Below are 55,317 nucleotides of genomic sequence, written 5' to 3'. Positions count from 1 at the left end.
CACCGGTGAGGACGGTTTCGAGATCTTCGTGGAGAACGGGACCGACGGCGCACAGGCGACCGCCGTGTGGGACGCGGCGCTCGCCGCCGGTGCCCCGCACGGGGTGCGCCCCTGCGGCCTGGCGGCGCGCGACACGCTGCGCCTGGAGGCCGGCATGCCGCTCTACGGCAATGAGCTGAGCCTGCAGCTCACCCCGGTGGACGCCGGGCTGGGCATCCTCGCCGCGACGAAGTCCAAGGAGGAGTTCGTCGGACGCGACGCCATCGTGCGCGCCAAGGAGGAGGGCACGAAGCAGACGCTCATCGGCCTGGTCGGCGAGGGGCGCCGTGCCGCGCGCGGCGGCTACGAGATCCAGGACGCCGCTGCCGACGCTGAGGGCGTCCGGCTCGGCGAGGTCACGTCCGGCGCGCTGTCGCCGACGCTGGGCCACCCGGTGGCGATGGGCTACGTCGCCGCCGAGGCGGCCGCCGAGGGCGGCGTGGCATCCGTGGGCTCGACGGTGACCGTTGACATCCGCGGCAAGGCCCACCCCTATACCGTCGTTGCGCTGCCGTTCTACACGCGCCAGAAGTAATATCCACCCTGACTGCACCACCCCTGACTGCACTTTTTCTGCTGAGGAGAATCCCATGACTGCACTGCCCACCGACCGCCTGTACTCCGAGGAGCACGAGTGGGTGAACGCCACCTCCGTCGCCGCCGGTGACACCGTGCGCGTCGGCATCACCCACATCGCCGCCGAGGCGCTGGGCGAGATCGTCTTCGTCGAACTTCCCGAGGTCGGCACCGAGGTCGAGGCCGGCGAGCCCTACGGCGAGGTCGAGTCCACCAAGTCCGTGTCCGACATCTACGCCCCGGTCTCCGGCGAGATCACCGCCGTCAACGAGGGCCTCGAGGACAACGCCGGCGTGATCAACGACGACCCCTACGGTGCCGGCTGGCTCTACGAGGTCGCCGTCTCTGAGGCCCCCGCCGACGACGATCTGATGGATCACGAGGCATACGCCGCCGACAATCAGTAGGGGCCGGGGTAGTTTTGTGGCCCTTCCTCTCGAACATTCTCTCTGATATCATTTCTGCTAAGTGATATCAGAGAGAACGGGAGTTTGGTCATGGCTGCGATTACAGTCCGAGGTTTGTCGGACGAAACCCACCGTGGGATCAAAGCACAGGCCCGCGCCAACAATCGGAGCGCCGAGGCGGAGGTTCGAGCGATCCTGGACGGGGCTGTGAAACCTTCTGTCGGGATCGGTTCCGTGCTCGCCGCCATCGGTGCTGAGTTCGGCGGCGTTGATCTCGATGCCGATCCGGAGGCTGTCCGAAGCCAGTGGGGCCGGGAGCCGCTGGACTTTTCATGATCATCCTGGATACCAACGTGGTTTCGGAAGCGATGCGTCAGCGTCCGAACCGGCGAGTCGTCGATTGGCTGGACGCCCAGCCCACGGAAACCCTGTACCTAACGTCCGTCACTCTGGCGGAAATTCGATACGGGATCGCAGCTCTCCCGGACGGTGCTCGGAGAAACTCGATTCTGGAACAGTTCGAGGGACAGTTCGTGGCCCAATTTCGGGGACGGATCCTCCCGTTCGATGCCGAGGCGACCTCGGCATATTCCGCGCTTCGGGCACGGGCCCGCCGGAATGGGAAAGCGATCATGGAATTTGACGCGCTGATTGCTGCCGTGGCGATGTGCCGTGGGGACGTCGTTGCAACCAGGGACACGGCACCGTTCCAGGCTGCCGGAGTCGTCACCATCAACCCGTTCGAGTAGTCGGGGTCCGGGGGATGCCCCGTGCCGGTGGTTCCCGGCTACACCGCCACCTCGTTTATGCTTGGCATGATGTCTTTCGCCGTCCTCGTCCTTCTGCTCGGGCTCGCGCTGCTGGTTCTCGCCGCGGGCCTGTTCTGGCGTGCGTCGAAAGGCCCCTCCCAGACGCACACCCCAGCGCCTGGCCTTGAGCAGGAGTTGGACCCCGCGCCCGCCTCGACTGCTGATCCGGTGCCGGACAAATTGACCGAAGAGCAGCCGGACGAGCCGCAGGACGCCGCGCCAACGGTGCGGCAGGAACAGGAACGTGAGCCGGAAGTAGCCCCCGAACCGGAGGCTATCCCCGAGCCCGCCCCTGAGCAGGCAGCGGAGCCCATCCCGGAACCGACGCAGGACCCGGAAGAAGCAACCGAAGCCGCGCCCGCGGCCGACGCCGCAGCGTCCTCCAACGGGCTGTTCGCCGGGCGTCGTTCGCGGCGCCAGTGGGCGCAGTCCCACGGCTACGAATACGCCAAGGAGGACCGCTACTTGCCGGGGGAGTGGCCGGACAGCCTGATGACGCTGATCAGCGCCGACGCTGCCACCGGATCCGCGGCGACCGTGGCGCGCGACCTGGTCTCCGGATTCACCGGCGGCCACCAGTTCCACCTCGCCGAGGTCAATGGGATGACGGTGGTGGCGTTGCGTCGGGAGTTTTTCTCCCCGGTGCGCGTGCACCTGTCGGATACTGCCGGCATGCCGGCCGGGATGCGTCACTCCGAGCTGTGCGATCGTCCGCCGTACACCGGATACTCCACGGACAATCGTGCGCTGGACCGGATGCTGGACAGCCGGGTGGAGGCGGCATTGCACGCCCTGGCCGGCTCGGTGTCGGACATTGCATTCAGTTCCACGTGGGTGGCGTTGAAGATGGGGCGCAGGACCGACCCGCCGATCTGGGACCACGTGCTGGTGCAGGGTCGTGCGCTGGTGGACGCCTCGCGCGTCCTGCCGCCGCGCGTGACCTCGGTCGAGCTCGACCTGAGTGGGGCCGACCCCACGCGTCCTCGCGTGCGCGCGGCCGCGACCGCCGTCGCCGAGGAGCCGGAGGCGCAGGACGCGGCGGGTGCGGCGTCCGATGCGTCCGATGCGTCCGGTACGTCCGGCGAGCGCCAGGCACCGGCGCACCGCGGGCACCTGCGGGCGGTGCCGGACGCGGCGCGTCGGGCGTCGTCCCCCAACAGCGAGGTAGACGCCGACGCCGAGACGGCGAACGATTCGGACGCCGACACCGGACGTCCGCGGATGGAACGCTCGACCACCCCGGTGGACTTCCCGACCCGCTCGGAAGGCCAGACGATGGGGGACACCTCAACCTTCCCCGAATACCCAGCTGACCGCGCCGATCAGGACAGGCCTGCTCAGGATGGCGCCGCGCAGGATGATGACCCGATCCCCGCGGTCGGGGAGGACCCGGACCATAGCCGCACGGTGTCCGGCGGCGGGCCGCGGGTGATCCGCACCGCCGAGCAGCGTTCCACCATCTTCGGCGACGATACCTCCGCCGAGGTAGACATCCTCGGGGCGGCAGGAGCGGCCTCGCGCGGGCGTCACCGTGCGCCGTCGGCCCGCCACGCCCGACACATCGGCGAGTCGGGTGAGTACCCGGAGGTTGACGCGGAGGTCGTCGACCCCGAGGACACCTGAACCCCGTAAGATCACACCGGACATACCCGCACACCAAGTTAGGACGCCTCCATGAGCACGCCCACCGTCAACGCCGACAAGTTGCAGCGACTCGCCGAGCTGGTCACCGAACTCTCCGTCGTCCGCGGCCGGGTCACGCTGTCCTCCGGCAAGGAGGCCGACTACTACGTTGACCTGCGCCGCGCCACGCTGCACCGCGAGTCCTCGAAGCTCATCGGTGAACTGCTGCGCGAGCTCACCGCCGACTGGGACTACGTCGCCGTTGGTGGGCTGACGTTGGGTGCCGACCCGGTGGCCACCGCCGTGATGCACGCCGGCGACGCGGTCGACTCCTTCGTGGTGCGCAAGGAGACCAAGAAGCACGGCATGCAGCGCCGTATCGAGGGCCCGGATATCGAGGGCAAGCGCGTGCTGGTCGTGGAGGACACGACGACCACCGGCAACTCGCCGCTGACCGCCGTCGCCGCGGTGCGTGAGGCGGGCGCGACCGTGGCCGGTGTGGCCACCGTTGTCGACCGTGCCACCGGCGCGAAGGATGTCATCGAGGCCGAGGGTGTGGAGTACCGCAGCCTGCTCGGCCTGGAAGACCTGGGCCTGGCCTGATGTCGCGCGCCCGGAAGTCACCGTGGCGTGCGGCGTACCTCGCCGCTGGTGCGGCCTCTGTGGTCGCCGCCGCGGCAGGACGCAGCGGTGACCGGGCGACCAGGCTGGTCAAGCCCGCGCTGATGCCGTTGCTCGCCGCGCACGCCTGCACGCGTGCAGGACGCGCCGGACGTTCCGGGGGTGCTGGACGTGCCGGACGCCTGCCGGTGGTGCTCGCCGGGTTGGCCGGCGGGCTGCTGGGCGACGTGGTGCTCATGGGCGAGGCCGGGCGCAGCGAGGACGCCGCCACCAGGGCGCGCAACCTGAACTTGGGTTCGGCGGCGTTCAGCGTGAACCAGGTGGCCTACATCGCCGAGCTGTGGCGGAGCGGGCACCGTCCGCGTCGTTCGACGGTGGCATTGCGCCTGCCGGTGCTGGCCTCCGGGATCGTCACCGCGGCCAGCGGTGCGCCGGCCGCGTTGCCCGCGGCCGCGGGCTACGGTTCGGCGTTGGCGGCGACGTCCGTGTTGGCGTCCGACCCGCAGGCCGGGGACGCTGACGGGCGTGCGGACCTCTCCGGGGTGGGCCTCGGCGGGAATCTTTTCGTCCTGTCGGACGGGCTGATTCTGGCGCGTCTGGCGTTCCTGCGTGGCGAGTCGCCGCTGGTGCAGCGACTGGACGGTGTGGTCGACGGCCTGGTCATGGCGACTTACGTGGCCGCGCAGCTGCTGATCGTCGAGGAACTGACAGGACGAGAGCGATGACCGGCCCCACGGAGTGGTTCGAGCATCCCGTCGGCGTTGGCCCCTGGGAGCAGGAGTACCCGGGCGTGCCGGTGCCGGAGGACGCACACTTCGACCCGGAGCTGCTGGCGAACGGGGACCGTCGCAACGTTGTCGACGGGTACCGGTACTGGCGGCAGGAGTCGATCATCGCCGACATCGACTCGCGGCGTCACCGGCTGCATATCGCGATCGAGAACTTCGAGAACGACTCCAACATCGGCACCGTGGTACGCACTGCCAACGCTTTTGCCGTGGACACGGTGCACATCGTGGGCCGGCGGCGGTGGAACCGGCGCGGCGCGATGGTCACCGACCGTTACCAGCACCTGATGCACCACCCGGACACCGACTCGGTGACCGCCTTTGCCCGCGAGCATGACCTGACGGTCGTGGCGGTGGACAACACCCCGGGCTCGGTGCCCCTGGAGACAGCGAGGCTGCCCGAGCGGTGCCTGCTGCTATTCGGACAGGAAGGCCCGGGCGTGACCGCCCAGGCGCAGGACGCCGCGGCGTTGACGGTGTCGATCGCCCAGTTCGGTTCGACCCGCTCGATCAACGCCGGGGTGGCCGCCGGTATCGCCATGCACACCTGGGTTCGTCAGCACGCGGACCTGGGAAATGCGTGGTGAAGCCCGCCTGAAGGTCCGTGAGAACCATTGGCAGGGCAGGAGATAAAAGGTATGGTTACATAGTTTCTGTACTGCATATGTAAATGATTGTTAGGAACCTCAGTGCCTCTCTCCACACTGACCTCCGCACCGACTTCTACGCTGACTTCTGTACCGGCCGTGCTGCCCTCCGGGCACCGGGGGTGTAGCCGATGAGCGATCGGGAAGTCATCCTGCGCAAGCTTTCGACCAACATCGGCATCCTCGTGCTGATCGTTGCGGTCGTCGGCGTCCCGCTACTGTCGCTGCGCGCCGTAGTGACAGCGGCCGGCGGCCTCCCCTCCGACCAGCCACGGGTCCTCACCGTGCTGAAGGAGGACGTGTCCGACGGCATCACCGAGGACGACATGGACGACATCGCGGACATGGACGGCATCGACACCGTGTCCATCGGCGACGCCGCTGGAATCTACGCCGAGACGGCCGGCGAGGAACAGGCCGACGGCTGGAACGGCGTGATCTACGAGTACCGTCCTGCCGTTAAGCCCGATGGTGTCACCGACGGTTTCTCGTTGGACGGTGACGAAGTCCTGGCACCGGATAACGTCGACGGGCACGACTTCACCATCGACCTCGGCCGCGACATCACGGTCGCCTCCACAGTCAGGACAGGCGTGGAGACGGGGACGTTGCAGAGCACGTCGGTGCAGGTGGCCGGGACCTACGGCGACACGCCGCCCGGGGTGCCGACGCGGGCCTTCTTCGGTTCCCACGAGAAGATGGTCTCGTTGTTGGCCGCAGGCGAGGGCGTAAGCGAGCAGGAGTTCAAGGATGAGGTCGGGTTCCGCACGGCCTCTGTGACTGTTGCCGCTGACGGTGCCGACGGTGCCGTTACTGGCGATGACGTTGATGCGGTCATTTCCGGGTTGGAGGACCGCGGGTACCAGGCGAGCGTCGATGTGCGACGTTCCGATGGCATCTTCGGGGTTGTGATGAATTCTCCGATGCTGATCGGTGTCGTCCTGTTGGCGTTCATCCTGGCCGCAGTCGTGGTTGGACGCGGCGCGGCGCGACACTCCGCCACTCGGGCGGGCGTCGTTGCTGCGAGTGCCCGTGGAGCGGGATTGGGAGGAATCGCCGGCGTGGCGATTGGTGGCGCGGTGGTCGCGCCGCTGGTGGGGGTTGCCAACATCGTCCCCACCGTCCTGGTGACGGCCGTGGGGATGTTGGCCGTCCTGCTCGCGCTTGCGGTGGCGGTGTCCTGGACGGTGGTATTTGTGGCAGGGCGGCGGTACGGGGAACTGGGGTCCGCGGCGCAGTGAGTCCCAGGGTACGGTTATCGGGACGTTTTATTTCACTGAGTTAAGGATGTCCCGGTTCCCATGATCCGCCGTTTCGCCACGCCCCTGTCCATCGCCGTCCTCCCGTTGGCGGCCTCATTCGCTCTGGTGTCGTGTAGTTCCGACGACGCCGAGGCGTCCGAAGAGACCACCGCCGCCGTCGAGGTTCCCGACGCCGGCCAGCCGGCCTCCGGCGCCCCGTCCGACCTGATCATCGACGACACCGTCACGCCCGAGGGCTACGAGTACGACCTCGTCGCCGGTGGCGACTTGCCCTCGTTGGGGGACATGCTCAGTCAGCTTGCCGAGGAACCGGAGTTTGCCGACGTTGAAGGGTTTGACGCTAGTCAGGGGTTCGGAGACATCATGAATGCGAACCCGTTCCAGTGCACCGGCCTGGCGGTGGACGGCGTGACCGTCATGGACTGGATGTTCCGTTCCGCAGAGACAACCGCCACCGCCGGCTACACCCTGCTGGACAATGATGTAGACGGCATTCACATCATGGTCACCACCGACGAGGTGGACCCGCAGACCTTCCCGGCGGACGTCTCCGAGTGTGCGGAGTTCACTCGCGAGATGACCGACGAAACCGACAACACCCTGCAGCACTACACCGCTGAGCCGGTGGACGTCACCGTCGAGGGGGCGGATGTCTTGGGCGCGGCCCGGGTGACGATGACCGGTGCCGAGGTCAACGGCGAGCCCATCGAGGGCGAGGGCATCGGTGAGTCCCTGATCACCGTGACCGCCACGGTCAACGGTGTCAGCTATATGATCGCCGCGTCCGACGCGACGGGTACGGAGCTGGTCAGCAGCCTGGCGTCCGCACAGGCGCAGCGCATCGCCGCCGCCAACGTGTGACCCGGGATCTTTCGGTGAGGGGACACTGTTTGCGCAGTTCATAGGGGGCATTGTGGGGGGTCTCGTTCCTGGGGTAGGTCGACTGGATGAGCGCTGCGTAGGGAGCAGTTGCGTACCACTCGATACACTATGTACTGTACCGGGTGGAACACAAAGGGCGATTGCCTGAACCGTTCCACGCTGCGGCATCCGCCCCCGCGTGCGTCACCACAGAACGGGAACACCGTGCCGAAGGCAACCACGCCACAGGTAACGAGGTCACAGATCCGCGCCACGGTGCGGTCCTACCTCGACGGCATCAACAACGGCGGGGGACGGGACGTCCTCGCGCTCTTCGCCGAGACGGCGACGGTCGAGGACCCGGTGGGTTCCGACGTCGTCGCGGCGTCCCGCTGGTACGCCGAACCGCTCGACCCGGCAGTCCGCGTCCGGCAGGTCGCTCCGGTTTCTGTGTCATCGGACGCGCGTGCGGCTGCCGTGGCCTTCGAACTCCGGATGCCGTGGGACTCACGGCAGGTGAGCGTCGACGTGGTCGACGTCATGGAGTTCGACGAGCACGGAAAGATCACCTCACTGCGGGCCTACTGGTCACCGCAGGACATCCCGTCCGAAAACAGCCAGGAGCACACCATGTCCACCACAGTCCCTACATCCGATTCCTCGAACGTTCCAGACTTGCCCCAGACCGCGCTCGGTACTTGGTCGTGGGGTGCCGGCAGTGTTGGCGGCGATGAAGTCTTCGGCAACCACCTCGACGAGGAGCAGCTCAAGGAGGTCGTCGCCGCGGCCTTCGCCAAGGGGTTCACGCTCTTCGACACCGCCGCCGTCTACGGCGAGGGAAGCTCCGAGCGCATTCTCGGCACACTTCTGGCACCGTATGACCGCGACAGCTACCAACTGTCGACGAAGTTCACCCCGCAGCTCGCCGGTCCGGAGAGCAACGCCGTGGAGGCGATGCTCCAGGGCAGCCTGGAGCGGCTGCGCACCGACCACGTCGATATCTACTGGATCCACAACCCCGCCGACGTGGAAAAATGGACCCGGCAACTCGCGCCGCTGGTGAAGGACGGCCGGGTGCGCAGCGTCGGGGTGTCCAATCACAACCTGGAGGAGATCACCCGCGCCCGGGAGATCCTCGCCGCTGAGGGGGTGGAACTCGCCGCGGTGCAGAACCACTACAGCCTGATCTACCGCGCCTCGGAGGACGCCGGCCTTCTGGAATATTGCCAGCGCAACGGCATCACCTTCTACTCCTATATGGTCCTCGAACAGGGCGCGCTGACCGGGAGGTACGGCGCGGACAACCCGTTGCCGGAAGGCAGCTACCGGGCTGCGACCTACAACGAGATCCTCCCGAAACTTGGAGAGCTCACCGATGCCCTCGTGGCGGTCGGTAAGGAGCGCGGGGAGGACGCGTCGCGCGGGGCCCGCGACTACTCGGCGGCCGAGGTCGCCACGGCGTGGGCGCTCGGCAAGGGGACGGTGCCGATCATCGGCGCGACCAAGGCGAGGTACCTCGACTCGCAGGAACGTGCGGCGGAACTCTCACTCACTGGCGATGACGTTGAACGGCTCGAAAGGCTTGGCAAGGCGGCCAGCGTAGACACCCGTGGTTCCTGGGAGAACCCGATGGCGTAAGTACGTCCATCGCACCCCGCAACAATATTCGTCCGGCAGGATGCCGGCCGGCAAAAAAAAAGGAGTTTGACATGGTTGATATCAACGGAGCAGTTGTTCTGGTGACCGGGGCGAACGGAGGGCTGGGCTCGGAATTCGTGACGCAGGCGCTCGCACGCGGAGCGTCGAAAGTGTACGCAACCGCTCGACATCCCCGGGAATGGGACGATGAGCGTATCGTCCCGCTGACGTTGGACGTCAATGATATTGATTCGATCACGTGGGTGGCTGAACGTGCCTCCGATGTGACGGTGCTCGTGAACAATGCCGGTGTGTCTCCCCAGACGCCCAACCTCATGGAAACCGGGATATCGGAGTTGAACCGGGTGATGGCGACGAACTTCTTCGGTCCCGTCCTGGTGACGCAGGTGTTCTCGCCGGTTCTCGAAAAAGCGGAGTCCGCTGCCGTCGTCAATGTTCTTTCGGCGGCGAGTTGGAACTCGGTGGGTGGCATCTACAGTGCGTCCAAGGCGGCGTTCTGGTCGGCGAGCAACTCCTCCCGGGTGGAGCTTGGGAAGCTCGGAATCCACGTCCTGGGGGTTCATGCGGGGTTTATCGACACTCCGCTGTCGGCGAACATTCCCCTGCCGAAAATCTCCGCCTCCGGTGTTGTTGATGACACCTGGTATGCCCTGGAGCGTGGTGACTATGAAGTGCTGGTCGATGAAACGTCACGCAAGGCCCGTAGGGAACTGTCCGGGGACATCTTCGAGCAGTACCCGGAACTGACTGACCTGCACAGCGAACCGGAGAAGTGATCCTCTCCTCCGACAGGAGGAGGGCATCATGCCTGCCACTCTTTCTCCGCGTGCCTTGGTGCGTTGGACTCGGATGGCGGCGCAGAAAGGTCTCTTCCAAAAGTGTCGGCCGGCTGACGAGATTTGGCGGCTGAAACGTAAGGAACGGATTGATCCCGCAGACACGGATATGCCCCAGAGGGCAACCGCTGGAGCTTCCGGGAGACCTTCCTCCAGCTTCGACAATCGTTGTTCCTGGGAGGATACGGTGGCCCAAAAATAACTGCCGCACCTGCGGCTGCATAAATCTCATACATCCTTGATTACAGGAGTTAGAATGACACTGAAAAAACTGACAACACGTGCACCCCGATGCGTACTGGCAACAACATTCCTGGGGTCCCTCATGATTTCTGGAATTGCATTCTCCGCACCAGCCTATGCGGGCGGAAGCACTAACATCTCTTGTGTATCAACGTGCCGTGCAGACACCCACTTCCGATACGATTTCATGAGTGACGTTCGTAACTTCACGGTCTCCCTAGAGCAGGGCGAGGAAATGAGCTTCAGGGTCACTGCTTCGACCTACGGTGGTCATGCGTCGCGCCAATACCATGTGACCCTCGCCAACAATAGTGGTCACGGAATTGCAGACCGGACATGGGACATGCCCATGCGCGATCTTGTTGAGGGGTACAAGATTACCGAAGTCGTTATCACGGCAATAACGCAAGATCATCCCCATCCCGGTGGAAACCACTAAAAGCGAGGAGCTTCACATGCTTGATTTTTTGGCTCCAAGGAAAAAGACGCTGATCTTGTTGAGTGCGTTCGCGATCGCTTCAGTATTGGGCGCGCCGGCGGCTCAGGGTGCCGGGCCCGGGCAGCCCACGGTGGAATGTTCTCCGTCGCAGTCGAAGACCTGTGATGTGACGAGGAACCTCGGGTTCAACGAGTCGGTGATCGGCTTTGACTACAAAGCAAGTCCTGGCTACCTCGCCCGCGTGACGGTTTACGGGTCGGAACCGTTCTCCGGGAAGATTCACAACAAAATCGGAAGCGACGAGTACAAGAACTCTGGTGGAAGTTCGGTGACCATCCACTACGGCCTGACAGACAATCAAGTCGACAACGGGTGGAAAATCACCAAAGTCGAACTCACGCAGCGGCACCTTTAGTGAATGTTCGTTCGCTGCAGTCCATCATCATTAAATAAAGGAAAGGGCGTTGTCGTCATGCGTGAATCCATTCGAAATTGGGGCAGGGGGGTCGCGTGCGCGTTAGGTATGACAGTCGTCTCCTTGGCGGCCTTGCCCGTCGCCCAGGCGGCCGGGCCGGGCCAGCCTATGGTGGAGTGTTCGCCATCGCAGGCAAAGACCTGTGAAGTGACGAGGAACCTGGGGTTCAACGAGTCGGTGATCGGCTTTGACTACAAGGCGAGTCCTGGCTACGTCGCCCACGTAACGGTCTACGGCTCGGAACCGTTCGCCGGAAAGATCTACAACGAGATCGACTTGGTCAAGTACGACAACAAAAAGGGGTCCAAGGTCGAGACCCGACACTATTCCTTGAGTTCGGGGCAGATCGACAACGGCTGGAAGATCACGAGGATCAAGCTGGAGCAGATCAAGTCCGTGTAAGGGAGGCGGTCCTCGCTACACGAACACCGACTCCGGTTCGGGACGCTGTTCATCACGGGCGGCACGGGCCCGGTCGGCGATGGAGGTGTGGTTGAACAGCAGGTTGAGGCCGAAGGCCGCCAACGCGGCCAGGACCACACCGTCGGAAAGAAGGGTCTGCGCCCACTCCGGGAAGTTCGACCAGATGTCGGAGGAGAACTTCGACAAGAGCCCCAAAGCCACCGCCAGGGCGATGATCGTGGAGTTCACGGTGTCGGTGAGATCGACCTTGCGCAGGGTGTTCACTCCCACCGCGGCGATCGAGGTGAACAGGATCAGGGAGATCCCGCCGACCACCGGGTCCGGCAGTGCGGCGATGACCGCACCGGTCACCGGGGTCAGCCCCAGCACCAGCAGGGCCACCCCGGCCGTCGCCGTCACGTAACGCGAGTGCACCCGCGTGGTGCGCACCGCGCCGACGTTCTGGGTGAAGACGGTGTCGAAGAACCCGTTGAACACACCGCCGAGGACGCCGGACGCCGCGTCGCCCACGAGCGTGCGCGCCACGTCCGAGCGCGACGTCTTCTTCCCCGTGATCTCGGACAGCGCACTCACGCTGGCGATCGTCTCGGCGAAGAGGAACATCATGACCACCGACATCGACAGCACACCGACCAACGGGAACTCCGGGGCGCCGAAGTGGAACGGCTTGACCATGGCGAACAGCGGTTCGTCGCCGACACCGGAGAAGTCCAGCAGCCCGGCGGGCCAGCAGACCAGCACGCCGACGATCGTCGCGATGATCAGCGACGCCTTCGCCACCACACCGCGGGCCAGGCAGGACAACCCCACCGCGATGAGCACCACGAGGGCGGCGATGCCGATGGACGCCGGGCTGGCGTAGTCCGGGTTTTCCTGGCCGTCGACCATCGGACGACCGACCACGAGGCCGGCGGAGACTCCGATGAGCGAAACCCCGAGGACCAGCAGTACGGTGCCGGTGACCAGTGGCGGGAAGTACTTCAGTAGTTTGCTGAACGGCCAGGCGAGCACCAGGCCCACCACACCGCCGGCGAGCATGCAGCCCCAGATCGCGGGCAGCCCGTAGGTCTGCCCGATGGAGATCATCGACGCCACCTGGACGAAGGCCGCGCCGCCGATGATCGGCATCCGCCCGCCGGCCACGCGTCCCACGCCGAGGGACTGGATCAGCGTGATCACGCCGGCGACCAGTAGGTCGGCGTTGACCAGCATCGCCACGGTCTCCCGGTCGAGGCCCAACGCCGCGCCGAGTGCGAGCGGGACGGACACGCACCCGACGTACATGATCAGGACGTGCTGGATGCCGAAGGTGAGGTTGTGGCGCCAACCGAAGTTGGTGTCCACGGCAGACCCGTCGGTGGAGAAGCCGACGTCCTGCCCCTGCTGCGTGGTGGTGGCGGGGTCGTGGGCGCGCGGCGACGGCGTCCGGTCGGTCCGGTCGGTCCGGTCGGTCCGGTCGGTGTGGTTGAAGGTGGCGGTCATGGGTGAGGGTGCTCCTGAGCGAGGTGGTGCTTGAGCGGTTGTTGGGGGAGGGGCGAGCCAGGGGCCGGACCGGGGGACGACCCCGGTGCCGGACTACTTCGCGGACTCGGCCTTGCTGAAGTTCGCGCGGATGCGCATGTCCAGGTACTCCCCGGCGGTCATCTGCTCGTACTTGCGGTCGGGCCCCTCGATCACGGCGTCGCGGTCGGCCTGGGCGAAGTACGGCATGGAGTAGCGCTCGGGGATGTCCACGCCCACGTCCGCGGCCTTGACCCGGTGGAAGTTGGACTTCAACCGGTCGTCGCTCCAGCGCATCAGCATGTCACCGATGTTGCAGGTCAGGATGTCCGTGAAGGCGGGCACGGGCGTCCAGCTCTGTACGTCCTGCCCGGCGTCCGCACCTGGCATGACCTGCAGGCCGGACTCGCCGTCGGTCTGGAACAACAGGGTGAGGCAGTTGAAGTCGGTGTGTGCGCCGGCGCGCCACACCGGGGCGCCGTTCTCGTCGGCGACGTTGTCCTCCGCGGCCACTGCCATGTAGTGGATCATGCGCAGCGTGCACTGGTGCAGGTCGGAGGCGGGGTTGTGGACCTTGGTGAAGTAGTCGCGTTCGAAGCCGAGCTTCACGGCGAAGAACTCGAGGATGCGCATCGCCACGTCGTGGCAGCGGCTCTCGAAGTCCAGGGTGTTGGCGCGGAAGTCCGGCAGTGCCTCCTCGTCGAGCCACAGGCCGTCCATCAGCGGGCGGGTGACCTGGTAGCTCTCCTTCTCGTCCGGGGTGCCGGTGGACGGGCGGATCTGGGACTTGTGCTCGAAGCCGACGTTCTTGCCCTTCGGCTTGGCCACGGTCTCTAGGGTCTCCTTCGGCAGCGCGAACAGGCGGCGCGATTCGGCGAAGGCGGCCTGGATCTCGTCCTTGGCGATGCCGAAGTTCTTCAGCTGGAAGAAGCCGATGGTGGTGGCGGCGTCCCAAAGTTCCTCCGCCTTGGCATCCCACTGCTCGTCGCTGAGGTCCCAGTTGTTGACGTCGATGACGGGGACGGCCCGGTCGGTGGTCTCGGTGCCGACGCCGCCCATCCTCGCTTCGAGGTCGAGCTCGGCGTTGCTGTAGTTGTCGGTCGTGGTGGGCGTGGTGGTCTGAACCATGATGGTCCTTTCACGTCACGCGGTTTCCCCTACGGTCGTACGCTCCGTCATCCCGACGCCGTGCGATGAAGACCCGGCTGAGCCGCTGTTGGTCTTGGTACAGGACTCAATCTATGAGGCCGGCATTTCGAGGTTGTGCCGCTTCTGTGACGACTGTGTTGCCGACGTGGCGTCCCGGTAAACGGCTAGAATCGACCGCACTCGGCAGCCGTCGAGCATGCAGGCCACACCCCTTGGAGGACCACGTGAAGCTGCCGAAGCCTTTTGCCCGCCGCGGGAAAAAGAAGAAGGACGCGCAGGACTCGCAGGACGCACCGGACGTCACCGGCCCCGTCGCCGACGAGGAGCTGTCGGAGGAGTCACGTGAGGCGTTGAAGGGCATCGCCGACCTGGACGAGCCGGACGGCAAGATGGCGCGCCAGTTCTTCCGCGCCGTGGACAAGGCCTCCGAAGTGCAGTCCCCGGTGGTCGAGAAGTACGTGGGCCACATCCAGCGCCGGCACCGCCGCAAGTCGGTGGCCCGGCAGCAGCGCGTGATCGACCGGCATTTCCGCACCCTGGCCACCGGCACGGGTGCAGGTACCGGTGCGCTGGCGTTCTTCCCCGGGATCGGCACGGTGCTCAGCATGGGTGCCGCCGGTGGGGAAGCGCTTGGTGTGGTGGAGGTCTTCGCGCTCTACACGCTGGCCAGCGCGCGGCTGCGCGGTGTGGACATCAGCCACCAGGAGGCGCGACGCCGGCTGATCCTATTCAGCATCGCCGGTGCCGCCGGCAACGACGCGGTGTCCGCAGCGTCCGGCCAGAAGGGTGTGACGGGACTCCGGAAGCTGGGCAGTGCCAGCGAGGCGCAGAAGCGCAACATCAACTCACGTCTGGGACGCATCGCGTTCCGGCAGCTGCGCCGACGGATGACGGGTGCCGCATTCGCGAAGATGCTGCCTCTGGGCATCGGCGCGGTGCTGGGCGCGCGGTCCAACCGCAAGCTCGCGCACATGATGATCCGTCACACCCACGCGGTGCTCAGCGAGGAGGGCAAGGCCCGCTGAGGTGGTCTACCCGAGAAGGTCGACAACTTTTCGCACCTCATAAGCCGCTAACTATCGGGAAAGACCAGGTCAGATATTCAGCAGTGTCCTATGGGGTGCGATATCTGACAGCGCGTCGTCACGTGTTCCAGGGACGACTGCACCGAGATTCCCACTCCTGGCCGATATTCCGCCGCGCCGCGGGTTAGGGTTCTGGGATGACGGGCCGCGGACGGACCGCGCCCATGCGACCTCAGTACTCCCCGAAAAAGGACACCCCTCAATGCGCCGATCTACCCGTGCCTCCTCCTGTGCCTCTCATGCCACCCGAGCCCTCGCCGCTTGCCTGCTGCTGTCCGCCAGTATCAGCTCCGGCACCGCCGCGGCGACAGATGCCGCGACGGATGCGCCGTCCGACGCAGCGTCCGACATCAAGAACATAGTCACCTACGGTGACTCCTACGCCGCCAACCCGCACCAGATCGTGGGCACGGCGAACCAGTACGAGGAGCTCCAACCGCTGCTCGCCGACTACCCGCGTACCGGGCAGCTGGAGTCCGGCAAGGAGTGCCTCCAGGCGCCTGATAACTGGCCGCGACTGCTAGAAAACGGCGGTGACCTCAACGTCAGCGACTGGTCCTGCACCGCCCAGACGTCGCACACGATGCTCGACCGCATCGACGCCAGCATCGACGCCGGCGACCTCACCGCAGATACCGACTCCGTCGTCTTCCCCGTCGGCCTCAACGATTTCGGCCCGTGGGGTCAGAAGGACGGCCTGGACGTCACCGACTTCGACGCCGTGCAGGACGCCTATGCGTCCGATATGCGCGAGGCCGCGCGCCGGGTGCGCGCCGTCGCGCCGGACGCCGAGCTCGTCATCGGCGGCATGCCGCAGCTCACCGCCGGTGATACTTTCTGCTTCGTCAACGTGGTGCCGAACCGTCCGGCCGGTGTGCCGGTGGAGTACCTGACGCGCGTGCAGGACGCCGCGCAGTCGATGCAGCGCGATAGTGCCGCCGAGATCGGTGCCGAGTTCGTGGACCTGCGGGCGCACAGCCAAGGCCACGACTCCTGCGCCCCCGATCAGCAGCGCTATATCGCCGGGCTCATCGACACCACCACCCCGGACTACAAGATGATCGTGCACCCCTCGCAGCTCGGCCAGGAGTTCATCGCAGGGCAGGTATCTGCTGCGCTGTAGGGTAATCGGTGTAGCCGACGGCGGGGTCAGCCCCCTCGTCGGCGTAGAACGTCGAAGAGTCCGGGGTGTTCCACTCCAGGCCCTCGGCGATGCGTTCGGCCAGGTCAGGGGTGGCGATGTAGTCGCGACCGAAGGCGATGGCGTCGGCGCTCCCGCTGGCCACGATGCGTTCGGCGTCGGCGAGGCTCATCTCCTCGTTGGCGATCACCGGCCCGCCGAAGTTGTTCTTGATCAAGGTGAGCCGGCTGTCCTCGGCCTCGATCTCACGGATGAACAGGAACGCCACGTCGCGGCGTCCGAGCTCGGTGGCGACGTATCCGAAGACCGTCGCCGGGTCGCTGTCGCCCATGTCGTGCTCCTCGCCGCGCGGGCGCAGGTGTACGCCCACTCGGTCGGCACCCCACACGTCGATCGCGGCGTCCACGATCTCGAGCAGGAAGCGGGCGCGGTTCTCCACCGATCCGCCGTAACGGTCCTCGCGGTGGTTGGTGCTGTCCTGCAGGAACTGGTCGATGAGGTAGCCGTTGGCGGCGTGGATCTCCACGCCGTCGAACCCGGCCTCCTTCGCGTTCTGCGCCCCACGGCGGAAGTCCTCGACGATGCCGGGGATCTCCTCGGTCTCCAGCGCCCGCGGGGTGGTGTACGGACGTTTCGGACGCAGCCCGCGCACGCGCCCTGCCGCCTGCACCGCGCTCGGGGCGACGGGGGTGTCGCCGCCGAGCAGCTCCGGGTCGGAGATCCGTCCGACGTGCCAGAGCTGCAGGAAGATCCGTCCACCGGCGTCGTGGACGGCGTCGGTGGTCTGCGTCCAGCCCTGCACCTGCTCCTCGTTCCAGATGCCCGGGGTGCCGAGGTAACCCACGCCTTGCGGTGAGACGGAGGTGGCCTCGCTGATGATCAGCCCGGCCCCGGAGCGCTGACGGTAATACTCTGCCATCAGCGCGGTCGGCACGCGCGACTCCCCGGAACGACGCCGGGTCAGCGGCGACATGATCACCCTATTGGGCAGCTCTAGGGCTCCGAGGTGCAGTGGTTCAGACAGGTTGGACACGGTGATCTTCTTTCCTTGCTTTCTTGCTTCTTGCTTTTTCCTTCAACCATGGTCCTCGTCCCGGGCGGTGTTAGCCAGAGCCTCCCTGATGGTGCGACTGGTGAAGGTACCACTGGCAGGGTCATGCTGGCGCGCCGTCGAGGGTGCCTGGGGAGGGGATGCGACACCTAGACTCGGGCGCATGAACCATGCAGATGCCGCACCCATGTCGGGCAACTCCGGCGGTACGTCCGGCAGCCATTCCGGTAGCCTCGGCGAGTTCCTAAAGTCTTGCCGGGACGCTATCACCCCGGCGACGGCGGGCATCGAGGACCGCAGCCGGCGGCGCAGGGTTCCCGGTTTGCGGCGCGAGGAGGTCGCCCAGCTGGCCGGGGTGTCCGTGGCCTACTACGTCCGGCTCGAGCAGGGACAGGCACACAACGCCTCGGACGAGGTGCTCCTCGCCTTGGCCCGGGCGCTACAGCTCTCCGATACCGAGACCGAGCACCTGCTTGACCTGGCGCGTCCTTCCCCGGTGAAGCCGGTCACCCGGTCGCGTGCGGAGCAGCCGCATCCGCGGGCGCTGGCGATGCTCGACGCGCTCGGCGACCAGCCGGCGGTGCTGCTCGGAAGGCGTAACGATGCCCTGGGGTGGACGCCCGCCGGCCACGCACTACTGGCGCCGCACCTGCCGTTCGATACGTCGGACGCCAGGACGCGTCCGTCCCTGCCGCGGTTGCTCTTCCTCGACGAGACGGTGCGGGGCATGTACCGCGACTGGGAGGTGGAGGCACGCACCTACGTGTCCTACCTGCGCTTCGTCAGTGGCAAGTACCCGGACGACGCCCGCCTGGCCGAGCTCGTCGGCGAGCTCTGCATGAAGGACGCCGACTTCGCTGCCCTGTGGGCCACCGGCAAGGTCGGGACCTGCACAGCAGGGCGCAAACGTTTCCTGCACCCGCTGGTCGGGGAGATCACGGTGGACTTCCAGATCTGGCTACAGGCCGACAGCCCCGACCACCGCCTGGAGGTGTACATGCCGGCGGACGAGCCCTCGGCGGATGCGATGACCATCCTTCAGGGCATCGCTCACGAGAACCGGTCGGCGAGTGCTCCGGGAGATCCGGCGCTCGGCGCCTGATCCTGAAACCCCACGCGGATGTTGGTCCAGGGAGTCAGGACCAACATCCGCGTGGGGTTTCAGGACGGTGTCGGGTGCCTACCGGTCGGAGGGGCCGAAACCCATCGCCAGGCTGGGATCCGGGGACCATCCGATGGTCTCGGCGACGATCAATGCGCAGGCGGTCGCCGTGACCTGAGGTTCGGGAATGACCGCAACCTCGTGGCCGGTGGCGCGGGCCTTCGCCCGAACCCAGCCGGGGGAGCGGGACCACCCTCCCGCAGCGTACGAGGCGGGTTCAGTGGTGAGCTGCTCAGCGACACGCTCATGCCCGTGGCGTCCCATGCGAGCCAGCGTGCCCAGCACCGCCGAGGCCCGTGACAATGCCGAGGCCGGGGCGTGATCGGAGAAGTTCGGGCTTTGTCCACCGCGTCCACCGGCGTGGAAGACGGTGTCGTCGAAGATGAAGTCGTCCGGTTCAACGTCGCCGGCGATGAGTTGGGTCAGGTACGACCCCACGTCTGCGTCGTCGTCGGTGGCCCACTCCACGTTGCGCGCCAACTCCTGCACGCTCAATACGGTGGTGCCGGAGGTGCAGATGCCAGGGGCTACGTCCAGGTCCTCACTCCTGGCGACGTCCGGGTGCGGCGATTGCGCCACCACGACCTCGGCAGTGCCCATGGAGTCCAGGACGGCACCCGGGTGCATCGCATGGATACCCCACCCGCCAATCGGGTGGTCGTGGCCTCCGGCGACGACAAGGGCGTCCTCTGCCAGCACACCAGCGTCGGCGAGCCGGTGTGAACGCAGGGGGCCGATCTTCTCCCCGGTGGACACGACCGGGGGAAGGAGCGCAGGTTCCCCGAGAGAGAGCAGGACGCGCTCGTCCACCCAGGTGCGGGTGTGGCCGTCCCAGGCGGCGGTGCGGGCGGCCAGTGTATCGCTGAGGAAGAGCGAGCCGGACCAGCGCACGGCCGGGAAGTCAGTGAGCGAGACCCACGATGCGGCGCGTTGCGCCCCAGGCTGTCGTCTGGCCCAGAGCCAGCCGAGCATCGTGCGGGCGGGGTCGTCCTCGGTGCACAGCCCCGGGTGGGGGACGAGGTCGTCCTCGATCTCGGTGAACAGTGTGCGGCGTTGCGGGTCGAACCAGGCCAGTGCGGTGCTCAGCGGTGTCAGGTCGGCATCGACGAGTATGCCGTCCTCCCCGACGCCGGCCACGCTCACGCCGTGGACGAGGAAGCGTCCGCCGCAGATCTCGATGATCATCTCCTCGATCTCGTCGAAGAGCATGGCGGCATCGACGCCGTGGTCGGTGGTGCCGCGGGGCGTCCTGCGGCGGACGCGGGACAGGACGGCACCGTCCGGGCCGAGGGCGACGACCTTGGTGTTCGTGCTGCCGATGTCCACGCCGCACACGACCGGCTGTAGATCACTTCGCTCGCTCATATACTGGCTCGCTTCCCGCCGGGGGCGTGTGGTTAGTCCGCGAAGCTGACGCTGCGGGTAAGGGTGGAGATCTCGTTCAGCGCGGTCAGGGCTTCCTCGCGTTCACGCTGCCAGATGCTCCGGCCGACGATCACACCGCGGGCACCGGCGCGGACGGTCTGCGCGATGGCGTCGACGGTGTCGTTGACGGAACCAGCCTTGGGGCCGCCGGCGATGACGAGCGGAACCTTGAGCTCGTCGACCAGACGGGCGGTGCGTTCCTCACCGGGGAAGGCGATCTTGATGATGTGGGCACCGAGGTCGTAGGCGATACGGGCCACGCGCTCCTCCTCCGCGATGACTTCCTCGGTGCGGGGAGCGCCGATCAGGACGGGCTCCAGCACCAGGGGGATGTCCCAGGTGTCGCAGGCGGAGACGACTTCGCCGACCCGGTGGCACATGGCAGCCTGCTCGACGCGCGACATGTTCCAGGGGAACAGCATCTTCACGGCGTCGACGCCCAGGCGTGCGGCCTCCTCGATGGTCGTGATCAGCTGGTGTGATCCCTTGCCGTCGAGCTCCCGGTAGTCGTAGTAGGTGTCGATGGTGAGGACACGGGAGAGGTGGGGGTGCTCGGCGAAGAACCGTTCGGTCTGCTTGACCTGGCCGGGAGTCATCATGAAGCCGGTGATGTCGGAGTCGGCCCAGTCGGTGAACGGGGCGGAGGGGGTCTCCAGGCCTTCGATGCGGTCGAAGATCAGGCCGTGGTCGACGGGCAGGATGACGGCTGCGCGATCGCTGGGGAGCGTGCGCCGCATGCGGTATTCCATGGTCATGAGAACTCCTTCGAGGATGGGGGTTACTGTACGTACTGTACGTACAAGATTCAGTATATGGTGTGTATCACAGAGTTGACAAGGGGCTTAGTACAATTGGTCTGTACAGTGCGAACATCACGAGTGCGAGACGACAGGAAGGCGGGACAGCCATGAGTACCGGCGGGCAGATCGACAGACAGTCCGAAGTGCCGTACTACCAGCAGCTTTCGGTGATCCTGCAGGCCCGAATCTCGGACGGTGTACTGGCCCAGGGTGACCGACTGCCCAGTGAGAACGATCTGTGCACCGAATTCGGGCTCTCGCGGGCTACGGTGCGTCAATCCCTGAGACACCTGCAGTCGCAGGGGCTCGTGCGGCGGGTCCCCAAGCGTGGTGTCTTCGTCAGCTCCGAACCAGTGGACGCTGGCTGGATGATCCAGGGAGAAGAAGGGTTCCTCGAGAGTGCCCTGGGCCACCGCCATCAGTCGGTGGATACCCGTGTCATCCGCTATGGGGGCGTCGAGCTGCCGGAGGAGGCCGCACGAGACCTGCGGCTGCCCGACACCCCGCAGCACGGCTTCGAACTTGTCCGTGTCCGTTCGCTCGGCGACCGGGCCGCGCTCTACAGCATCAACTACAACCCGCCGGCCCTGGTTGACGTGCTCGCCGAGGCGACGGGCGTACTGGAAGGCAGAGAATCCCTGACAGCCCTGCTGACGGGTGCGGGGTACGAGCTCGGAGGGGCCCACCGGACGATCCGCTCGGTCCGTGCGCCGTCCGACATCGCCCAAGAACTCGGTATCGATGTCGATGAGCCGGTGACCTACATCAGGTCCGTGTCCTGGACGCCACAGGGAACGTACTACGACGTCTACGACACATGGGTCCGCAGCGACGTGGTGCCGCTGGAGATCGACGTCCGCGCCGTCGGGGCGCCTGGCCCGGTGGCCTGACTCCCGACGACGACGGTCACCCCAGGACCCAGGCGGTGTCCACCGGGCGGGCGTCGGACGCTGCGCTGCCGGGCGCGCCGTCGGACGCACTGCCGGACGCTGCGGCGGCGCAGCGCATGATGATCGCGGCGGCCGCCGCGCCGGGGTCGAGGACACCGCGCGCGACCTCCCCGACGTAGGACGCTCGGCCCCGACGAGCAGTGATGTCGCGGGTGCCCAGGGCCCCCTGTTGCGCGGCATCCGCCGTGGCGTCGAGCACGGCACCGGTGTCGATGACGCCCGGACCGTCCTGGCCTCCCTGGAGCTGGGCACGCAGCGCGTCGGCGGCGGGGATGAGCGCGTCGACCATGGTCTTGTCGCCCTGTTCCGCCTTCCCGTACCGCTGGATGGTGGCGACGCCGGCGGTGAGGCCGGTGCACAATTCGGTGAGCGTCGGCTCCGGTGACTGTGTGCACTGCGCGAGGTCACGGAAGAACATGCCGAACAGCGGCCCGCTCGTCCCACCGGTGCCGAGGAAACCTCGGCTGACTGCGGTCAGCCATCCGGTGTAGGTGGTCGGTCCGGACGTCTCGGCCTCCTTCGCGGCGCGGGTGAAGGCCGACGTCAGGTTGGTGCCGAAGTCACCGTCGCCGCTCTGGCGGTCGAGATCGCCCAGGGTGTCGGCGGCCCCGTCCCCGGAGGTCCCCAGGATGGTGGAGAGCATCGTCGTCACCCAGCGTTCCCCGAACGCGTCGGGCAAGGTGTTGGGTGGGGTGTTGTCGTTATTCGTCATGGTGGTCCTTCCTCACCAGGTCAGCGCTGCGGTGCGCACGGGGGCGTCCCACAGGGAGACGAGGTCGTCGTCGGCGGGGGTCAGTGTCACGGAGAATCCGTGCATGTCCAGCGAGGAGCAGTACGTCCCGGCGTGGGAACGCACCACCGTGATGCCGCGGTCGCGCAGCAGGTGGTGGAGTCCCCGCGCCGCGATGTTCAGCTCCAGTGGGTACATGCCGCCGAGGCCGTTGACCAGTGCAATGACCTTGTCGCCACGGCGCAGCTGCATCGCCTCGATGATGGGGTCGACCAGCTCGGCGGTCAGTTCGTCGGCGCTGGCGAATGCTGTGCGGGCGATGCCGCGCTCACCGTGGATGCCCACGCCGAGTTCGACCTCGTCGTCGGCCAGGTCGAAGGCGGGGCGGGACTGGCCGGGGTGCGTCCCGGCCGAGAGCGCGAGGCTCATGGAGCGAGAGTTCCGGGCGACGCGTCGAGCCAGGTCGGCGACCGCCGGGAGGCTGCCGCCGTTCTCGGCGAAGGCACCGGCGAGTTTCTCGACGACCACGGTCGCCGCCGTGCCGCGGGCACCCGGGCCGGTGTCCCGGTCGCCGCCGGTCGCCACGTCGTCGTCGACGAGGACCATCTCGGTCTCCACGTCATGGTCGCCGGCAAGTTCGCCGGCGATGGTGAAGTTCAGGACGTCGCCGGTGTAGTTCTTGACGATCTGCAGGACGCCCCGGCCGTTGTCCGCGGCGATGGTGCCTTCGTGGACCTGCAGAGCCGTGGGGCTGGCGAACACGGCACCGGCGACGGCGACGTCGAGCATGCCCCGTCCTACGAGGCCGGCGTGCATCGGCTCGTGCCCGGAGCCGCCGCCGGAGACGAGTCCGACCTTGTTGGAGGCCCGGGTGGCACGGGTGACCAGGCCGTGCTCGGGGAGGTAGTCGATCAGGCCAGTGTTGGTGAGGGCGAGGCCCTCCAACGCCTGGTCGACGACGTCAGCGGGGTCATTGATGTACTGCCTGCTCATCGGTTTCCTTTGTGATCGTTCGTTGCTGGGTCCGTCGGTTGCGTCGGTTCCGTGGTGTCGACCTCATCGACGTCGAGGTCGTTCAGGCTCATGCCCTTCTCCACGATCTCCTGCGATTCCGGCGGCAGTTTCAGCCACCTGACCAGGACCGCCGCAATGACGTACATCGCGGCGAAGATGATGGTCACACCGGCCGGGCCGAGCAGACCGAGGAAGAGAGTAACGATCAGTGGGCCGATGAAGGTCGCCGCACCGGCGCCGAGGTTGAGCACGGCGATGGAATTGCCCTTGCTCTCCGGGGCGATGAGCGACATGATCACCGAGATCGGAGTGAACCCGGCCAGCGTGGCACCGAACAGTGCAGCACAGGCAACGGCGACCCCGTATGAGTTGGTCATCTGTGGCGCGAAGTAGAGCAGTAGGCTGCTGACGGCGCACCCGAGGCAGCCGAAGGTGCGGAGCGTCCGGTGCCATCCGATCTTGTCGCTGATGATGCCGAAGAACAGGTTGGCGAAGATATTCGCCGCACCGATGATGAAGACCAGTCTCAACCATCCGGCGGTGCCGAACCCGAGGTCGTCGGCGAAGATCGTCGGCAGGAACACCAGGAAGCCGAACTGTGGCGCGGTGTTGACGATCCGGATGATGCAGCCGATGCCCACCGGAGGGCGCTGGAAGGCGATCGCCACGCTGCGCACGAGGCTCTCCCTGGTGCTGACGGAGGACGCAGCCTGGCGTCCGCCGCCCGGTGCGCGTCGAAGTCCGGCGAGGGAGACGACGGCACCGAGGATGACGAGTCCCAGGGAGATCCACAGTGTGGAGTACTGGCCGACGACCGGCTCGGTGCCGCTGGCCACCAGTGAGCCCAGCGTCGGCAGTCCGCCGGTGAAGGCGAAGTAGAACCAGCCGACCGCGGAGCCCAACCGGCGGGCGGGGCTGGCGGCCAGTACCCACACCAGGAAACCGTAGGCGAACAGTGGGTAGCCGAGTCCGCGGATGCCGTAGGTGAGCAGGATCAGCCAGGACGACTGCGCGGTGAGGGCGACGCTGAGGAACAGGATCTCGAAGACGACCCAGATGACGAATCCGAGCCACATGACCCGTCTGGGGCCCCAGGTCTCTGAGAGCGCTCCCGACAGCCAGGAGCCGAGGGTGACCATCAGTCCATAGACGCTGACGATCGCTGCGGCGCGGGACGCGGAACCGGCCCCGTTGTCGGCGAGGAACGGCGCGATGAAGCCGGACTCGACGCCGTCGCCGATCATGAACAGCAGCAGTCCCACGAAGCCGAGGAAGAGCGCCGGTGGGATGCCTATGCGTTCGACGAGGGACCCGAATCTGGTGGTTGAGGTGGTGGAGGACATGGTGTCAGTCGCCTCATTCCTGCTTCTCGTTGTGCGGGTTCTCGACCGTCGTGGTGATGTGCACCTTGAGCGCCGAGTCGCTGTGCGCGGCCTCGATGGCCGCACCGAATTCCTCCAACGGGAAGGTGTGGGTGACCAGGCTCTCGAGGGAGTCCGCCAGCTCCGGCATCAGGTCGACTGCCTCGGCGAAGGAGTTCGCCAGGGACTGTGAACCGATGAAGCTGAGTTCGCGGTCGAAGAGGTCGTAGGGGCGCAGGTCGATCGTGCGCTCCGAGCTGACCACGCCCATCTGGAGCAGGGTGCCCCGCTTGTCCAGGGAGTCGATGGCAGCGGATACCGCTGCCGGGTGGCCGCTGGCCTCGATGGCTACGTCGATGCTGCGGGGAGTGATTTCCTCCTCGGGGACCACGGCGCGCTCTGCGCCGAGTCCGAGGGCGGCATCGCGACGGACCGGGCTGGGCTCGATGACCGTGATGGAGGATGCGCCGCGTGCCTTGGCGACGACGACGGCGAGCAACCCGATCGACCCTGCCCCGAAGATGGCGACGCGGCGTCCTTCCAGGGACGGTGCACGCGACAACCCGTGCAGGACGCAGGCCAGTGGCTCAATCAGGGCGCCGGCGGCCCAGGTCATGTTGTCGGGAATGGGGTAGACGACCTTCTCGGGTACGGACACGGCCTCGGCACAGGCACCGTCGGCGGCCACGCCGATGGGAACCAGGTGCTCGCAGAGGTTGGGCGCACCGGTGAGGCAGTCGTCGCATTCTCCGCAAGCGACGTTCGGGTTCACGGCGACATGTTGGCCGACCGCGCAACGGGTGACGTCGGTTCCCACCGCGGTCACGGTGCCGGAAAACTCATGGCCGGGAACCACGGGGAAACGCCCCGTCGGGTAGTCGCCGATCACGAGGTGCAGGTCTGTCCCGCACACTCCGACTGCTGCCGGGGCGACGACTACGTCGTGGGGTCCCGGTGTGGGGGACGGAAGGTCGGCGAGTTGATGATCACCGTGTCCGTCAAGCACTACTGCACGCATTTCTGACCTCGATGTTTCCGCGCTTTCCTTGTGTGCTCGACTCTCGGGCACGGTTGCAGCGCTGTGATGCACCTTACAATCAGCGGTACGGTCTGTCTAGACTGTACGTACAAGAATTTCTAGCAATTGTGCTGGTCCGCGGGATTTACGTATGTGGATATGTCTGTTCTGCTCCCGTGGGTAGCCGGTTGTCGACACCGTTTTTCGAGGAAGAGGAGGAGATTATGGAAAATCAGACAATGCAGGGACGTGGTGGGGTCGGACGTCTGGGCGCGGTCCTGTTCGACCTCGATGGCACGCTCATCGACACCGAACCGCTCTACGCGGACGCAGGTGGCGAGCTAGTCGAAAAATGGGGAGGACTGTGGACTCGTGGGCGCCGGGAGCGCGCCGTGGGCATGCCCCTGAGCGACTTCGTGGTCATGCTGCAACAGGCGGGCGTCGATGAGTCGCCCGAGGTGATCACGGACCTCGTCCTCTCCCGGGTGGACGCGATGCTCGGGGAGAAGGACGTCTGGAGGGAAGGGGCTCGTGAGCTCGTGGAATCGGTGCTGGCATCCGGGGTGCCGACGGCGCTGGTGACGATGTCGTACCGGGCCACGGTCGAGCGGGTGCTCGTCTCGCAGGGGATGCCGACCTTCGGGGTGAGTGTCACCGGGGACGAGGTCTCCCGGAGTAAGCCCGATCCTGAGGCTTATCTGGTGGCGTCGCAGAAGTTGGGGGTGCCTCCGGCGGAGTGTGTGGTCCTGGAGGATTCGGTGCAGGGGATTACGGCTGCCCACAACGCCGGGATGGTGTGCATCGCGGTTCCCGACAATGGGGTCGTGCAGACGGATCTCTACGACGAGGTGTGGCCGGAACTGAGCTCGCAACAGGGTGCGAAGGGAGTCGACGACGTCGCCGCCGCCTTTGCACGGGCTTCGCGGGGCCGGTAGCGCGGTTGGCGAGCCCACATCCCAATCACGAAACCCCACGCGGATGTTGGTCCAGGGAGTCCGGACCAACATCTGCGCGGGGTTTCAGGACGGGGTGCTGAGGATCACCAGAACTTCTCGACCCATGCGGAGTAGCTGGCACCGCCGGGCAGGAAGACCTGGCCGACGGAGTAGATGTCGGTCGTGTCGATCCCGCGGACGAACGTTCCCGGTCGGGTGTCGCAGTTGCCCTGCGTGTATCCGCCGAAGACCGGCCCCATCTCCACGTCACGGTTGATGGTGCACGACACGGCGCCACCTCGTTCGATGGTGCTGATCGGGGCGGCGCTCGCGGCCGGGGCGGCGAGACCGGCGACCAGGCCGGCACCTGCTGCGGCGACAGCGGCGCGGGTGGCCCAGCGACGGGCGTTGGACGAGTTGGTACGGGTCATGAGACATCCTCCTGTGTCGGAATAAGCGTTGATAGAGGTGCGGATGCCGGGGAACGTCATACCGCCGACATCATCGCAGAAGATATAATCACATAAACACTTATATCCTTCAAGGATTCATCTGACACTGCTGTTGGGGTGGCGTGTCAGCCCCTGCTAGCCCCTGTCAGTCCCGGTCATCGTGCTCCCGGCCCCGATCCCGCGACTCCAGTTCCTGCATCCGCTCAGCGGCCCGGCGCAGTCGGTCCTTTCGGGTCTCCTGGTCGGCCTCCTTGATCTCCTCGAAGAGCTCCTCGTCCTCGTCGGAGTACTTCAACAGCATGCGTGGTATCGACAGCGTCACGATCAGTGAGGGCCACACGATCCACGCGTTGCTGACGTCGAACACGAACTGCAGCAGCAGGAAGGTCACCAGGGTCACGCCCAGGATCGCCCCGTCGATGCTCTGCACCAGGTTCCCGCGCTTACGCAGACTCTCGACCTCGGCGGCCTCCGGGTCGCGCGCGGCGAGACCCGTATCGGCGGCAGAATCCAGCGCCGCGTCCTGCCCCGGTACCGCGATAGCGGTGCCCTCGGAGTCGAAGGGCAGACCACCCGGCAGATCGTCGAATAGGCCACGCAGCTCCCCGAGGGTGCGGGCGGCGGCCACTGCACCGGAACGTTCGTTGAACTCGGAATCGTCCAACCGGCCATCGGCGAAGTGCGCCCCGAGTGCGCTCATCGCGTGGATCCGGTCGTTGTCGCTGAGGCGGAGCCGGTCCGCGGACCTGCCGGCATCGTCCATACCTTCGGCACTGTTCATTTGGTCAGGCTACCAATACGTGCAAAGCCCTAAGGTGTGCAGGCACAATGTGAGTTATGCAGGAACGTTGGGACCACCGAGCCGATCTCGCCGAGCAAGCCATCACTGAGCGCCACGGCGGGCGTCTTTGGGGCGTGCCGCGAACCAACCTTGCCGTCGTCGCCTGGCCGCCGACCACGCGCGACAAGCTCTTCTACCGCTGGCACTACTGGTGGCAGGCCCACTACATCGACTGCCAGGTGGACGCTGCGATGCGCCGCAATACTCGGCTGCGTCTCAGTTTCATCCGCCGCACCATCCGCGGCATGCGCATCCGCAACTTCGGCCGGCTCACCCGCAATATCTACTACGACGACAAGGCGTGGCTCGCTCTCGCGCTGGAACGTGTGGAGAACCTCGAGCGCTACGGAAAGGTCCGCTACCGCAGTGCGCTGGAAGCCGACATCTTCGACGGCGTCGACAGTCTCACCGGCGTGATGCCGTGGCGTGAAGGGGAGACGTTCTACAACGTGCCCACCAACGGCCCCGTCGCGATCCTCGCTGCGCGGACCGGACGCATCGAGCTCGCCGAGCAGCTCATCGACTGGGTCCACGCCAACCTGATCAACACCGACGGTCTGGTGATGGACGGTATCAAGATGAAGCTCTCCGGCCCGGAGAACGTCACCGAGATCCACGCCTACTGCCAGGGCGTGATGATCGGGGCGAACCTGGAGCTCGCCCGCGCGCAACGCCGGGCCGCGGGCATTGCCATGGACGCCGTCGATCCGATCGGCACCCAGGCGATCACCCGCGTGCACCGTCTGGTCGAGGCCGTCTCCCAACACATGACCACCCCGAACTGGTCGTTGGACTGGAAGGCCCGCGGCGGTGACAACGGACTGTTCAAGGGCATCCTCGCGCGCTACCTCGCCCTGGTGGCCACGTCGCTGCCCGGCGACGACCGCTCCAGCGCGGCGACGCGTCGGCTCGCCCGCCGGATCGTCCTGCGCTCGGCGGAGTCGGTATGGCGCTACCGGTTGGAGATCGACGGACTGCCGGTGTTCCCCGCATCCTGGGGTGGGGACGCGGTGCTGCCGCAGGCCGGCGGATTGATGGGCGCGGCCCTGTCGGGCTCCGCGGCGGCGGCGGAAATCCCGGAACGTGACCTGTCGGTCCAGCTCTCGGGGTGGATGCTCATGGAAGCGGCGGCCACCGTCACCCACGACGGCCACTGACGCGGAGTGTTCCGGGCGGCGCGGATGGGGGTCGCGGAACATCCGGCAACTGACAGAATCGTCCGGGCACGGCATACTTGAGGAGAGAACGCCGACCCGCTCGTCGAATCCCCACGGAGGAACACTCATGCCCATCGCAACACCCGCCGTCTACCGCGACATGCTGGACAAGGCCAAGGAGGGCGGCTTCGCCTACCCGGCCATCAACTGCACCTCGTCGGAGACCATCAACGCCGCCCTGAAGGGCTTCGCCGACGCTGAGTCGGACGGCATCATCCAGTTCTCCACGGGTGGCGCGGAGTTCGGTTCCGGCCTCGGTGTGAAGAACATGGTCCACGGTGCCGAGGCACTGGCCCACTTCGCCCACCACGCCGCCAAGCACTACGGCATCAACGTCGCGCTGCACACCGACCACTGCCAGAAGGAGAAGCTCGACACCTACGTGCGCCCGCTGGTGGAGATCTCCCGCAAGCGCGTCGAGGCCGGCGAGAACCCGCTGTTCCAGTCGCACATGTGGGACGGCTCGGCCGTGCCGATCGACGAGAACCTTGAGATCGCCAAGGAGCTGCTGCCCAAGTGCGCCGCGGCGAACATCATCCTCGAGATCGAGATCGGCGTTGTCGGCGGCGAGGAGGACGGTGTCGAGGCCAAGGCCGGCGACAACCTGTACACCACCGCCGAGGACTTCGAGAAGACCGTGGACGCCATCGGCGCCGGTGACCAGGGTCAGCGTTACCTGCTGGCCGCCACCTTCGGCAACGTGCACGGCGTGTACAAGCCGGGCAACGTGAAGCTGCGTCCGGAGGTCCTGGACATGGGCCAGAAGACCGCGGCGAAGAAGCTGGGCCTGTCCGAGGACGCACAGCCCTTCGACTTCGTCTTCCACGGCGGCTCCGGCTCCGAGAAGGAGAAGATCGAGGAGGCCCTGCGCTACGGCGTGGTGAAGATGAACGTCGACACCGACACCCAGTACGCCTTCACCCGCCCGATCGCCGGCCACATGCTCGCCAACTACGACGGCGTGCTGAAGATCGACGGCGAGGTCGGCAACAAGAAGGTCTACGACCCCCGCTCCTTCATGAAGAAGGCCGAGGCCGCCATGACCGAGCGCATCATCGAGGCCTGCAACGACCTGCACTCCGTCGGCACCACGGTGTCCAAGTAATGCCGGAGCAGATCCGTAAGGGACGCGACCTCTTCGGTGCCGAGCACCCGGAGGTCCGTCTGCCCGCCGAGCTCGCCACCGCCGTGACCGGCTCGGAGTCGCTCGAGGAGCTCGAGACTCTCGCCGTGGCGAACCCGAAGGACTCGGGCGTGTGGGCCGCATTGGCCGCCTACCACCTGTCCCAGGGTGCCGACGGCGGCGCCGGTACGGAGCGGGTCACCGCCTACGCCTGCGCCCGTACCGGCTACCACCGCGGGTTGGACGCTCTGCGCACCAACGGGTGGCGCGGCACCGGCCCGGTGCCGTGGTCGCACGGTCCGAACCGTGGCGTGCTGCGCGCGATCATGATGCTCGCGACCGCCGCCCGCGCGATCGGCGAGGAGGACGAGTACATCCGTTGCCTCAACCTCGTCAACGACTGCGACCCGGGCGCCGCGGACGCCATGTCCGCCAGCTCCACTGGGGACGCCGGGAACGCAGGGGAGTAGTCACCGCTGCGTCCCGTCCCACGCGTCGTCTCCGTCGCTGCCGTCGTCGCCCTCGTCGGCACCTTTCTCGGGTGCCTGACGTGGGCGTCGACGCCGTTGTGGCGCATCACCGCAGCTCTTCCTGACCGTCTGGCGTGGTTCGTTCCGGCCGCGCAGGCGGTCTTCATGCTGGGCGTGGCCGGTGCGGTGCTGTGCGCGCTCGTGGTGTGCTGGCTGGGGTGGCGTCGGCGTTCGCCCTGGCCACCGGTGGTCGCCGTCGCTCTCACCGTCGCCGTGGTGGTGCCGGTCGGTGTGGTGACCACGCAGGCTGGCTCCGGGAGTTCCGGTGGGGCGGAGGCATCGGCGGACACAGGGGACACGGGAAATACCCTGCGCGTGATGGCGCTGAACACCTTCTTCAACGGCGCGGACAACGCCTCGATCGTGACGCAGGCCCGTCGCCTGGACCCAGATGTCCTGATCCTGTCGGAGACCGCGCCGGATGAGGTCGCCGCCGTGGAACGCGGCACGGGGTTCGTCGCGACCGCGCCGGTGCGCGACACCGGCGGTGCGTCCGGCACGGCCGTCCTCATCCGGCAGGACGCCGCGACGTCGGACGCTTCCGTCACTGATGTCATCGCCGACCGGGGGCTGACCGGTCACCAGACTCCGTCCGTGCGACTCGCCGGACCGTCCGGCACCGAGGTGGTCGGCGTGCACACTCGGCCGCCGGCCTACAGCGACCTCATCGGTGGCTGGTCGCGCGACCTGGAGACGCTGCGCGAGGAGTTCGCTGGCTCGGAGTCACCGGTGGTGCTGGCGGGCGACTTCAACGCCACCGTCGCCCACCCGGAGTTCCGCGACCTCCTCGACGCCGCGGGGCTGACGGACTGCGGTGGCGGGCTCACCGCCCCGACATGGCCCGACCGGTTCCCGCTGGTGCGCATCGACCATATTCTCGTCCGGGACGGCACCTGTACCGACGGCGGAACCGTGCGGGTCGACGGCACCGACCACCGTGGTGTGTGGGCGGACGTGACGTTCGCAGCGTCCTGACCTGTCCTGACCTGCTACCGCGGGGCGGCGAAGAGCCGGGCGACCCAGGCGTCGCGGGCCTTCAGCGCGTCCCGGCTGACCGCGGCGTCCGGCACGATCATCGCCGAGCCGTGGAAGGCTCCGGCCCAGACATGCAGTTCGGCCTGCACGCCGGCGGCCCACAGTGCGGAGGCGTAGGCCACGTTCTCGTCGCGGAAGACCTCGGCGGTCCCGCAGTCGATGAACGCCGGCGGCAGCCCGGCCAGACCGTCCGGCTGCCCCGCCGCCCGCGCCGGGGCGCAGTGGGCGGGAACGTCGGCGCCCCCACGTGCCTCGCCGAGCAAGCAGGACCAGCCGAAGTTGTTGTCGCCGCGGTCCCAGACGCCCGTCCCATCGATCTGACGCGCCGAGGTGCTGGAGTCGCGGTCGTCGAGCATCGGGCTCATGAGGATCTGGCCGAGCAGGTCAGGGCCCCGTCGGTCGCGGGCGAGCAGGGCGGTGCCGGCCGCCAGCCCGCCGCCGGCGCTGGTGCCGCCGACGAGGACGCGGTCGGGGTCCACGTCCAGTTCCGCGGCATTGGCGTGCATCCACACGAGCCCGGCGTAGGCGTCCTCCACCGGGGTCGGCGCCGGGTGCTCGGGGGCGAGGCGGTAGTCGGGGGTGAGCAGTACCGCGTCGTGTTCCAGGACCCAGGGGGCCATGAACTCCACGGCGTCCAGGCGACGTCCGCTGACCATGCCGCCGCCGTGGAGGAAGTAGATTCCGGGACCGGCCGCACGCCCACTGCGTCCTGCGCGGCTGATCACCGTGGCGGGAAGCTCCGCGCCGTCGTGGCCGGGCACGGTGATTTCGCGGGTAACAAGGCCCCGTCCGTGGAGGTGGTCGAGGGTCTGCGCGGTGCGGTCCCGCGAGCGCATGGCGGGCAGGTCCTCGACGCGCAGCTGCGGCGGGGTCATCTGGCGGATCACCTCCAGGGTGGGGAGGAGTTCCGGGTCGAAGGGCGGGTGCGCAGGACGCGATGCAGGACGCGATGTGGTCATGGTGTTCACTTTGCCACCGGGTGCGGCGGGGCGCGGTGTCAGCCTCCGGTGAGCCCGCCGAAGAGCAGTGACACCATCATCGCCACGATCACGGTGTTGAAGATGAACGCCAGCAGGACGTGGCTGCGCAGTTTGCGCCACATCGCCTGCGAGGTGGCCTGCGCTGGGGCACCGACGGCCATGGTCGACACCATCACCGAGAAGGTCAGGTAGTCGGCGAAGCGGGGTTCCTCAGGGAAGTCGAACTGCACGTGGGGCGTCTCGTCCGGCTCCTGCAGGACGCTGACCTGCATATAGTCCAGGGCGAAGGAGTAGATCATCAGTGCCCACGAGCTGGCGACCGTGGCGAGGCCCAGGAGGAGGACCACGGGGTCCTCCCGCGCGCCGGGGGACAGGGCGATGGCCACGGTGACGACCACTGCCATCGTCGCCGCGGCCGCCGTCCAGTCCGTCGGACCGGTGAGCCCGGAGACTTTTCCGGTCCAGCTGCGCCGGGCGCGGGAGTCCCGGGCGGCGACGTCGTGGACGGCTGCCATGTCGGCGTGCGCGTAGACGCGATGCGTCCACCAGAGGTAGTAGGCAGTGAAAGATAGCCAGTAGACCAGGAAGAATACGATCGGCGGGGAAATCTTCCAGCCGGACGTCGCGGTGCCGGTGGTCAGCAGGGCGATGCCGACGCCCGCCGCCGCGGTGAGCAGGGCGAGGGCGGTGCTGACGTTGGCGCGGAAGAGGTCGCTGCGGATCCGGTGCCCGGTGCGTGAGGTTTTCTCGGCGGCCATGCGCGCCAGTGTAGACAGGCGCGGGCACGGGGTAGGGCAGACCGCCGTTGTGTCAACTGGGGGTTGACATGAACCGTCAATAGGGGGTTGACAGACTTGGGAAGCGAACTACGGTAGCTGTTGAACGAAGTACGCCCAGGAGCTCGGGAAGGGATGGTGGCGATGACCACGTTCACGGTGACCGCAGAGCGCGGAACAGGCCCGGTCTGGGTGCTTGAATGCCCCGAGGTCGGGGCGGTCTCCCAGACCCGCCGGCTCGGAAACGCCGCCGATGAGATGCGCGAGGCCATTTCCTACCTGTCAGGGTTGGACCCTTCGGAGGTCGACATCGTCGTCGAGCCCGTTCTTCCCGGCGAGGTAAGCGAATTGAAGGCTCGCGCGGACTCCCTGCGACAGCAGGCGGATGAAGCCAACGAGCATGCGGCGCGGGCGAATCGGGCCGTGGTCTCCCGGCTGAAGCAGGACGGCTACTCGCTGCGCGACATCGGGATCATCCTGGGGGTATCGCACCAGCGGGTCGCGGCCCTCGCCGCCTGACCCGCGCGTGGCGTCAGTGCGCCGCCTGCGTGCCCTTCGGGGTGACCAGGAAGACAGCGGTACCGACCACGACCATGATCACCCCGCCGATCAATCCGGCGACCTGCAGGGAGTCGGTGAAGGCCTCGGCCGCACTCGTGGCTAGTGAGGGCAACTGTGCCTCCTCGGCGATGTGCATCGCCGCGCCCAGCGACTCCCCGGCCGGGTCGACCAGGGCGGACGGCAGGCCGAGCCCGGCTGCCAGGGAGGTCAGGTGGTCGCGGAACACCAGCGCCGAGACACTGCCCAACACCGTGATGCCCAGGACCGCGCCCAGTTCGTAGGACGCTTCCTCCAGCGCCCCGGCGTTGCCCGCCTTCTCCTCGGGCGAACCGCCCATGATCATGGCCGAGGCGATGGCCAGTGACCCGACCCCGGCACCGACGAAGAGCATTGCCACCAGGATCGTGGCGTAGGTGACCTCGCCGGGGGCCACGCCGACGTAGAGAAGTCCGACTCCGGCGAGCACCAGTCCGCCGGCGAGCACGGCGCGCGAGCCGAGACGTCGGCTCAGCGGGGGAGCGGCGATGGACGACAGTGCCGCGGCCACGGCGACGGGGATGAGTTTCACGCCGGTCTGGATCGGTGAGTCGCCGTCGACCAACTGCATCCACTGGGCGAGCAGCAGCAGGGCAGCGATCATTGCGAAGGTAGAGCCCAGTGCGGCGATGATGCCGGCGGTGAAGGCCCTGTTGCGGAACAGGCGCAGTTCCAGCAGCGGGGAGTCGCTGCGCAGGCAGCGCACGGTGAACCAGGCGAGGATCGCGATGGCGGCGGCGAAGGCGGCCAGCGCGCCGGGCACGGCGAAGGACGCCTCCTTGCCGAACTCCTTGACCGACCACACCAGCAGCACCATGCCGACCATGGACTGCACGGCGGCGAAGACGTCCCAGCGTCCTGGGTTGGACACGGTGGATTCGGGCAGCAGGAAGTAGCCGGCCACGATGGCGATGCCCATCAGCGGGACGTTGACCAGGAAGGCAGCGTGCCAGCTGAAGTGTTCGAGCAGGACGCCGCCGACCAGCGGTCCGAAGGCGGCACCGAGGCCGGAGACCGCGGCCCAGATGCTCAGGGCGGTGGCGCGTTCCTTGAGGTCGGTGAAGATCACCCGGATCATCGACAGGGTCTGCGGCATGATCATCGCGCCGCCGACGCCGAGGAAGGCGCGGATCGCGATGATCTGCGCGGCACTGTCGGCGACGACGACGAGCAGGGAGGCGATGATGAAGAAGCTGTAGCCGAGCATCAGCATCTTCTTGCGCCCCCAGCGGTCGGCCACCGCCGACCAGGAGACCAGCAGTCCAGCCAGCACGAGGGAGTAGACGTCCACGATCCAGAGCTGCTGGGTGGAGGTGGGCTGCAGTTCGGCGGCCATCTCCGGCAGGGCGATGTTGAGGATGGTCATGTCCATGGTGATCACCAGCAGGCTGGCGGTGAGCACGGCGGTGGCCGCCCAGCGGGCGGAGCGCGACATGCCGTCCGAGGGGTGGGACGGTGCCTGCGGGTGGGACGGGGCCGGCGGGGAGGACGGTGCGGTCATGGGGTGGGCTCCTGTGTATCGGGCATGGCGAGCAGAGCGTTGAGTACGGCGGTGATGGACGCAGCGTCCGTTGCCCCGTCGCTTGCTCCGTCGGCCGCCCCGTCGTGCAGCGCGGCGTGCACGGTCAGCCCGTCGACGTAGGCGACGGCGGCCGCGGCGCGCGCCCGTCCGAAGCGTCCTGCGAGAAGCTCGGTGAGCTGGTCGGACCACTGCAGGGCGAGGGTGCGCAGCGAAGGGTCGGTCATCGCGGTGCTGGTCATGGCGACGCTGGCGTGGACCTGGCGGGTGTCGGCAAGGAAGTCGTGCAGGATGCCGGCGCAGCGGGCGATGGTCTCGTGCACGTCCCCGGGGCCGTCGAGACTCTCGGCGACCTCGGCCAGTGCCTCGTCGTTTTCGTCGGCGAGGGCTTGCAGCGCCTCGTCGCGCAGGTCGTCGATGGAGGCGAAGTACTGGGTGGTGGAGCCCACGGCGACGTGCGCGCGGGCGGCGACGGCGCGGTGGGTCAGGCAGGACGCCCCGGCCTCGCAGATGAGTTCGGCGGCGGCGTCGAGGATCGCCGCGCGGCGTCCGGCGGGGTCGCGTTTGCCTGGTGTGGGCACGGGGAAGAGCCTTTCTATTGATGTACAGATGTACATGTACATGTGTACATCATGTGGGGGTGCGCCGCCAGCGACGCGTGCCACAATGGACCCCATGACGGACAGTCGGAAGCAACGCGAGAGGCGGGCGCGCGAACGCCCCCGAGCCCGGGCGCGCGCCGGGGTGAAGGCCGCGGCGGAGTCGCTGCGCCGCTTCGCCGTCGTCGAACGCGTCAACCGCATGCGCGGCAGTTCCGTCTTCGCCCTGCAGTGCGCCGTCTCCGCCGGGCTCGCCTTCTTCATCGCCCACAACATCATCGGCCACGCCCAACCCTTCTTCGCACCCATCGCCGCGGTCATCAGCCTCGGCGCCTACGGCGGCAAACGCGCCCGCCGCGGCCTGGAGATCGTGCTCGGCGTGTCCGTCGGCATCGGCATCGGTGACCTGGTGATATCCCAGATCGGGGAGGGTGCCTGGCAGATCACCGTGGCCGTCTTCGTGGCCATGTTGCTCGCCGTCTTCGTGGACAAGGGCGTGCTCGTGGCGAATCAGGCCGCCAGTTCCGCGGTACTTGTTGCCACGCTCATTCCGCCAGGCGACCAGGCCGGCTGGGAGCGCATGGTCGACGCCCTGATCGGCGGGCTCGTGGGCCTGATCGTCGTCGCCGTGATCCCCAACAGTCCGCTGCGCACCGCCCGCCGCGAGGTCGCCCACCTGATCAGCAAGGCCGCCCTGGTGATCGACGACGTGGCCCAGGGCATCGAGGAACGCGATGTGAACCTCATCGAAGAGGCCCTGGTCACCGCCCGCAGCACCCAGGCCGGGGTCAACGAACTGATGACCTCCGTCGGCGGCGGCGACGAGGTGGTCAACATCTCGCCGTTGTACTGGTCGGCGCGAAGATATACCCGCTCGATGAACCGCATCCTCACCCCGGTGGACAACGTGATGCGCAATTCGCGTGTGCTTGCCCGACGCGCCGAGATCATGGTCGGCGACGGTGTGGTGCCGGACCCGGAGCTGGCACGCCTGCTCCGCGACCTCTCCGACGCACTCGGCCACCTCGGCACCGTCTACGCCTCCGGCGGCACCCGCGGCACCCGTCAGGAGATGGTCGAGATCCCCGAGATCACCCGTCAGCTGCAGGTCCTGGCCGGACGCGCCGACCTGAGCGTCGCCAAGGGTTCCAGCCTGTCCGGCACGGTGGTGCTCGCCCAGTGCCGATCGATCATCGTGGACTCCCTGCAGATCTGCGGCATGTCCCGGGAGTCGGCGATGTCCGTGCTGCGCCCCACCGTGGACGACCCGCGCTTCCCGCCGGAGGTGTGGGGCGAGGGCCCCGAGGGCGCGCCGGAGAGCTGAGTGCGCTGGTGCCGGACGGCGCACCGCGATCCTCGGATACAGTGTGGGTATGGCAACAACCGCGCTGTCCGAGATCACCGTCAAAAGGTGGGCCGACCTCGACACCACCGAGGTCTACGCGATCGCCCGCCTGCGCTCCGAAGTCTTCCTGCGCGAGCAGAAGGTCGAGGACGAGGAACTCGACTGGCGTGACCTGGACGACGGCACCCTGCACATCTTCATCAGCAACGGCCGCGAGGTCGTGTCCTACCTGCGCACCCTCGCCGTGCCCGCGCTGTGGGACGTGCCCGGCACCGCCGTGGTGCGCCGGGTGCTCGGAAGGGTGGCGACCGACCCGCGCTTCCGCGGCCGTGGCCTGTCCGGCCAACTGGTCGCCCGGGCAGTGGAACTGCACTCCGGCGAACCGATCGTGCTGCACGCCCAGACCTACATCACCGGGCTCTACGCCAAGCACGGCTTCGAGGTCTACGGCGAGGAGTACGACGAGGGCGGCATTCCGCACCTGTCGATGGTGCGTACCGCCTAAGCGCGCAAAAATCGTTGTTCACCGGCGATTTATTTTCTCCTCGCGCCGATAAAGCTGCAGGCTCCCGAAAGAAACTATGGGAGATCGCCCAGTGTTGCTAACGTGGCGACGGCATGATGACCGTGACCGTCACCACAATAGTATTTCGGTAGGAGAAGTAAATTGAGCGACCATCACGAACCGGAAAACGGGGAACACGTTCCTCCGTCGACACCGCCGGGGGAGGGAAAACGACTACAGCACTCTGCAGGTGATGTGCGCCGCGCGCTCAAGAGCGCCGCCGTGAATCCGATTGATCCGCCGCATCCGGGCCTTATTCCGGGTATCGGCGTGGAGCAGACCACCGCGACCTTCCCTACGAACCGGGCGGTCCTTGTGGGGGCTATGGCCGCGACCGTGGCGATTGTCATCTGGGCATTCGCTGCGCCGGATAATCTGAGCATGGTTGGCTCGTCGGCGCTGTCGTGGGTCACGGAGAACTTCGGCTGGCTGTTCGGGGGGCTGGCTATAGCAATCGCGGTGTTCATGCTGGTTATCGGATATTCTCGCACGGGTGGAATTCGGTTGGGGGCCGATGACGAGGAGCCTGAGTTCTCCCGTTTCGCCTGGATCTCCATGCTCTTCGCGGCCGGGCTGGGGATCGGCCTGTTGTTCTACGGTCCCGTGGAGCCACTTACCTACTTCAACTCGCCCTCGCCGAGCCAGTCAGTCGAAGGCGGCAGTGGAGATGCGGTACTGCCGGCTTTGGCACAGACCGTGCTGCACTGGGGTCCGATGGCGTGGGTCTTCTATGCCCTCGTTGGAGGTGCCATCGCCTATAACTCCTATCGGCGTGGGCGTGCTCCGCTGATCTCCGCGCTATTTGAACCCGTATTCCCCGGCGCCACGCACCGCGTGCTCGGCCGGTTTATCGACTTCTTTGCGATTATTGTCACACTGTTCGGTACGGCGGTATCTCTCGGTATCGGTGCCATGCAGATTCAGAGTGGTTTCACCCTCGTGACCGGGTTGAGTGCCGAGGGTAACGGATTCTTGATCGGGACGATTGCTGTCCTTACTGCGCTTTTTATTGCTTCGGCCGTGTCTGGTGTGAAGCGGGGTATTCGGATGCTGTCCAATACCAATATGATTCTGACTGGCCTGTTGGCCGTCTTTGTTCTGATCGTCGGACCAACGGTCTTTATTTTGAACCTCATGCCGACCACGGTGGTGGAGTTCTTCCAGCAGCTCGGGGCCATGCTGACGCTGAACGCAAATGACGGTCCCGAAGCCGTCGATTTCCTCGGCGCGTGGACAACCTACTACTGGGCCTGGTGGGTGTCGTGGACTCCCTTTGTCGGCATGTTTATCGCCAAGATCTCTCGTGGGCGTACGCTTCGCGAGTTTGTCACCGTCATCGTGGTGGTCCCGTCCACTATCGTCATTGCGTGGTTCGTGATCTTCGGTGCGACCACGATCAACATGGTGATGCAGGGTATCGATGTCCAGGTTGGCGGCACCAGCGAAGAAGTGCTCTTCCGGGTGCTTGAGAACCTGCCGCTGACCATCGTGACATCAATTGTGGCGATGATTGCGGTGGTGATCTTCTTCGTTACTGCGGCTGATTCGGCCTCGATTGTCATGGCCTCGATGTCGCAGGGCGGTCGCCCCGAGCCTTCCCGGTGGGTAACGATTACCTGGGGTTTGCTGCTCGGGCTCATCGCAGTGGCTCTGCTGCTGGCGGGCGGGGAAGACGCTTTGTCTGGACTTCAGGCCCTGATGGTGGTCACTGCACTGCCCTTCGCGGTGATCGTCATCGGCGTCATGGTGTCGTGGGCCAAGGATCTGCGCACTGATCCGTACATTATTCGCCACCGCTATGCGCGGGCGGCGATTGCCCAGGGCGTCCGGCGCGGTATTGACGAATACGGCGACGACTTCGTGTTCGGTGCCGATGAGGTTCCGCCGGAGGAGGGGGCCGGGGCAGGGTTCGACAGTGAGGATCCCGGGCTCGTCGACTGGTACACCGATGCCGCCACTGAGGAGACAACGACGGTGAGCGCCGCCGACATTGAAAGGACTCTGGAGCCTGGGCGCATTCAGTCTCGTGGTGAGGTCGTCCGCGAGCGGGCAGCCTCCGGCGAGGCGTCGCTCACCGTGGGCGAGAAGGTTGCGGAGGATGAGGCTCCGGACGATCGCAACTCCGACGGTAAGTCTTGAGCCCCCAGGCGGCGTCCGGAAAATCAGCGCCGGACGAACTGGCCGTCGCGTAGGTGCCGGTAGAACGTCACTTTCGACGTGGTCCGCGGGTGCACCACCCCGTCGCGCACCACCGTGAGTTCCACGCCCCCGGCCTGCAGCGCGCGCCCGGACAGTACCGCGTCCGGGTCGACGCCGCCGAGGTCCGCAGGACGGCGGAAGAGGCGACGCCGCGGCGTGATCGCCGCCGCCGCGTCGTCCCACACCGACGGAGTGAGTAGGCGCGTAGCGGCGAGCCCGGGGGCATCCACCGTGGGCACCAGGCGGGCACCGAATGCGCCCGCCCGGCCGTCCCACCGTCGTGAGCCGGTGTTGGCGAACAGGGTCTGCGAGTCCACGATGATCTCGCCGACCATCTCCTCACCGGCGTGGAAGATCTCCGCCGAACCGAGGGTGACGATGCCGGAGTCATCGCGCACGATCGCGGTGGGACGCACCGACGCGGTCATCGCGAAGTTCAACGCCGCCACCGTGGGGCCGTTGTCACCCTGAACGTCCCCTCGTGCGTCCCCTGTGCCCAGCTGCCAGTTCTGCGCCACGACCGACGTGCCCACCGGCACGAACCCGACCGCGATCCACATCGCGTCGATGCGCATCAGCCGGGTGACCACCGCGGCGAGCGCCGCGTCCGACCCGACCACCACGACGCGCACCGGACGGTCCGGACGCTGCGGGGCGAACTGCGGTGCCCCCTGGTGGGGGACGTCCGGCGCGGCGGCGATCTCGTCGAGCCCCGGCGTGTCGTCCACCGGCAGGTGCGCCGCGGCGAGGTCGTCGAGCAGGCGCAGGTCGCGGCGTCCCGGCACGTCGGGCAGGGTGACGGCGTCGGCGACCACCGCGCCGACGAGATCGGCGGCGCGGGGTCCGCACGCGAGCACAACGGTCGTCATGGTGACCAAGGGTACGTGACCGGCTACACTGTTCAGTTGGTCAACACAAGATAAACCGGAACGGAAAGCGACGGCAGGTCTCATGACAGCAATCATCGTGGTCGGAGCGCAGTGGGGCGACGAAGGTAAAGGCAAAGCCACCGACATTCTCGGCGGCCGAGTCGATTACGTGGTCAAGCCCAACGGCGGTAACAACGCCGGCCACACCGTCGTCGTCGGTGGGGAGAAGTACGAGCTCAAGCTCCTGCCCGCCGGGGTGCTCAGCGAGAACGCCGTGCCCGTGATCGGCAACGGCTGCGTGGTGAACCTCGAGGCCCTGTTCGAAGAGATCGACGGACTCGTCGCCCGCGGTGCCGACGCCTCCCGCCTGCGCGTCAGCGCCAACGCCCAGCTCGTCGCGCCCTACCACCAGGTGCTGGACAAGGTCTCCGAGCGCTTCCTCGGTAAGCGCGCCATCGGCACCACCGGCCGTGGCATCGGGCCGTCCTACGCGGACAAGGTTTCGCGCATCGGCATCCGCGCCCAGGACCTGCTCGACGAGTCCATCCTGCGGCAGAAGGTCGAAGGTGCGCTGAACCAGAAGAACCAGATGCTGGTGAAGCTGTACAACCGCAAGGCCATCGACGCCGACGAGATCGTGGACTACTTCCTCAGCTACGCCGAGCGCCTCACCCCGATGCTCATCGACGCCGAGCTGGAGCTCAACCAGGCGCTCGACGCGGGCAAGTCCGTGCTCATGGAGGGCGGCCAGGCCACGATGCTCGACGTGGACCACGGCACCTACCCCTTCGTCACCTCGTCGAACCCCACCGCCGGCGGCGCGTGCGTGGGCTCGGGCATCGGCCCGACGCGCATCACCAGCTCCCTGGGCATCATCAAGGCCTACACGACCCGCGTGGGTGCCGGCCCGTTCCCCACCGAGCTCTTCGACAAGTGGGGCGAGTACCTGCAGACCACCGGCGGCGAGATCGGCGTGAACACCGGACGTAAGCGTCGCTGCGGTTGGTACGACTCCGTCATCGCCCGCTACGCCTCCCGGGTCAACGGCTTCACCGACCTGTTCGTCACCAAGCTCGACGTGCTCACCGGCATCGGTGAGATCCCGATCTGCGTGGCCTACGACGTCGACGGCGTGCGCCACGACGAGATGCCGATGAGCCAGACCGACGTGCACCACGCCACGCCGATCTACGAGACCATGCCCGCCTGGGACGAGGACATCTCCGGCGCCCGCACCTTCGCCGACCTGCCCACCAAGGCGCAGGACTACCTCAACCGCCTCGAGGAGCTCTCCGGCTGCCGGATCTCCTACGTGGGTGTCGGCCCGGGTCGCGACGAGACCATCGTGATCAACGACGTCCTGGACTGATGAGTCAAGTGTGGCCGTCGCTCCCGGAGCGTTTCGCCGACGGCGACGGGCGCGAGATGCGTCTCGTGACCGCGCAGGACGCCGCGGCGATCGAGGCCGCGTTGCCGGAAGGCCAGCGTGCGGAGACCTTCCACTTCTTCACCGTGAGCCCTTTCCCGCTGGCCGAGTTCATCGGTGACCCCGCCAAGCGCACTTATGCGTTGTGGTCCGGTGAGCAGGCTGCTGACCGGCCGCTGGCCTGCACCACCGTGTACAACACCGACGAGGACGCCGGCACCGTGATGCTCGGCTACACCTGGGTCATGCCGGATGCCCGGGGACGCGGCGGCGCGGCGAACCGCGACCTGAAGTCTGCGATGTACCGCGTCCTGGGCGACGCCGGGGTGCGCGAGGTGTGGTTCCGTGCCGACGTGGAGAACCTGCGTTCCTGCCGCTCGATGGAGAAGAACGGCGCCGAGCGGATGCACGAGGAGGACGCCCCGCGCGTGTATGCCGACCGGACGTCGCGTTCGGTGTTCTACCGCCGGCGCCTGTCCTCGTAGTGGCTGCTCAGGCGGATGGTCCGGGTGACCTGCATGACGGGGTCGGGGAGGTCCTCGCGCTTATCGAGGACGGTGAGGTCACCGGCTACGGGGAGATCGCCACGGCGCTCGGCCTGCCTCGAGGTGCTCGGGCGGTGGCCCGTGTGCTGGCCGGAGGGGATTTCGGCTGGAACCTGGCCGCCCCGGTGATCCCGGTGGGCACGGTGCGCGGTGGACGTGGCCGGGCTAAGCACTTCGTGGTCCCGGAGATGGGGGAGGGCACTGACTCCCGTTCGGCCGCCCTCGCCCGACGCGCGGTGTCCTTCACCTACGACGGCGACAACCTGCTCATCCCCACCAGCCAGTGCCTCGACGCCGAGGAGATCGCCGAACGCCTCGACGGATCTCACTCGCCCTGATTCCGTCTTGACTCCGCCCTGACTGGCCTTGGCCCGGCGATGTCACCTGTGTCATGCCCCAGGTCGAAAAATCGCCGTTTCGCGACCTGGGGCATGACACAGATGACATGGGGCCTAGCTCGGAGGGGAGAAGTCCTCGGGGATGTCATCGAATCCGTAGCGCCAACCATCGGGAATGCGCATGATGACCGTATTGCTGCCCGTGTAGGTCTCGCGCTGCAACTTTTCCAACACCTTCTTGCCTCGCGATGCAGCCACGAGTGTTGGGTGGAAGTCCTCCCATTGCGAGATGAAGTCGCTCCAGCCTTGGAGTAGGACCCATACGTGGTCGGCGCTGTCACCGGGGTCGGCTGTCGTTGGCGAGACAGGAATGATTGTCACTTCCTGACGCATGTGGAAGGCGAGATCCGTGGAACTGTTGAATGCTTTGAGGTGCAGCAAGGCGGGGTCACTGAAGGCGGCGATGCAGAATCCTCCGAACCCCTCCTTGTCCGAGTACACGAAGTAGAGCGTCTGACGGTCATTCTCCGAGTCGGTCATGTTCGCCATTGTCCTTGAAAGTGGTTGGGGCCGGTGGTGGCTCAGGCCCACGGGTCGATGAGGATCTTGCCGCGCCCGAAGCCACCGCCACTGCCACCACCGCCAACTCCACTACCGAGCACCTCCGGCAACCCGTCCAGCCCGGTCTCCATGGCGACGGGGGTCTGCAGCAGGCCGCGTCGCTGCAGGTCGAAGACCGGGGCGAATAGCTCGGGGAGGAGGTGGCGCGGGTGGGAGTGCACGGTGTCGCGCAGGCGGAGCATCTCCACGCGGGTGCCACGTCGTCCGTCGAAGCAGTCCATGGGCAGCGGTTCACCGGAGAGTAACCCGTAGAGCACCAGGGAGCCGCCGGGGGCCAGGGCGTTGACCAGGTCGGTGCCGAGTGGGCCGCCGATGCAGTCAAGGATCACGTCCGGCCCGTCCGGCCCGCCGGACGCCCCGAACACCGACCGCAGTTGCGCGCGCCAGTCAGGATTGGCGGTGCTGACCAGGCCAGACCACCGGTCGGGATCGGCGACGGTACTGCCCGGTGTGCCGCGCACCAGTCCGACCGGACGCAGCGACGTCCACTCGGTGAGCAGTTCGGCCAGGTGCCCGGCGATGGCGGAGGTCGCGGCGGTGATCAGTACGGAGGAGGCTTCCTCACAGTGCTGGGTCACCAGCATGGAGGCGGTCAGCGGGTTGATGTAGGAGAAGCAGGCGGTGCGGTCGGGCAGGTCGTCCGGCACGGGTACGCACCAGGTGTATTCCACATTGCGGAGTTGCTGCCAGCAGCCGGGCCCGCCCAGCGGAAGGACGCGGCGTCCTACGAGGTCTTGCAGGTGAGAAGGTACGTCGCGGCCGAGGGCTTCGACCACGCCGACGCCCTCGAAGCCGGGCACCATCGGGAAGGTGGTGCGTGAGGCGTACGCCCCGGAGACGGTCACGGCGTCCGACGGGTTGACGGTGCTGGCGGTCATCCGGATGGATAGTTCGGTGGGCCCGGGCGGGCCGGGGGAGTCGACGGTGTGCACGGAGACGACGTCGCCGAGGGGGCCGGGTCGGTCGGCGACTGCTGCTCTCATGGGGTGGCAGTCTAGTCGCCGGCCACGGGGGTGGTTCACCACCCCAACGTTCACGGCGGTGATGGGCGTCACCATAGAATGGGGCGGCATGACCCTCGGCTTCCTCCTTTTTCGTCCTTGTGCAGGTGACAGGTACCGTCCCGACGAGGATCTCGTCGCGGAAGCGCACAGGATTCACGAGGACCTCGGCGACGATATGAGCGCCACCACCCGCCCGGAGGCGTTCCGCCGCGGTGGTGGGGACCCGCACCCGGGGCGTCCTGCGCCGCGGTCGGTGGCCGCGTTCGCGGCGTGGGTGAACGAGCGCAGCGATGTGGGCGGCACCGTCGGTGCGGACGGGTCGTTCACGGTGCTGGAGTATCCGGTGGTGCCGGCCAATGATGTGCTGCATGTGGTCACGCCGTTCTCCGAGGCGGGCACCACGGGCCCGATGCTCCAGGACAAGGCCTGTGAACTGGGATTGTGCATGGTCGACGATATGGAGCAGATCTGGGTGAACCCGACCGGGGTGGACCGTGGGCTGCGGATGCGGTCGTCGGTGGGCACGGTGACCTTGCATGTGGACGCCGACAGCGTGCACGCCACGCTCGCCGCGGATGCGGACCGGCGGGAGCGTTCCGACGACGGCATCCCGTACGTGGTCGTGGAGTCGGGGTTGGCCGGCGGGAAGTCGCCGTTGGAGGCGTCCGCGGTAGGGCACGTGACGTTCGTGCAGGCCGCGCGCCTGGGTAACGGCTGGGTGGTGGAATACCGGACGCGGCGCTCGCATTTCCGTCGGCACGCCGGGGATCTGGCGTCGGCGGTGCAGGACGTCGCGGCCTTCGCCGACGGCGATGCGTCCTTCCTGAATCTCGGGTGGGACGACGCCACGGCGGAGACGGTGCAGCGGTGAGTGCGCAGGACGCCCCGACGCGGGTCGTCGCCGATGTGGACACCGGTATCGACGATGCGTTGGCGCTGGTGTGGTTGGCTTCGCTGCACCGGTCGGGTGCCATTGATCTGCAGGTCACGACGTCGGCGGGCAATACCAGTGCGGCGTTGGCGGCACGGAACTCGCTCGAGGTGCTGCGGGTCGCCGGGGCGTCGGACGTCCCGGTCGTGGCGGGCGCGCAGGCGCCGCGGGTGCTGCCGCTGACGACTACGCCGGAGACGCACGGGCCCGAGGGGCTGGGGTACTGGACACCCCGGACGCAGGTGCTGAACGTGCCGGACGCGTCGGACGCTGCGGCGGCGGTAGAGGCGTGGCGGCGTGCCGCCCCGGACCACCTGCTGGTGGCGGGGCCGGCGACGAACCTGGCCTATGCGGTGGAACATGCCCCGGAGGTGCTGCGTGGCACGCAGGTGACGCTGATGTGCGGGGCGTTCACCTACCCGGGTAATACGACTCCCACGGCGGAGTGGAACACGTGGGTCGACCCGCACGCGTTGTCCTTCGCGCTGGATAACTGGCCGGAGGGGGCATTGCCGCCGGTGATCTGCCCGTTGAATGTGACCGAGCGGGTGCTGCTGACCCCGGAGCGTCTGGAGGCGATGCTTGCTGGGCTGTCAGGTGAGCTACCGGATCTGCTGCGCGACGCACTGCGGTTCTACTTCGAGTTCCACGAGTCGGTGGGTGTGGGTTACCTCGCGCAGATCCACGATCTGGCCGCAGCGATGGTGATGCTGGGGGAGGTCGAGGCGGACTTCCGGGCGGCGACGGTCGCCGTGGAGGCGGAGTCAAAGCTGATGCGCGGCACGACCGTCGCCGACTGGGTGGACGGCAACGCGGCGGGCAGGGCTGGCGCGGCTGGCCCTGCCGTGGGACCGTACTGGGGGCGTCCGGCGAATGCCCGCATCCTCACCGAACTGGACCCGGACGAGGTCTTCTCCCGGTTTGCTGCGGCGCTCGCGGTCACAGGTACCAGGAGATAACGAGGTCGCCGAAGAACCCGAAGAGCACGCCCCAGGCGATGATCGCGACGCCCTGGAAGAGGTAGACGGCCCGCTTGTTGGCGCCCAAGGCCACCAGCGTGGGGCCGGTGATCTGGCTGGCCAGGATGATCGGCCCCAGCAGGGAGACGCCGGGAACACCGATTTTCTCCACGTAGCGGGCGATCTTCTGTTGGCGGTTGCTCGGTGGTTTGTTGTCGCCCCCACCGTCGCCTCTGCCGCCCCGCCTCGAGGTGGCGGCACGGCGGGCACGGGCGGCCAGGGCGATCAGGGCGAAGGTGGAGAGCACGTTGCCCAGCACTGCGGTGGCGACGACGGCGGCCGAGGGTTCGATTCCCAGGGCCACGCCGAGGAAACTGCCCAGGTAGGACTCGATGAAGGGCACGGCACCGGCGAGCAGGATCACGAGGAACTGCTGCCAGGGCTCCACCGAGGCGGCGTATTCTGCGAGGCGTTGGAACAGGTCTGCGATGGCGTCGAAACTCATGTCTTCGATTCTGCTGGCGGTGACTTTCTCCAGGTAGGGCCACCTGTCAGGGATGCACCTGACGGATGTCATCACCACGGCGTGTACCGGTGGGCGGATAACGCTGCGGGAGGTGTCCTCGGACGGTAGTTTGATTCCCAAAGCGCAACAGTGTGATCGGGGCCACCGTATGGCCCTGGGACTGCTGAGAGACCACATAGACGAGGAGAGCCACCGTGCCAGTCGCGAGTCCCTACACCCGCATCGATGTCCCTGACATCAGCGTCTACGACCAGATTTTCGGGACCCTGACACCCGAGGACAATGAGCGTCCCGCCGTCACCGACTCGGTGACCGGGGTGTCGGTCACCTACGGGGAGCTGCGCCAGCAGGTCGACCTGTTCGCCGGCGCGCTGGCCGCGCGCGGTATCGGGGTGGGCGACGTCGTCGCGCTGCACTGCCCGAACACCCACGCCTTCGTCGTCGCCTTCCACGGCATCATGCGCGCCGGGGCCACGGTGACCACCGTCGGTTCGCTGAATACCGCGGAGGACGTCGCGAAGCAGGTCACCATCTCCGGGGCGTCGCTGCTGTTCACCGTCGAGATGCTCGGCCCCAACGGCGCCGATGGCGCCCGCAAGGCCGGGCTGTCGGACGAGGCGATCGTCGATCTCACCGACGGGACGCAGGGCCTGGCGGCGATGCTGCAGCAGGGCCACCCCGCCCCGGAGGTCACGATCGACCCGGCGTCCCACGTGGCCGTCCTGCCGTTCTCCTCGGGCACCACCGGCGTGCCCAAGGGCGTGCGGCTGAGCCACACGAACCTGGTGGCGAATATCCTGCAGACGCTGCCGCAGCTCACCGAGAACGGGCAGGACCGCGACTCCTCGGTCATGGCCGTCCTGCCGTTCTTCCACATCTACGGGATGAACACGGTGCTCAACACCACGCTGGCCAACCGGGCGCACCTGGTCACCATGCCGTCCTTCGACCTGAAGGCGTTCCTGGAGCTGCACCAGGCCCACGGCATCGACTTCTCTTTCGTGGCCCCGCCGATCGCGGTGGTGTTGGCCAAGCACCCGCTGGTCGATGAGTACAACCTGGACAAGCTGAACACCCTGCTCTCCGGGGCAGCGGCCCTGGACCACGCGCTTGCCGCCGCGGTGCAGGATCGTCTTGGTGTCACGGTGGTGCAGGGTTACGGCATGACCGAGACCTCCCCGGTGACCCACACAGGCATCCGCGGCACCACCCCGCTGGAGTCCATCGGCCTGCCGGTGGCGAACACCGAGTGCAAGGTCGTGGACCTCACCGACGAGGAACTCGGCGAGATCCTCCCGCCGGGCAACGAAGGCGAGAAGTCCGACTCCGGTGAGATGTGGGTCCGTGGACCGCAGATCATGCTCGGCTACCTCGACAACGAGGAGGCCACACAGAACACCCTCGTCGGTGACGGCTGGCTGCGCACCGGTGATGTGGTGGAGTACGACCACGAGGGCAATGTGTACGTGGTCGACCGGGCCAAGGAGCTGATCAAGTACAAGGGCTACCAGGTCGCCCCGGCGGAGCTGGAGGCGTTGCTGATGACGCACGAGGACGTGGCGGACGCCGCGGTCGTCGGCTTCATCCGCGAGGAGGACGGCGAGGAACTGCCGCGCGCCTTCGTCGTGGCCCAGGTGCACGACGGGGAGCCGGTCACGGTGGACAAGGACGCCCTGATCGCCTGGGTCGCCGAGCAGGTCGCCCCGTACAAGAAGATCCGGATGGTCGAGGTCATCGATGAGATCCCGAAATCCGGCACGGGCAAGATCCTGCGCAAGAACCTGCGCGGCGTGCCGGTCAGCGGATAGCGGGTCCGTCCCGCATCGCGGCGTCATATACGGTGGGGAAAACTCAGCGAACCACTGTTCAACCGGCAGTGGCGCAGATGCCGACGGAGGACGTCCCCGCCGGGGAACAGGAGCGAACCATGGCACTGATCTACCTCGTGCGTCACGGTCAGGCCGGCGCGGGGATGTCCGGTTACGGCGGTGCCGGTGACGAACGCTCGGTGGAGAGCCGGTACGACGGGCTGACTGACCTGGGACGACGCCAGGCGGCGACGGTGGGCGAGTCCCTGGCCCGACGGCTGGACGGTGGCCCGCGCTTGCCGGTGATCTGCGGCCCGCTGCACCGCCAGCACGACACCGCTGCGGCTATCGCCCGTGCGCTGGATGGCGCTGAATCTGCTGCCGAACCTGTCACGGACACGGCGTGGAAGGAACTCGATTCCGATGCCGTCGTCGTGCCGTGGCTGCGTCGTAATCCGGAGACCGCCGCGCGGTTGAAGGCGGCAACGGGGCACACGCATCACGGCGGGGACGGCACACACGACGCTGGTCCGGTGATGCGCGAGGTGCTCGCCGGCGCGATCGGCGAGTGGGTCGGCGGGGAGAGCTTCCGGCAGTTCCGGGCCACGGTGCTCAGCGGGCTCACCCGCGCCGCGGCGTCCGCACGTCAGGACGGTGGCGCGGTGGTCGCCACGTCCGCCGGAGTGATCGCCACCTGTACCGCGGCGGTGTCCGGCCTGTCGCGTCAGTTCGTCCCGCCGCTGATGGGGCGGGTGTACAACGCCTCGGTGACGGTGATCAAGGTCGCCGATGAACCGCGCGACCCGCAGGCCGGGTACGTGGGGGCGGAGTTGGTCTCGTTCAATGAGTACGCGCACCTGGACCGCGCCGACGCCACCGGTGCCCGCCCCGAACTCACGCTGCTGTAGTGGATGCCACTCCGCTGGCCGAGCAGCTGAGCACACGGATCGTCGAGGACCTGCGGCGCAGCGGTGCGGTGGAGGGAACCCGCCTGGTAGAACGCACGCTGGCCGGGCAGTTGGGGGTGTCGCGCACGCCGGTGCGTGCGGCGTTGTCGCTGCTTGTGGAGGCCGGTACCGTGCGACGCGACGGGCGCGGTTACGTCCTGGCGCAGCTGCCGCCCGCCGGACAGGACGCCGGGCCTGAAGAGTCCGCCTACCTCGCGATCGCCGGCGACCGGCTCGACGGAGAACTGGGGGAGCAGGTCACCGAGAACGCGCTGATGCGACGCTACGGCCTGGGCGCCGGGCAGCTGCAGCAGGTGCTGCGACGCATTGCCTCGGAAGGATGGGCCGAACCCGCGCCGGGGTACGGGTGGCGCTTTCGTGAGGTGCTGACCTCGTCGGATGCCTACCAACAGAGCCATCGTTTCCGGCGGATCGTGGAACCCGCGGCGTTGCTGGAGCCCGGCTACCTGGTGGACGTCGCCGACCTCACGGCCCGCCGCGCCGAGCAGGTCGCCCTGGCCGACGGGCGTGCGGCGCAGGTGAGCGTGCCGGAACTATTCGACCTGAACTCCCGTTTCCACGAGGTGCTCGTCGCTGGCTCGCACAATCCCTTCCTCGTGGACTCGGTGGCGCGGGTCAACCGGCTGCGCCGTCTGCAGGAATACCGCAGGACGCTGCGTCCGGCGCGCGCGCAGGTGCGCTGCGCCGAGCACGTCGCGATCGCCGACCTGGTGCTGGAAGGACGCCTCGCCGAGGCGTCCGACCTGCTGGGAGAGCATCTCGGCGGGGTGGCGGAGGAGAAGGGGAAGTAGGGACAGCTACCGGTCGCTGGACCGGTCGCCCAGCTGCGCGATGACGGCGGCGGCGAACTCCGCGGTGCCCAGCGTGCCGCCGAGGTCGCCGGTGCGGGTGGCGGGGTCATCGAGGACGGCGTCGACGGCGGCGGTGAGTTCGGCGGCCGCGGCGCACAACGCCGGTTGGTGCTTCTTGTTCCCGTACCAGTCGAGCAGCATCGCCGCCGACAGGATCAGGGAGGTGGGGTTGGCGATGCCGCGGTCCTGGATGTCGGGCGCGGAGCCGTGCTGCGCCTGGGCGACGGCGATGTCCGCGCCCACGTTCAACGAGCCGGCGAGGCCGAGGCTGCCGGAGAGTTCCGAGGCCTCGTCGGAGAGGATATCGCCGAACATATTGGTGGTGACCAGTACGTCGAACTCCTGCGGGCGGCGGATGAGGTGCGCGGCCGCGGCATCAACGATCAGTTCCTCGAGTTCCACGTCCGGGTAGTCGGCGGCGACCGCGCGGACCTCGCGCAGGAACAGGCCATCGGTGAGTTTCAGGACGTTGGCCTTGTGTACCGCGGTGACCTTGCGCTTCCGGGTGCGGGCCAGGTCGAAGGCGGCGCGGGCGACCTGACGGCTGGCGTGGGCGGTGATCTTGCGCAGGCTGAAGGCGGAGTCCTCGTCGGGCATGAACTCGCCGCCGCCGGCGGCCATATTGCGGTCGGCGTAGAAGCCCTCGGTGTTCTCCCGCACGATCACCAGGTCCATCGGGTCGCGCAGCACGGACAGCTGCGACAGGCCGGGGCGAGTGCGGCAGGGGCGCAGGTTGGAGTACAGGTCGAAGGTGGTGCGCAGGGCCCCGGAGGGGTTGATGCCGCCCTCGGAGGCCGGCGGGTAGTCGTAGTGGGACACCGGGCCGAGGATCACGCCGTCGACCTGCAGGACGCGCTCGAGGACGCGGGGCGGCAGGGTCGTGCCCTCGGCGGCGAGGGGGGCCAGGCCGATGGTGTCCTGCTCAACCTGGAGGCCCAGGTCGCGGGTGGTGTCGAGGTGGTGCAGGACGTCGAGGGTGGCGGTGGTGATCTCCGGGCCGATGCCGTCGCCCGGGAGTGTCAGGATTCTCATGTTTGGTACTTTACGCGAGTGAAAAACCAAACGGCGCGGCGGTGGGTCCCGTTCCCCGCCGTCACTACTGTGAGGGCACTGCCTTCCCGTCCAGCACCTTCCGTACCTGCACTGCCAGGGCGAGGCCGTTCTGCGGGCCGTCGAAACGTGAACCGTTGACGTACACGACCGGTTCGGAGCCCACGTCGGCGTCCTCCAGGTCGAGGTTGTCGTCGTCGACCCGGCTCACGTCGACCTGGCGGGAGATCCTCTCCTCGAACTCCTCCACGTCCAGACCGATGGTCGTGGCGGACTCCCGCACGGCGTCGTTGTCGATCTCGCCACGGACCTTGGTCAGTTCGTCGTGCATGTCCCAGAAATGCCCCTGCGCCCCCGCCGCCTCGAGCGCGAGCGCCGCGGTCAGCGACGCGTCCGACGTCGTGTGGTGGCGCAGCACGAGCTGGAGCTCGTCACCGTACTTACGGCGCACGTCGAGCAGCGCGTCGGCGGTGTCGTGCCGGTAGGTGAGGTTCATCGCGGCGTAGACGACGATGCTCGCCGGGGCGTCCTTCGGGCCACGCACGTGGTCGCCCTCCGGCGAGACCGCCCTGGTGAGCGAGGTGCCGGCGGGCACCGGCAGCGGCCGGGTGCGGTCGCCGAGGCGGAACACCACCCAGGCGAGGAGCAGTGCGATGGCGGACGCCAGCAGCACGCCCACGCGCGCCTGGTCGGCGTGCGTCTCGTCGGGGATCGCCAGTCCCACGACCAGCAGCGAGATGGTGAAGCCCATGCCCGAGAGCACACCGGCCCCGGCGATGCGGGGCAGGTCGAGCCCGGGCAGCCTGGCCGACGGGATGAACCGCAGGACGAGGAAGGACGCCACGGTGATGCCGACGGCCTTGCCGACGACGAGGCCGAGCACCACGCCCCAGGTCAGCTTCGAGGTGAAAGCGTCGCCCAGAGCGTCCGGACTCAGTGCCACGCCCGCATTGGCCAGCGCGAACAGCGGTACCACCAGGAAGTTCACGTACGGCGGCAGGACGTCCGACAACCGCTGGTTCAGTGGCACGGTGTAGGCGACCACCGAGCGGACGTTGCGGGCGATGTCGGGCTGCGGCGCCTGCCGGAACAGGTGGAACGCCGTGGACGCCATCGCCATGTCCGCCCGGCGCGGGGGGTAGACCGGGAGCAGCAGGGCGATCAGCACACCGGCCAATGTGGCGTGCACGCCGGCGGTGAAGAAGCACGCCCACGTGTACACGCCGAGCACGGCGTAGGGCAGGACCCGCCAGATGTGCGCGCGCTGCAGGAACCAGATGCCGACCAGGCCCAGGACACCCAGCAGCAACGCCCCCACGTTCAGCTCGTCGGTGTAGAACACGGCGATGACCGACAGCGCGCCGATGTCGTCCACCACGGCCAGGGCCAGCAGGAAGATCCGCAGGCGCGGCGCATTGCGCGGCCCGATCAGGGCGAGCATGCCGAGGGCGAAGGCGGTGTCGGTGGAGATCACCGACCCCCAGGCCGACGAGTAGTCCTCGCCGTGGGTGACGGCCAGGAAGATCAGGGCCGGCACGATCAGCCCGCCGACCGCGGCGACGACGGGGAGGATCGCCCGCTCCCGCGTGCGCAGTTCGCCGAGGGTGAGTTCACGGCGGACGTCGAGTCCGACCATGAGGAAGAAGAAGGCCATGAGACCCTCGTCGACCCAGTCACTGAACTCGAGGTTGAAAGAGAAGTTCCCGACGGTGAACCCCACCTCCGTGCCCCACACGGTGTCGTAGCTGGTGCCGACGTTGGCCCAGACCAACGCGGCGACGGTCGCGGCGACGAGGGCGAAGGCCGCGTAGGTCTCGTTGTTGAGTGCGCGGCGGACGCGGACCTTTCGGCGCAGGTTCCGGGGATACTCGGGCACGGTAGTCGTCTCCTTCTCCGTGGGATGATCGTGATCGGCCGCGCGGCAGGCGGGCGGGGAGAATTCTACGCCGCGCGGCGCTCCCGTGATCGGGTCTGCCATGCCGGTCAGGAGCCGGGGTTTTTCGGCATTAGTGCGCTGAATTTCGCTGGGACGGGCCGATCGGGGAAACTCGTCGGGTTGCACGGGGTTGTGAGCTGACCTATCATAGTACGTCTGTGACGTGCACCACTCAAGACTACTGAAAAAACCACACCGACCACGAAGCGACGTGACCCAGTGAATGAATTTATTTCCTCACGGTGGACCGACATTTTGTTCCGCTCCTACCAGCACGCGAGTCTGGTTGTGCAGGCGCTCATCCTCGCTACCGTAATTGCGCTGGTCATCGCCGTAGTCGTGACGAACTACCGAGGTCTGACCCCGATCGCGAATGCACTGTCCGCGATCGGGTTAACAATTCCCTCGTTGGCGCTGCTCGGCCTGGTGATTCCGCTAGTGGGAATCGGCACATTACCCTCAGTTTTCATCGTGGTTTTCTTCGCCACGCTGCCGATTCTGCGAAATGCAATTGTGGGATTGCAAAGTGTTCCCGCAGAACTCATCGAGGCCGCACGCGGGCAGGGGATGAATTCTCCCGCCATTTTCTTGCGGGTGCGGCTCCCTCTCGCCTGGCCGGTGATCCTCACCGGGGTGCGGGTCTCCGCGCAGATGTCGATGGGTGTCGCCGCGATTGCC

Annotated in this window: 58 protein-coding genes (1 of these 58 only partly in view); 37 read left to right on the top strand and 21 right to left on the bottom strand. The window is 67.2% G+C overall.

Going from position 1 to position 55,317, the window contains the following annotated elements; translation table 11 throughout:
* The 15 genes from gcvT to ACT3SZ_RS10005 all read left to right on the top strand — a co-directional run.
* Positions 1-574, top strand: partial view of a glycine cleavage system aminomethyltransferase GcvT gene (gcvT, locus tag ACT3SZ_RS10075; protein ID WP_444618412.1) — the final stretch only. Its footprint begins 614 nt before the window's first position; only the last 574 of its 1,188 coding nucleotides appear in the window; its start codon lies off the left edge, out of view; it ends in the stop codon at positions 572-574.
* 55 nt (positions 575-629) lie between these two features.
* A complete protein-coding gene (gcvH, locus tag ACT3SZ_RS10070; RefSeq protein ID WP_444618411.1) occupies positions 630-1,022 on the top strand; it encodes a glycine cleavage system protein GcvH in 393 nt (130 codons plus the stop codon).
* A gap of 90 nt (positions 1,023-1,112) precedes the next feature.
* Positions 1,113-1,358 carry a FitA-like ribbon-helix-helix domain-containing protein gene (locus ACT3SZ_RS10065; protein WP_444618410.1) on the top strand — a complete coding sequence of 82 codons (246 nt, stop codon included), beginning with the start codon at positions 1,113-1,115 and terminating at the stop codon, positions 1,356-1,358.
* Positions 1,355-1,771 (top strand): type II toxin-antitoxin system VapC family toxin, encoded by a 417-nt coding sequence (locus tag ACT3SZ_RS10060; RefSeq protein WP_444618409.1) that lies wholly within the window; start codon positions 1,355-1,357, stop codon positions 1,769-1,771. Before ACT3SZ_RS10065 ends, ACT3SZ_RS10060 begins: the two co-directional genes overlap by 4 nt.
* Before the next feature lie 69 nt (positions 1,772-1,840).
* On the top strand, positions 1,841-3,454 hold the full coding sequence (locus ACT3SZ_RS10055) for a hypothetical protein (RefSeq protein WP_444618408.1): 1,614 nt from the start codon (positions 1,841-1,843) through the stop codon (positions 3,452-3,454).
* Between the two features lie 51 nt (positions 3,455-3,505).
* Positions 3,506-4,057, top strand: coding sequence for an orotate phosphoribosyltransferase (gene pyrE / locus ACT3SZ_RS10050; protein ID WP_444618407.1), 552 nt, complete (start codon positions 3,506-3,508; stop codon positions 4,055-4,057).
* Positions 4,057-4,800 (top strand): lysoplasmalogenase family protein, encoded by a 744-nt coding sequence (locus tag ACT3SZ_RS10045; RefSeq protein WP_444618406.1) that lies wholly within the window; start codon positions 4,057-4,059, stop codon positions 4,798-4,800. The genes pyrE and ACT3SZ_RS10045 overlap by 1 nt, the downstream gene beginning before the upstream one ends.
* Positions 4,797-5,450: a TrmH family RNA methyltransferase gene (locus ACT3SZ_RS10040; RefSeq protein ID WP_444618405.1), complete on the top strand. Its 654-nt coding sequence runs from the start codon at positions 4,797-4,799 to the stop codon at positions 5,448-5,450. Before ACT3SZ_RS10045 ends, ACT3SZ_RS10040 begins: the two co-directional genes overlap by 4 nt.
* Positions 5,451-5,641: 191 nt before the next feature.
* The gene (locus tag ACT3SZ_RS10035; RefSeq protein WP_444618404.1) at positions 5,642-6,751 is read left to right on the top strand and encodes a hypothetical protein; all 1,110 of its coding nucleotides are present in this window, start codon (positions 5,642-5,644) and stop codon (positions 6,749-6,751) included.
* Positions 6,752-6,811: 60 nt separating this feature from the next.
* Positions 6,812-7,633: a hypothetical protein gene (locus tag ACT3SZ_RS10030; RefSeq protein ID WP_444618403.1), complete on the top strand. Its 822-nt coding sequence runs from the start codon at positions 6,812-6,814 to the stop codon at positions 7,631-7,633.
* Positions 7,634-7,858: 225 nt separating this feature from the next.
* A complete protein-coding gene (locus ACT3SZ_RS10025) occupies positions 7,859-9,271 on the top strand; it encodes an aldo/keto reductase (RefSeq protein WP_444618402.1) in 1,413 nt (470 codons plus the stop codon).
* A 71-nt stretch (positions 9,272-9,342) separates the two neighbouring features.
* The gene (locus ACT3SZ_RS10020) at positions 9,343-10,068 is read left to right on the top strand and encodes an SDR family oxidoreductase (protein WP_444618401.1); all 726 of its coding nucleotides are present in this window, start codon (positions 9,343-9,345) and stop codon (positions 10,066-10,068) included.
* Between the two features lie 490 nt (positions 10,069-10,558).
* Positions 10,559-10,810: a hypothetical protein gene (locus tag ACT3SZ_RS10015; RefSeq protein ID WP_444618400.1), complete on the top strand. Its 252-nt coding sequence runs from the start codon at positions 10,559-10,561 to the stop codon at positions 10,808-10,810.
* A gap of 16 nt (positions 10,811-10,826) precedes the next feature.
* Positions 10,827-11,225, top strand: a complete 399-nt coding sequence (locus ACT3SZ_RS10010; protein WP_444618399.1) for a hypothetical protein — start codon at positions 10,827-10,829, stop codon at positions 11,223-11,225.
* A 207-nt stretch (positions 11,226-11,432) separates the two neighbouring features.
* A complete protein-coding gene (locus ACT3SZ_RS10005) occupies positions 11,433-11,687 on the top strand; it encodes a hypothetical protein (RefSeq protein ID WP_444618398.1) in 255 nt (84 codons plus the stop codon).
* 15 nt (positions 11,688-11,702) lie between these two features.
* On the opposite strand, the gene ACT3SZ_RS10000 is transcribed toward ACT3SZ_RS10005, so the two are convergent.
* Complete coding sequence (locus ACT3SZ_RS10000; RefSeq protein ID WP_444618397.1) at positions 11,703-13,190, bottom strand: uracil-xanthine permease family protein; 1,488 nt, start codon at positions 13,188-13,190, stop codon at positions 11,703-11,705.
* Positions 13,191-13,283: 93 nt separating this feature from the next.
* Positions 13,284-14,336, bottom strand: coding sequence for an isopenicillin N synthase family dioxygenase (locus ACT3SZ_RS09995; RefSeq protein ID WP_444618396.1), 1,053 nt, complete (start codon positions 14,334-14,336; stop codon positions 13,284-13,286).
* A 245-nt stretch (positions 14,337-14,581) separates the two neighbouring features.
* On the opposite strand from ACT3SZ_RS09995, the gene ACT3SZ_RS09990 reads away from it, so the two are divergent.
* The gene (locus ACT3SZ_RS09990; RefSeq protein WP_444618395.1) at positions 14,582-15,382 is read left to right on the top strand and encodes a hypothetical protein; all 801 of its coding nucleotides are present in this window, start codon (positions 14,582-14,584) and stop codon (positions 15,380-15,382) included.
* Positions 15,383-15,644: 262 nt separating this feature from the next.
* Positions 15,645-16,565: a GDSL-type esterase/lipase family protein gene (locus ACT3SZ_RS09985; protein ID WP_444618394.1), complete on the top strand. Its 921-nt coding sequence runs from the start codon at positions 15,645-15,647 to the stop codon at positions 16,563-16,565.
* Here the strand turns inward: ACT3SZ_RS09985 and ACT3SZ_RS09980 are convergent.
* Positions 16,534-17,616 (bottom strand): alkene reductase, encoded by a 1,083-nt coding sequence (locus tag ACT3SZ_RS09980; protein ID WP_444618393.1) that lies wholly within the window; start codon positions 17,614-17,616, stop codon positions 16,534-16,536. The genes ACT3SZ_RS09985 and ACT3SZ_RS09980 overlap by 32 nt on opposite strands.
* Before the next feature lie 181 nt (positions 17,617-17,797).
* Between ACT3SZ_RS09980 and ACT3SZ_RS09975 the strand changes: the two genes are divergently transcribed.
* Positions 17,798-18,736, top strand: a complete 939-nt coding sequence (locus ACT3SZ_RS09975; RefSeq protein WP_444618392.1) for an MmyB family transcriptional regulator — start codon at positions 17,798-17,800, stop codon at positions 18,734-18,736.
* A 78-nt stretch (positions 18,737-18,814) separates the two neighbouring features.
* Here the strand turns inward: ACT3SZ_RS09975 and ACT3SZ_RS09970 are convergent, their stop codons facing one another.
* Positions 18,815-20,161, bottom strand: a complete 1,347-nt coding sequence (locus ACT3SZ_RS09970; protein ID WP_444618391.1) for an FGGY-family carbohydrate kinase — start codon at positions 20,159-20,161, stop codon at positions 18,815-18,817.
* A 32-nt stretch (positions 20,162-20,193) separates the two neighbouring features.
* Positions 20,194-20,976 carry a class I fructose-bisphosphate aldolase gene (locus ACT3SZ_RS09965; protein ID WP_444618390.1) on the bottom strand — a complete coding sequence of 261 codons (783 nt, stop codon included), beginning with the start codon at positions 20,974-20,976 and terminating at the stop codon, positions 20,194-20,196.
* Between the two features lie 152 nt (positions 20,977-21,128).
* Between ACT3SZ_RS09965 and ACT3SZ_RS09960 the strand changes: the two genes are divergently transcribed.
* On the top strand, positions 21,129-21,911 hold the full coding sequence (locus ACT3SZ_RS09960) for a GntR family transcriptional regulator (protein WP_444618389.1): 783 nt from the start codon (positions 21,129-21,131) through the stop codon (positions 21,909-21,911).
* A gap of 16 nt (positions 21,912-21,927) precedes the next feature.
* Here the strand turns inward: ACT3SZ_RS09960 and ACT3SZ_RS09955 are convergent, their stop codons facing one another.
* From ACT3SZ_RS09955 to ACT3SZ_RS09940, 4 genes are read right to left on the bottom strand one after another with little or no spacing between them, the layout of a single operon-like run.
* Positions 21,928-22,683 (bottom strand): DAK2 domain-containing protein, encoded by a 756-nt coding sequence (locus tag ACT3SZ_RS09955; protein ID WP_444618388.1) that lies wholly within the window; start codon positions 22,681-22,683, stop codon positions 21,928-21,930.
* A gap of 12 nt (positions 22,684-22,695) precedes the next feature.
* Positions 22,696-23,694, bottom strand: coding sequence for a dihydroxyacetone kinase subunit DhaK (locus tag ACT3SZ_RS09950; protein WP_444618387.1), 999 nt, complete (start codon positions 23,692-23,694; stop codon positions 22,696-22,698).
* A complete protein-coding gene (locus ACT3SZ_RS09945) occupies positions 23,691-25,058 on the bottom strand; it encodes an MFS transporter (protein ID WP_444618386.1) in 1,368 nt (455 codons plus the stop codon). Before ACT3SZ_RS09945 ends, ACT3SZ_RS09950 begins: the two co-directional genes overlap by 4 nt.
* Positions 25,059-25,071: 13 nt before the next feature.
* Positions 25,072-26,082 (bottom strand): alcohol dehydrogenase catalytic domain-containing protein, encoded by a 1,011-nt coding sequence (locus tag ACT3SZ_RS09940; RefSeq protein ID WP_444618385.1) that lies wholly within the window; start codon positions 26,080-26,082, stop codon positions 25,072-25,074.
* Positions 26,083-26,318: 236 nt separating this feature from the next.
* On the opposite strand from ACT3SZ_RS09940, the gene ACT3SZ_RS09935 reads away from it, so the two are divergent.
* Positions 26,319-27,029, top strand: coding sequence for an HAD family hydrolase (locus ACT3SZ_RS09935; protein ID WP_444618384.1), 711 nt, complete (start codon positions 26,319-26,321; stop codon positions 27,027-27,029).
* Positions 27,030-27,133: 104 nt separating this feature from the next.
* On the opposite strand, the gene ACT3SZ_RS09930 is transcribed toward ACT3SZ_RS09935, so the two are convergent.
* The gene (locus tag ACT3SZ_RS09930; RefSeq protein WP_444618383.1) at positions 27,134-27,460 is read right to left on the bottom strand and encodes a hypothetical protein; all 327 of its coding nucleotides are present in this window, start codon (positions 27,458-27,460) and stop codon (positions 27,134-27,136) included.
* 166 nt (positions 27,461-27,626) lie between these two features.
* Positions 27,627-28,262: a DUF1707 SHOCT-like domain-containing protein gene (locus ACT3SZ_RS09925; protein ID WP_444618382.1), complete on the bottom strand. Its 636-nt coding sequence runs from the start codon at positions 28,260-28,262 to the stop codon at positions 27,627-27,629.
* Positions 28,263-28,318: 56 nt separating this feature from the next.
* Between ACT3SZ_RS09925 and ACT3SZ_RS09920 the strand changes: the two genes are divergently transcribed.
* The 4 genes from ACT3SZ_RS09920 to ACT3SZ_RS09905 all read left to right on the top strand — a co-directional run bounded on the left by ACT3SZ_RS09920 (position 28,319) and on the right by ACT3SZ_RS09905 (position 32,167).
* Positions 28,319-29,479 carry a glycoside hydrolase family 76 protein gene (locus tag ACT3SZ_RS09920; protein ID WP_444618381.1) on the top strand — a complete coding sequence of 387 codons (1,161 nt, stop codon included), beginning with the start codon at positions 28,319-28,321 and terminating at the stop codon, positions 29,477-29,479.
* A 127-nt stretch (positions 29,480-29,606) separates the two neighbouring features.
* On the top strand, positions 29,607-30,644 hold the full coding sequence (fbaA, locus tag ACT3SZ_RS09915; RefSeq protein ID WP_444618380.1) for a class II fructose-bisphosphate aldolase: 1,038 nt from the start codon (positions 29,607-29,609) through the stop codon (positions 30,642-30,644).
* Complete coding sequence (locus ACT3SZ_RS09910; RefSeq protein ID WP_444618379.1) at positions 30,644-31,132, top strand: DUF3151 domain-containing protein; 489 nt, start codon at positions 30,644-30,646, stop codon at positions 31,130-31,132. Before fbaA ends, ACT3SZ_RS09910 begins: the two co-directional genes overlap by 1 nt.
* Before the next feature lie 96 nt (positions 31,133-31,228).
* On the top strand, positions 31,229-32,167 hold the full coding sequence (locus tag ACT3SZ_RS09905; protein ID WP_444618378.1) for an endonuclease/exonuclease/phosphatase family protein: 939 nt from the start codon (positions 31,229-31,231) through the stop codon (positions 32,165-32,167).
* Between the two features lie 14 nt (positions 32,168-32,181).
* Here the strand turns inward: ACT3SZ_RS09905 and ACT3SZ_RS09900 are convergent, their stop codons facing one another.
* Both ACT3SZ_RS09900 and ACT3SZ_RS09895 read right to left on the bottom strand, forming a co-directional pair.
* The gene (locus ACT3SZ_RS09900) at positions 32,182-33,186 is read right to left on the bottom strand and encodes an alpha/beta hydrolase (RefSeq protein WP_444618377.1); all 1,005 of its coding nucleotides are present in this window, start codon (positions 33,184-33,186) and stop codon (positions 32,182-32,184) included.
* Positions 33,187-33,224: 38 nt separating this feature from the next.
* Positions 33,225-33,965 carry a DUF1345 domain-containing protein gene (locus tag ACT3SZ_RS09895; RefSeq protein WP_444618376.1) on the bottom strand — a complete coding sequence of 247 codons (741 nt, stop codon included), beginning with the start codon at positions 33,963-33,965 and terminating at the stop codon, positions 33,225-33,227.
* Positions 33,966-34,127: 162 nt separating this feature from the next.
* Here ACT3SZ_RS09895 and ACT3SZ_RS09890 point away from each other — a divergent pair, with 162 nt between their 5' ends.
* On the top strand, positions 34,128-34,502 hold the full coding sequence (locus ACT3SZ_RS09890; RefSeq protein WP_444618375.1) for a hypothetical protein: 375 nt from the start codon (positions 34,128-34,130) through the stop codon (positions 34,500-34,502).
* Positions 34,503-34,515: 13 nt separating this feature from the next.
* On the opposite strand, the gene ACT3SZ_RS09885 is transcribed toward ACT3SZ_RS09890, so the two are convergent.
* Positions 34,516-36,081, bottom strand: a complete 1,566-nt coding sequence (locus ACT3SZ_RS09885) for an MFS transporter (RefSeq protein ID WP_444618374.1) — start codon at positions 36,079-36,081, stop codon at positions 34,516-34,518.
* On the bottom strand, positions 36,078-36,680 hold the full coding sequence (locus tag ACT3SZ_RS09880) for a TetR/AcrR family transcriptional regulator (protein ID WP_444618373.1): 603 nt from the start codon (positions 36,678-36,680) through the stop codon (positions 36,078-36,080). The genes ACT3SZ_RS09885 and ACT3SZ_RS09880 overlap by 4 nt, the downstream gene beginning before the upstream one ends.
* A 94-nt stretch (positions 36,681-36,774) precedes the next feature.
* Between ACT3SZ_RS09880 and ACT3SZ_RS09875 the strand changes: the two genes are divergently transcribed.
* From ACT3SZ_RS09875 to ACT3SZ_RS09865, 3 genes are all read left to right on the top strand, one after another.
* On the top strand, positions 36,775-38,022 hold the full coding sequence (locus tag ACT3SZ_RS09875) for an FUSC family protein (RefSeq protein ID WP_444618372.1): 1,248 nt from the start codon (positions 36,775-36,777) through the stop codon (positions 38,020-38,022).
* Positions 38,023-38,071: 49 nt separating this feature from the next.
* Positions 38,072-38,548, top strand: a complete 477-nt coding sequence (locus tag ACT3SZ_RS09870; RefSeq protein ID WP_444618371.1) for a GNAT family N-acetyltransferase — start codon at positions 38,072-38,074, stop codon at positions 38,546-38,548.
* 162 nt (positions 38,549-38,710) lie between these two features.
* Complete coding sequence (locus ACT3SZ_RS09865; protein WP_444618370.1) at positions 38,711-40,747, top strand: BCCT family transporter; 2,037 nt, start codon at positions 38,711-38,713, stop codon at positions 40,745-40,747.
* Positions 40,748-40,770: 23 nt separating this feature from the next.
* Here ACT3SZ_RS09865 and ACT3SZ_RS09860 read toward each other — a convergent pair whose 3' ends face one another.
* Positions 40,771-41,676 (bottom strand): hypothetical protein, encoded by a 906-nt coding sequence (locus tag ACT3SZ_RS09860; RefSeq protein WP_444618369.1) that lies wholly within the window; start codon positions 41,674-41,676, stop codon positions 40,771-40,773.
* Between the two features lie 82 nt (positions 41,677-41,758).
* Here ACT3SZ_RS09860 and ACT3SZ_RS09855 point away from each other — a divergent pair, with 82 nt between their 5' ends.
* From ACT3SZ_RS09855 to ACT3SZ_RS09845, 3 genes are read left to right on the top strand one after another with little or no spacing between them, the layout of a single operon-like run.
* Complete coding sequence (locus tag ACT3SZ_RS09855; protein WP_444618368.1) at positions 41,759-43,045, top strand: adenylosuccinate synthase; 1,287 nt, start codon at positions 41,759-41,761, stop codon at positions 43,043-43,045.
* The gene (locus ACT3SZ_RS09850) at positions 43,045-43,587 is read left to right on the top strand and encodes a GNAT family N-acetyltransferase (RefSeq protein WP_444618367.1); all 543 of its coding nucleotides are present in this window, start codon (positions 43,045-43,047) and stop codon (positions 43,585-43,587) included. Before ACT3SZ_RS09855 ends, ACT3SZ_RS09850 begins: the two co-directional genes overlap by 1 nt.
* Entirely contained in the window at positions 43,587-43,985 is a 399-nt protein-coding gene (locus ACT3SZ_RS09845) for an MGMT family protein (protein WP_444618366.1), read from the top strand. Before ACT3SZ_RS09850 ends, ACT3SZ_RS09845 begins: the two co-directional genes overlap by 1 nt.
* Positions 43,986-44,099: 114 nt before the next feature.
* Here the strand turns inward: ACT3SZ_RS09845 and ACT3SZ_RS09840 are convergent, their stop codons facing one another.
* Together ACT3SZ_RS09840 and ACT3SZ_RS09835 are read right to left on the bottom strand one after the other, a co-directional pair.
* Entirely contained in the window at positions 44,100-44,525 is a 426-nt protein-coding gene (locus ACT3SZ_RS09840) for a hypothetical protein (protein WP_444618365.1), read from the bottom strand.
* A gap of 41 nt (positions 44,526-44,566) precedes the next feature.
* Positions 44,567-45,589, bottom strand: coding sequence for a zinc-dependent alcohol dehydrogenase family protein (locus ACT3SZ_RS09835; protein WP_444618364.1), 1,023 nt, complete (start codon positions 45,587-45,589; stop codon positions 44,567-44,569).
* An 88-nt stretch (positions 45,590-45,677) separates the two neighbouring features.
* Here ACT3SZ_RS09835 and ACT3SZ_RS09830 point away from each other — a divergent pair, with 88 nt between their 5' ends.
* Both ACT3SZ_RS09830 and ACT3SZ_RS09825 read left to right on the top strand, forming a co-directional pair.
* A complete protein-coding gene (locus ACT3SZ_RS09830) occupies positions 45,678-46,481 on the top strand; it encodes a hypothetical protein (protein ID WP_444618363.1) in 804 nt (267 codons plus the stop codon).
* Positions 46,478-47,500: a nucleoside hydrolase gene (locus tag ACT3SZ_RS09825; protein ID WP_444618362.1), complete on the top strand. Its 1,023-nt coding sequence runs from the start codon at positions 46,478-46,480 to the stop codon at positions 47,498-47,500. The genes ACT3SZ_RS09830 and ACT3SZ_RS09825 overlap by 4 nt, the downstream gene beginning before the upstream one ends.
* On the opposite strand, the gene ACT3SZ_RS09820 is transcribed toward ACT3SZ_RS09825, so the two are convergent.
* Positions 47,481-48,005, bottom strand: a complete 525-nt coding sequence (locus ACT3SZ_RS09820) for a hypothetical protein (RefSeq protein WP_444618361.1) — start codon at positions 48,003-48,005, stop codon at positions 47,481-47,483. The two genes, ACT3SZ_RS09825 and ACT3SZ_RS09820, sit on opposite strands and share 20 nt — an antisense overlap.
* Positions 48,006-48,220: 215 nt before the next feature.
* Between ACT3SZ_RS09820 and ACT3SZ_RS09815 the strand changes: the two genes are divergently transcribed.
* The 3 genes from ACT3SZ_RS09815 to ACT3SZ_RS09805 all read left to right on the top strand — a co-directional run bounded on the left by ACT3SZ_RS09815 (position 48,221) and on the right by ACT3SZ_RS09805 (position 51,593).
* Complete coding sequence (locus tag ACT3SZ_RS09815) at positions 48,221-49,834, top strand: AMP-binding protein (RefSeq protein WP_444618360.1); 1,614 nt, start codon at positions 48,221-48,223, stop codon at positions 49,832-49,834.
* 119 nt (positions 49,835-49,953) lie between these two features.
* Positions 49,954-50,742, top strand: a complete 789-nt coding sequence (locus ACT3SZ_RS09810; protein WP_444618359.1) for a histidine phosphatase family protein — start codon at positions 49,954-49,956, stop codon at positions 50,740-50,742.
* Positions 50,742-51,593: a GntR family transcriptional regulator gene (locus ACT3SZ_RS09805; RefSeq protein WP_444618358.1), complete on the top strand. Its 852-nt coding sequence runs from the start codon at positions 50,742-50,744 to the stop codon at positions 51,591-51,593. The genes ACT3SZ_RS09810 and ACT3SZ_RS09805 overlap by 1 nt, the downstream gene beginning before the upstream one ends.
* Positions 51,594-51,599: 6 nt before the next feature.
* On the opposite strand, the gene ACT3SZ_RS09800 is transcribed toward ACT3SZ_RS09805, so the two are convergent.
* Positions 51,600-52,685, bottom strand: coding sequence for an isocitrate/isopropylmalate dehydrogenase family protein (locus ACT3SZ_RS09800; RefSeq protein WP_444618357.1), 1,086 nt, complete (start codon positions 52,683-52,685; stop codon positions 51,600-51,602).
* 64 nt (positions 52,686-52,749) lie between these two features.
* The gene (gene nhaA, locus ACT3SZ_RS09795) at positions 52,750-54,681 is read right to left on the bottom strand and encodes a Na+/H+ antiporter NhaA (protein WP_444618356.1); all 1,932 of its coding nucleotides are present in this window, start codon (positions 54,679-54,681) and stop codon (positions 52,750-52,752) included.
* Positions 54,682-54,858: 177 nt separating this feature from the next.
* On the opposite strand from nhaA, the gene ACT3SZ_RS09790 reads away from it, so the two are divergent.
* The coding region (locus ACT3SZ_RS09790) for an ABC transporter permease (RefSeq protein ID WP_444618355.1) at positions 54,859-55,317 on the top strand (459 nt) is incomplete at its 3' end.

Origin of the sequence: Corynebacterium sp. AOP40-9SA-29, assembly GCF_052377405.1 — a bacterium.
GTDB lineage: Bacteria > Actinomycetota > Actinomycetes > Mycobacteriales > Mycobacteriaceae > Corynebacterium.
This window is presented reverse-complemented; position numbering and strand designations above follow the sequence as displayed.

Coding starts and splice junctions, on each gene's coding strand:
- ACT3SZ_RS09930 (WP_444618383.1), bottom strand. CDS start 27,460: ATGACCCGTACCAACTCGTCCAACGCCCGTCGCTGGGCCACCCGCGCC.
- ACT3SZ_RS10065 (WP_444618410.1), top strand. CDS start 1,113: ATGGCTGCGATTACAGTCCGAGGTTTGTCGGACGAAACCCACCGTGGG.
- ACT3SZ_RS09800 (WP_444618357.1), bottom strand. CDS start 52,685: ATGAGAATCCTGACACTCCCGGGCGACGGCATCGGCCCGGAGATCACC.
- gcvH (WP_444618411.1), top strand. CDS start 630: ATGACTGCACTGCCCACCGACCGCCTGTACTCCGAGGAGCACGAGTGG.
- ACT3SZ_RS09895 (WP_444618376.1), bottom strand. CDS start 33,965: ATGGCCGCCGAGAAAACCTCACGCACCGGGCACCGGATCCGCAGCGAC.
- ACT3SZ_RS10035 (WP_444618404.1), top strand. CDS start 5,642: ATGAGCGATCGGGAAGTCATCCTGCGCAAGCTTTCGACCAACATCGGC.
- ACT3SZ_RS09850 (WP_444618367.1), top strand. CDS start 43,045: ATGAGTCAAGTGTGGCCGTCGCTCCCGGAGCGTTTCGCCGACGGCGAC.
- ACT3SZ_RS09830 (WP_444618363.1), top strand. CDS start 45,678: ATGACCCTCGGCTTCCTCCTTTTTCGTCCTTGTGCAGGTGACAGGTAC.
- ACT3SZ_RS09960 (WP_444618389.1), top strand. CDS start 21,129: ATGAGTACCGGCGGGCAGATCGACAGACAGTCCGAAGTGCCGTACTAC.
- ACT3SZ_RS10020 (WP_444618401.1), top strand. CDS start 9,343: ATGGTTGATATCAACGGAGCAGTTGTTCTGGTGACCGGGGCGAACGGA.
- ACT3SZ_RS10040 (WP_444618405.1), top strand. CDS start 4,797: ATGACCGGCCCCACGGAGTGGTTCGAGCATCCCGTCGGCGTTGGCCCC.
- ACT3SZ_RS09885 (WP_444618374.1), bottom strand. CDS start 36,081: ATGACCGCACCGTCCTCCCCGCCGGCCCCGTCCCACCCGCAGGCACCG.
- ACT3SZ_RS09965 (WP_444618390.1), bottom strand. CDS start 20,976: ATGACCATGGAATACCGCATGCGGCGCACGCTCCCCAGCGATCGCGCA.
- ACT3SZ_RS10030 (WP_444618403.1), top strand. CDS start 6,812: ATGATCCGCCGTTTCGCCACGCCCCTGTCCATCGCCGTCCTCCCGTTG.
- ACT3SZ_RS09900 (WP_444618377.1), bottom strand. CDS start 33,186: ATGACCACATCGCGTCCTGCATCGCGTCCTGCGCACCCGCCCTTCGAC.
- pyrE (WP_444618407.1), top strand. CDS start 3,506: ATGAGCACGCCCACCGTCAACGCCGACAAGTTGCAGCGACTCGCCGAG.
- ACT3SZ_RS09955 (WP_444618388.1), bottom strand. CDS start 22,683: ATGACGAATAACGACAACACCCCACCCAACACCTTGCCCGACGCGTTC.
- ACT3SZ_RS09820 (WP_444618361.1), bottom strand. CDS start 48,005: ATGAGTTTCGACGCCATCGCAGACCTGTTCCAACGCCTCGCAGAATAC.
- ACT3SZ_RS09985 (WP_444618394.1), top strand. CDS start 15,645: ATGCGCCGATCTACCCGTGCCTCCTCCTGTGCCTCTCATGCCACCCGA.
- ACT3SZ_RS09840 (WP_444618365.1), bottom strand. CDS start 44,525: ATGACCGACTCGGAGAATGACCGTCAGACGCTCTACTTCGTGTACTCG.
- ACT3SZ_RS09855 (WP_444618368.1), top strand. CDS start 41,759: ATGACAGCAATCATCGTGGTCGGAGCGCAGTGGGGCGACGAAGGTAAA.
- ACT3SZ_RS09910 (WP_444618379.1), top strand. CDS start 30,644: ATGCCGGAGCAGATCCGTAAGGGACGCGACCTCTTCGGTGCCGAGCAC.
- ACT3SZ_RS10045 (WP_444618406.1), top strand. CDS start 4,057: ATGTCGCGCGCCCGGAAGTCACCGTGGCGTGCGGCGTACCTCGCCGCT.
- ACT3SZ_RS09950 (WP_444618387.1), bottom strand. CDS start 23,694: ATGAGCAGGCAGTACATCAATGACCCCGCTGACGTCGTCGACCAGGCG.
- ACT3SZ_RS10015 (WP_444618400.1), top strand. CDS start 10,559: ATGAGTGACGTTCGTAACTTCACGGTCTCCCTAGAGCAGGGCGAGGAA.
- ACT3SZ_RS09920 (WP_444618381.1), top strand. CDS start 28,319: ATGCAGGAACGTTGGGACCACCGAGCCGATCTCGCCGAGCAAGCCATC.
- ACT3SZ_RS09870 (WP_444618371.1), top strand. CDS start 38,072: ATGGCAACAACCGCGCTGTCCGAGATCACCGTCAAAAGGTGGGCCGAC.
- ACT3SZ_RS09945 (WP_444618386.1), bottom strand. CDS start 25,058: ATGTCCTCCACCACCTCAACCACCAGATTCGGGTCCCTCGTCGAACGC.
- ACT3SZ_RS09860 (WP_444618369.1), bottom strand. CDS start 41,676: ATGACGACCGTTGTGCTCGCGTGCGGACCCCGCGCCGCCGATCTCGTC.
- ACT3SZ_RS09935 (WP_444618384.1), top strand. CDS start 26,319: ATGGAAAATCAGACAATGCAGGGACGTGGTGGGGTCGGACGTCTGGGC.
- ACT3SZ_RS09975 (WP_444618392.1), top strand. CDS start 17,798: ATGAACCATGCAGATGCCGCACCCATGTCGGGCAACTCCGGCGGTACG.
- nhaA (WP_444618356.1), bottom strand. CDS start 54,681: ATGGCAGACCCGATCACGGGAGCGCCGCGCGGCGTAGAATTCTCCCCG.
- ACT3SZ_RS10060 (WP_444618409.1), top strand. CDS start 1,355: ATGATCATCCTGGATACCAACGTGGTTTCGGAAGCGATGCGTCAGCGT.
- ACT3SZ_RS09995 (WP_444618396.1), bottom strand. CDS start 14,336: ATGGTTCAGACCACCACGCCCACCACGACCGACAACTACAGCAACGCC.
- fbaA (WP_444618380.1), top strand. CDS start 29,607: ATGCCCATCGCAACACCCGCCGTCTACCGCGACATGCTGGACAAGGCC.
- ACT3SZ_RS09890 (WP_444618375.1), top strand. CDS start 34,128: ATGACCACGTTCACGGTGACCGCAGAGCGCGGAACAGGCCCGGTCTGG.
- ACT3SZ_RS10000 (WP_444618397.1), bottom strand. CDS start 13,190: ATGACCGCCACCTTCAACCACACCGACCGGACCGACCGGACCGACCGG.
- ACT3SZ_RS10010 (WP_444618399.1), top strand. CDS start 10,827: ATGCTTGATTTTTTGGCTCCAAGGAAAAAGACGCTGATCTTGTTGAGT.
- ACT3SZ_RS09875 (WP_444618372.1), top strand. CDS start 36,775: ATGACGGACAGTCGGAAGCAACGCGAGAGGCGGGCGCGCGAACGCCCC.
- ACT3SZ_RS09970 (WP_444618391.1), bottom strand. CDS start 20,161: ATGAGCGAGCGAAGTGATCTACAGCCGGTCGTGTGCGGCGTGGACATC.
- ACT3SZ_RS10055 (WP_444618408.1), top strand. CDS start 1,841: ATGTCTTTCGCCGTCCTCGTCCTTCTGCTCGGGCTCGCGCTGCTGGTT.
- ACT3SZ_RS09835 (WP_444618364.1), bottom strand. CDS start 45,589: ATGAGAGCAGCAGTCGCCGACCGACCCGGCCCCCTCGGCGACGTCGTC.
- ACT3SZ_RS09925 (WP_444618382.1), bottom strand. CDS start 28,262: ATGAACAGTGCCGAAGGTATGGACGATGCCGGCAGGTCCGCGGACCGG.
- ACT3SZ_RS09810 (WP_444618359.1), top strand. CDS start 49,954: ATGGCACTGATCTACCTCGTGCGTCACGGTCAGGCCGGCGCGGGGATG.